The 56427-nt window shown below is 72.6% G+C and carries 58 protein-coding genes and 1 rRNA gene (1 of these 59 only partly in view); 22 read left to right on the top strand and 37 right to left on the bottom strand.

Annotation, left to right across the window (positions count from 1 at the left end; all coding sequences use genetic code 11):
• Positions 1–223: the start of a hypothetical protein gene (locus AC1DXT_RS18875; protein WP_477062832.1), read on the bottom strand. 572 nt of this gene lie to the left of the window's left edge; 223 of the gene's 795 nt are visible here — the first part of the coding sequence; it begins with the start codon at positions 221–223; its stop codon lies off the left edge, out of view.
• 191 nt (positions 224–414) lie between these two features.
• Here AC1DXT_RS18875 and AC1DXT_RS18870 point away from each other — a divergent pair, with 191 nt between their 5' ends.
• Genes AC1DXT_RS18870 through AC1DXT_RS18850 form a run of 5 tightly spaced genes read left to right on the top strand, consistent with a single transcriptional unit; the run spans position 415 to position 4502 of the window.
• Positions 415–1083, top strand: a complete 669-nt coding sequence (locus AC1DXT_RS18870) for a Pr6Pr family membrane protein (RefSeq protein ID WP_477062831.1) — start codon at positions 415–417, stop codon at positions 1081–1083.
• 7 nt (positions 1084–1090) lie between these two features.
• Entirely contained in the window at positions 1091–1615 is a 525-nt protein-coding gene (locus tag AC1DXT_RS18865) for a YbhB/YbcL family Raf kinase inhibitor-like protein (RefSeq protein WP_477062830.1), read from the top strand.
• Positions 1616–1635: 20 nt separating this feature from the next.
• Positions 1636–2178 carry a YbaK/EbsC family protein gene (locus AC1DXT_RS18860; protein ID WP_477062829.1) on the top strand — a complete coding sequence of 181 codons (543 nt, stop codon included), beginning with the start codon at positions 1636–1638 and terminating at the stop codon, positions 2176–2178.
• A gap of 54 nt (positions 2179–2232) precedes the next feature.
• Complete coding sequence (locus AC1DXT_RS18855) at positions 2233–3540, top strand: Fic family protein (protein ID WP_477062828.1); 1308 nt, start codon at positions 2233–2235, stop codon at positions 3538–3540.
• A gap of 29 nt (positions 3541–3569) precedes the next feature.
• Entirely contained in the window at positions 3570–4502 is a 933-nt protein-coding gene (locus AC1DXT_RS18850) for an alpha/beta hydrolase (RefSeq protein ID WP_477062827.1), read from the top strand.
• A 1-nt stretch (position 4503) separates the two neighbouring features.
• Here AC1DXT_RS18850 and AC1DXT_RS18845 read toward each other — a convergent pair whose 3' ends face one another.
• The 9 genes from AC1DXT_RS18845 to AC1DXT_RS18805 form a co-directional block, all read right to left on the bottom strand.
• Positions 4504–5328: a TrmH family RNA methyltransferase gene (locus tag AC1DXT_RS18845; RefSeq protein WP_477062826.1), complete on the bottom strand. Its 825-nt coding sequence runs from the start codon at positions 5326–5328 to the stop codon at positions 4504–4506.
• Between the two features lie 4 nt (positions 5329–5332).
• Entirely contained in the window at positions 5333–6568 is a 1236-nt protein-coding gene (locus AC1DXT_RS18840) for an endo-1,4-beta-xylanase (RefSeq protein ID WP_477062825.1), read from the bottom strand.
• Positions 6569–6595: 27 nt separating this feature from the next.
• Positions 6596–7822: an MFS transporter gene (locus AC1DXT_RS18835; RefSeq protein WP_477062824.1), complete on the bottom strand. Its 1227-nt coding sequence runs from the start codon at positions 7820–7822 to the stop codon at positions 6596–6598.
• A 42-nt stretch (positions 7823–7864) separates the two neighbouring features.
• Entirely contained in the window at positions 7865–9859 is a 1995-nt protein-coding gene (locus AC1DXT_RS18830) for an ABC transporter ATP-binding protein (RefSeq protein WP_477062823.1), read from the bottom strand.
• Positions 9856–11601, bottom strand: a complete 1746-nt coding sequence (locus tag AC1DXT_RS18825; RefSeq protein WP_477062822.1) for an ABC transporter ATP-binding protein — start codon at positions 11599–11601, stop codon at positions 9856–9858. Before AC1DXT_RS18825 ends, AC1DXT_RS18830 begins: the two co-directional genes overlap by 4 nt.
• On the bottom strand, positions 11595–12263 hold the full coding sequence (locus tag AC1DXT_RS18820; protein WP_477062821.1) for a TetR/AcrR family transcriptional regulator: 669 nt from the start codon (positions 12261–12263) through the stop codon (positions 11595–11597). Before AC1DXT_RS18820 ends, AC1DXT_RS18825 begins: the two co-directional genes overlap by 7 nt.
• Before the next feature lie 98 nt (positions 12264–12361).
• A complete protein-coding gene (locus tag AC1DXT_RS18815; protein WP_477062820.1) occupies positions 12362–13525 on the bottom strand; it encodes an SPFH domain-containing protein in 1164 nt (387 codons plus the stop codon).
• A gap of 54 nt (positions 13526–13579) precedes the next feature.
• Entirely contained in the window at positions 13580–14014 is a 435-nt protein-coding gene (locus tag AC1DXT_RS18810) for an NfeD family protein (protein WP_477062819.1), read from the bottom strand.
• Positions 14015–14108: 94 nt separating this feature from the next.
• Positions 14109–14903: an ABC transporter ATP-binding protein gene (locus tag AC1DXT_RS18805; RefSeq protein ID WP_477062818.1), complete on the bottom strand. Its 795-nt coding sequence runs from the start codon at positions 14901–14903 to the stop codon at positions 14109–14111.
• An 86-nt stretch (positions 14904–14989) separates the two neighbouring features.
• Here AC1DXT_RS18805 and AC1DXT_RS18800 point away from each other — a divergent pair, with 86 nt between their 5' ends.
• Positions 14990–15778, top strand: a complete 789-nt coding sequence (locus tag AC1DXT_RS18800; protein ID WP_477062817.1) for a hypothetical protein — start codon at positions 14990–14992, stop codon at positions 15776–15778.
• Between the two features lie 4 nt (positions 15779–15782).
• Here AC1DXT_RS18800 and glgA read toward each other — a convergent pair whose 3' ends face one another.
• The gene (glgA, locus tag AC1DXT_RS18795) at positions 15783–17009 is read right to left on the bottom strand and encodes a glycogen synthase (RefSeq protein WP_477062816.1); all 1227 of its coding nucleotides are present in this window, start codon (positions 17007–17009) and stop codon (positions 15783–15785) included.
• Between the two features lie 111 nt (positions 17010–17120).
• On the opposite strand from glgA, the gene glgC reads away from it, so the two are divergent.
• The 3 genes from glgC to AC1DXT_RS18780 are packed head-to-tail and all read left to right on the top strand — an operon-like array spanning position 17121 to position 20124.
• On the top strand, positions 17121–18362 hold the full coding sequence (glgC, locus tag AC1DXT_RS18790; protein ID WP_477062815.1) for a glucose-1-phosphate adenylyltransferase: 1242 nt from the start codon (positions 17121–17123) through the stop codon (positions 18360–18362).
• A gap of 44 nt (positions 18363–18406) precedes the next feature.
• On the top strand, positions 18407–19051 hold the full coding sequence (gene serB, locus AC1DXT_RS18785) for a phosphoserine phosphatase SerB (protein ID WP_477062814.1): 645 nt from the start codon (positions 18407–18409) through the stop codon (positions 19049–19051).
• Entirely contained in the window at positions 19048–20124 is a 1077-nt protein-coding gene (locus tag AC1DXT_RS18780) for a DUF4037 domain-containing protein (protein ID WP_477062813.1), read from the top strand. Before serB ends, AC1DXT_RS18780 begins: the two co-directional genes overlap by 4 nt.
• A gap of 54 nt (positions 20125–20178) precedes the next feature.
• Here AC1DXT_RS18780 and AC1DXT_RS18775 read toward each other — a convergent pair whose 3' ends face one another.
• The 4 genes from AC1DXT_RS18775 to fabG all read right to left on the bottom strand — a co-directional run bounded on the left by AC1DXT_RS18775 (position 20179) and on the right by fabG (position 22820).
• Entirely contained in the window at positions 20179–20559 is a 381-nt protein-coding gene (locus tag AC1DXT_RS18775; RefSeq protein ID WP_477062812.1) for a hypothetical protein, read from the bottom strand.
• A 157-nt stretch (positions 20560–20716) separates the two neighbouring features.
• A complete protein-coding gene (locus tag AC1DXT_RS18770; RefSeq protein WP_477062811.1) occupies positions 20717–21235 on the bottom strand; it encodes a SixA phosphatase family protein in 519 nt (172 codons plus the stop codon).
• Positions 21236–21276: 41 nt separating this feature from the next.
• Entirely contained in the window at positions 21277–22047 is a 771-nt protein-coding gene (gene fabI / locus AC1DXT_RS18765; RefSeq protein ID WP_477062810.1) for an enoyl-ACP reductase FabI, read from the bottom strand.
• Between the two features lie 41 nt (positions 22048–22088).
• Complete coding sequence (gene fabG, locus AC1DXT_RS18760; RefSeq protein WP_477062809.1) at positions 22089–22820, bottom strand: 3-oxoacyl-ACP reductase FabG; 732 nt, start codon at positions 22818–22820, stop codon at positions 22089–22091.
• A 133-nt stretch (positions 22821–22953) separates the two neighbouring features.
• Between fabG and AC1DXT_RS18755 the strand changes: the two genes are divergently transcribed.
• From AC1DXT_RS18755 to AC1DXT_RS18745, 3 genes are read left to right on the top strand one after another with little or no spacing between them, the layout of a single operon-like run.
• Positions 22954–23313 carry a DUF3099 domain-containing protein gene (locus AC1DXT_RS18755; protein WP_477062808.1) on the top strand — a complete coding sequence of 120 codons (360 nt, stop codon included), beginning with the start codon at positions 22954–22956 and terminating at the stop codon, positions 23311–23313.
• The gene (locus tag AC1DXT_RS18750) at positions 23310–23552 is read left to right on the top strand and encodes a hypothetical protein (RefSeq protein WP_477062807.1); all 243 of its coding nucleotides are present in this window, start codon (positions 23310–23312) and stop codon (positions 23550–23552) included. The genes AC1DXT_RS18755 and AC1DXT_RS18750 overlap by 4 nt, the downstream gene beginning before the upstream one ends.
• On the top strand, positions 23549–24505 hold the full coding sequence (locus AC1DXT_RS18745) for an SURF1 family cytochrome oxidase biogenesis protein (protein WP_477062806.1): 957 nt from the start codon (positions 23549–23551) through the stop codon (positions 24503–24505). The genes AC1DXT_RS18750 and AC1DXT_RS18745 overlap by 4 nt, the downstream gene beginning before the upstream one ends.
• On the opposite strand, the gene AC1DXT_RS18740 is transcribed toward AC1DXT_RS18745, so the two are convergent.
• Complete coding sequence (locus tag AC1DXT_RS18740) at positions 24502–26100, bottom strand: ABC-F family ATP-binding cassette domain-containing protein (protein ID WP_477062805.1); 1599 nt, start codon at positions 26098–26100, stop codon at positions 24502–24504. The two genes, AC1DXT_RS18745 and AC1DXT_RS18740, sit on opposite strands and share 4 nt — an antisense overlap.
• Positions 26101–26261: 161 nt before the next feature.
• Between AC1DXT_RS18740 and AC1DXT_RS18735 the strand changes: the two genes are divergently transcribed.
• Genes AC1DXT_RS18735 through ypfJ form a run of 4 tightly spaced genes read left to right on the top strand, consistent with a single transcriptional unit; the run spans position 26262 to position 29207 of the window.
• The gene (locus tag AC1DXT_RS18735; RefSeq protein ID WP_477062804.1) at positions 26262–26939 is read left to right on the top strand and encodes a biotin transporter BioY; all 678 of its coding nucleotides are present in this window, start codon (positions 26262–26264) and stop codon (positions 26937–26939) included.
• Between the two features lie 8 nt (positions 26940–26947).
• On the top strand, positions 26948–27661 hold the full coding sequence (locus AC1DXT_RS18730) for an energy-coupling factor ABC transporter ATP-binding protein (RefSeq protein ID WP_477062803.1): 714 nt from the start codon (positions 26948–26950) through the stop codon (positions 27659–27661).
• Entirely contained in the window at positions 27658–28290 is a 633-nt protein-coding gene (locus AC1DXT_RS18725; RefSeq protein WP_477062802.1) for a CbiQ family ECF transporter T component, read from the top strand. Before AC1DXT_RS18730 ends, AC1DXT_RS18725 begins: the two co-directional genes overlap by 4 nt.
• Before the next feature lie 50 nt (positions 28291–28340).
• Positions 28341–29207, top strand: coding sequence for a KPN_02809 family neutral zinc metallopeptidase (gene ypfJ / locus AC1DXT_RS18720; RefSeq protein WP_477062801.1), 867 nt, complete (start codon positions 28341–28343; stop codon positions 29205–29207).
• A 4-nt stretch (positions 29208–29211) separates the two neighbouring features.
• Here ypfJ and AC1DXT_RS18715 read toward each other — a convergent pair whose 3' ends face one another.
• The 9 genes from AC1DXT_RS18715 to AC1DXT_RS18675 form a co-directional block, all read right to left on the bottom strand.
• Positions 29212–29709, bottom strand: a complete 498-nt coding sequence (locus AC1DXT_RS18715) for a hypothetical protein (protein ID WP_477062800.1) — start codon at positions 29707–29709, stop codon at positions 29212–29214.
• 100 nt (positions 29710–29809) lie between these two features.
• Positions 29810–30145, bottom strand: coding sequence for a metal-sulfur cluster assembly factor (locus AC1DXT_RS18710; RefSeq protein ID WP_056093855.1), 336 nt, complete (start codon positions 30143–30145; stop codon positions 29810–29812).
• Positions 30142–30621, bottom strand: a complete 480-nt coding sequence (gene sufU, locus AC1DXT_RS18705; protein WP_477062799.1) for a Fe-S cluster assembly sulfur transfer protein SufU — start codon at positions 30619–30621, stop codon at positions 30142–30144. Before sufU ends, AC1DXT_RS18710 begins: the two co-directional genes overlap by 4 nt.
• A complete protein-coding gene (locus AC1DXT_RS18700) occupies positions 30618–31928 on the bottom strand; it encodes a cysteine desulfurase (RefSeq protein ID WP_477062798.1) in 1311 nt (436 codons plus the stop codon). The genes sufU and AC1DXT_RS18700 overlap by 4 nt, the downstream gene beginning before the upstream one ends.
• A gap of 8 nt (positions 31929–31936) precedes the next feature.
• Positions 31937–32701 carry a Fe-S cluster assembly ATPase SufC gene (gene sufC / locus AC1DXT_RS18695; protein WP_477062797.1) on the bottom strand — a complete coding sequence of 255 codons (765 nt, stop codon included), beginning with the start codon at positions 32699–32701 and terminating at the stop codon, positions 31937–31939.
• A 20-nt stretch (positions 32702–32721) separates the two neighbouring features.
• Positions 32722–33054, bottom strand: a complete 333-nt coding sequence (locus AC1DXT_RS18690; RefSeq protein ID WP_477062796.1) for a non-heme iron oxygenase ferredoxin subunit — start codon at positions 33052–33054, stop codon at positions 32722–32724.
• The gene (gene sufD, locus AC1DXT_RS18685; protein ID WP_477062795.1) at positions 33051–34352 is read right to left on the bottom strand and encodes a Fe-S cluster assembly protein SufD; all 1302 of its coding nucleotides are present in this window, start codon (positions 34350–34352) and stop codon (positions 33051–33053) included. Before sufD ends, AC1DXT_RS18690 begins: the two co-directional genes overlap by 4 nt.
• Positions 34352–35800, bottom strand: a complete 1449-nt coding sequence (gene sufB / locus AC1DXT_RS18680; RefSeq protein WP_057211635.1) for a Fe-S cluster assembly protein SufB — start codon at positions 35798–35800, stop codon at positions 34352–34354. The genes sufD and sufB overlap by 1 nt, the downstream gene beginning before the upstream one ends.
• Complete coding sequence (locus AC1DXT_RS18675) at positions 35797–36549, bottom strand: helix-turn-helix transcriptional regulator (RefSeq protein WP_477062794.1); 753 nt, start codon at positions 36547–36549, stop codon at positions 35797–35799. Before AC1DXT_RS18675 ends, sufB begins: the two co-directional genes overlap by 4 nt.
• Positions 36550–36727: 178 nt before the next feature.
• Here AC1DXT_RS18675 and AC1DXT_RS18670 point away from each other — a divergent pair, with 178 nt between their 5' ends.
• The 5 genes from AC1DXT_RS18670 (at position 36728) to AC1DXT_RS18650 (ending at position 41298) form a co-directional block, all read left to right on the top strand.
• Entirely contained in the window at positions 36728–37642 is a 915-nt protein-coding gene (locus AC1DXT_RS18670) for an ABC transporter ATP-binding protein (RefSeq protein ID WP_477062793.1), read from the top strand.
• Positions 37639–38388, top strand: a complete 750-nt coding sequence (locus tag AC1DXT_RS18665; RefSeq protein WP_477062792.1) for an ABC transporter permease — start codon at positions 37639–37641, stop codon at positions 38386–38388. Before AC1DXT_RS18670 ends, AC1DXT_RS18665 begins: the two co-directional genes overlap by 4 nt.
• Positions 38389–38454: 66 nt before the next feature.
• The gene (locus tag AC1DXT_RS18660; protein WP_477062791.1) at positions 38455–39381 is read left to right on the top strand and encodes a COX15/CtaA family protein; all 927 of its coding nucleotides are present in this window, start codon (positions 38455–38457) and stop codon (positions 39379–39381) included.
• A gap of 58 nt (positions 39382–39439) precedes the next feature.
• Positions 39440–40486 carry an ATP-binding cassette domain-containing protein gene (locus AC1DXT_RS18655; RefSeq protein WP_477062790.1) on the top strand — a complete coding sequence of 349 codons (1047 nt, stop codon included), beginning with the start codon at positions 39440–39442 and terminating at the stop codon, positions 40484–40486.
• On the top strand, positions 40486–41298 hold the full coding sequence (locus AC1DXT_RS18650) for an ABC transporter permease (RefSeq protein WP_477062789.1): 813 nt from the start codon (positions 40486–40488) through the stop codon (positions 41296–41298). Before AC1DXT_RS18655 ends, AC1DXT_RS18650 begins: the two co-directional genes overlap by 1 nt.
• A 34-nt stretch (positions 41299–41332) precedes the next feature.
• Here AC1DXT_RS18650 and AC1DXT_RS18645 read toward each other — a convergent pair whose 3' ends face one another.
• The 11 genes from AC1DXT_RS18645 to AC1DXT_RS18595 all read right to left on the bottom strand — a co-directional run bounded on the left by AC1DXT_RS18645 (position 41333) and on the right by AC1DXT_RS18595 (position 53352).
• The gene (locus AC1DXT_RS18645) at positions 41333–41926 is read right to left on the bottom strand and encodes an NUDIX domain-containing protein (protein ID WP_477062788.1); all 594 of its coding nucleotides are present in this window, start codon (positions 41924–41926) and stop codon (positions 41333–41335) included.
• The gene (locus AC1DXT_RS18640) at positions 41926–43596 is read right to left on the bottom strand and encodes a CTP synthase (RefSeq protein WP_477062787.1); all 1671 of its coding nucleotides are present in this window, start codon (positions 43594–43596) and stop codon (positions 41926–41928) included. The genes AC1DXT_RS18645 and AC1DXT_RS18640 overlap by 1 nt, the downstream gene beginning before the upstream one ends.
• A gap of 71 nt (positions 43597–43667) precedes the next feature.
• Positions 43668–45347, bottom strand: a complete 1680-nt coding sequence (murJ, locus tag AC1DXT_RS18635; protein ID WP_477062786.1) for a murein biosynthesis integral membrane protein MurJ — start codon at positions 45345–45347, stop codon at positions 43668–43670.
• Positions 45344–46234 (bottom strand): hypothetical protein, encoded by an 891-nt coding sequence (locus AC1DXT_RS18630; RefSeq protein WP_477062785.1) that lies wholly within the window; start codon positions 46232–46234, stop codon positions 45344–45346. The genes murJ and AC1DXT_RS18630 overlap by 4 nt, the downstream gene beginning before the upstream one ends.
• On the bottom strand, positions 46231–47265 hold the full coding sequence (locus AC1DXT_RS18625; protein ID WP_477062784.1) for a copper transporter: 1035 nt from the start codon (positions 47263–47265) through the stop codon (positions 46231–46233). The genes AC1DXT_RS18630 and AC1DXT_RS18625 overlap by 4 nt, the downstream gene beginning before the upstream one ends.
• 73 nt (positions 47266–47338) lie before the next feature.
• Positions 47339–48517: a putative cytokinetic ring protein SteA gene (gene steA / locus AC1DXT_RS18620; protein WP_477062783.1), complete on the bottom strand. Its 1179-nt coding sequence runs from the start codon at positions 48515–48517 to the stop codon at positions 47339–47341.
• Positions 48518–48523: 6 nt separating this feature from the next.
• Positions 48524–50254: a DNA repair protein RecN gene (gene recN, locus AC1DXT_RS18615; protein WP_477062782.1), complete on the bottom strand. Its 1731-nt coding sequence runs from the start codon at positions 50252–50254 to the stop codon at positions 48524–48526.
• Positions 50251–51144, bottom strand: a complete 894-nt coding sequence (locus tag AC1DXT_RS18610) for an NAD kinase (protein WP_477062781.1) — start codon at positions 51142–51144, stop codon at positions 50251–50253. The genes recN and AC1DXT_RS18610 overlap by 4 nt, the downstream gene beginning before the upstream one ends.
• Positions 51141–51962, bottom strand: coding sequence for a TlyA family RNA methyltransferase (locus AC1DXT_RS18605; RefSeq protein ID WP_477062780.1), 822 nt, complete (start codon positions 51960–51962; stop codon positions 51141–51143). Before AC1DXT_RS18605 ends, AC1DXT_RS18610 begins: the two co-directional genes overlap by 4 nt.
• Before the next feature lie 6 nt (positions 51963–51968).
• Entirely contained in the window at positions 51969–52160 is a 192-nt protein-coding gene (locus tag AC1DXT_RS18600; RefSeq protein ID WP_477062779.1) for a hypothetical protein, read from the bottom strand.
• Between the two features lie 151 nt (positions 52161–52311).
• On the bottom strand, positions 52312–53352 hold the full coding sequence (locus AC1DXT_RS18595; protein ID WP_477062778.1) for an HAD-IIA family hydrolase: 1041 nt from the start codon (positions 53350–53352) through the stop codon (positions 52312–52314).
• On the opposite strand from AC1DXT_RS18595, the gene AC1DXT_RS18590 reads away from it, so the two are divergent.
• Positions 53336–53794, top strand: a complete 459-nt coding sequence (locus tag AC1DXT_RS18590; RefSeq protein ID WP_477062897.1) for a pentapeptide repeat-containing protein — start codon at positions 53336–53338, stop codon at positions 53792–53794. The genes AC1DXT_RS18595 and AC1DXT_RS18590 overlap by 17 nt on opposite strands.
• 2528 nt (positions 53795–56322) lie before the next feature.
• Here the strand turns inward: AC1DXT_RS18590 and rrf are convergent.
• A 5S ribosomal RNA gene (rrf, locus tag AC1DXT_RS18585) occupies positions 56323–56427 on the bottom strand; the annotation flags it as partial.

Raw genomic sequence — 56427 nt, 5'->3', positions numbered from 1 at the left:
GCGGGACCGCCATCGGGGGGCGCTCGCTGGTGATGATGCCGGCGGTGGGCTGCTCGACAGGCACGTCGGGCCGGTCGGGCACCAGGGCGACCACGGGGGCGGAGGGCTCCACGACTCCCCCGAGCGGCAGCACGCTGCGCGCCCCCGTGCGCTGCTCGGCGCGCGCGAGGGCGGCCCGTGCGAGCATGACCCGGTCCTCGCGCGACATGGTGTCGACGGACATTGCGGACCTCCCCTCGACCGGCCGATGAGAGGGTGCTCTCGAGACCTTCATCGAACATCTGTTCGAAGTATCTCAGTACACGCTGACACTCCCTGCACTGTCAATCCGCGGCGTGCCGAAGGGGTGATGGCGCAGGTCTCGGCTACGTTCTCGTCGCCCGGCAGCGTCGCCGGCGACCAGGAGGGCACGTCATGGGAGTCGTCGTCGGGATCTACCGCCTCGCACTGGCGGCGATCACGTTCCTCGCACTGTTCTGGGCGCCGAGCACCGGCGTGACGTTCGACCTCGAGGACTACGTCTACTTCACCAACCAGTCGAACCTGATGCTGGCCGTGGTGATGCTCTGGGGCGGCATCGCCGTGCTCGCCCGGCGTGCCGAGCCGCCGCCGTGGCTGTTCGGTGCGGTGACGCTCTTCCTGCTCATCACCGGGCTGGTCTCGTACCTGATCCTCGACCCCGCCCCTCCGGGCGAGGAGGTCATCGCCCTCGGGCTCACCCACGACCAGCTCGTGCACCGCCTGACGCCCATCGCGACGTTCGTGCACTTCCTGCTCCTGGTCCCGCACCGCCGCCTGCGCATCCGCACCGCCGCGTACTGGCTGCTCTACCCGGTGGCGTACTGCACGTTCAGCACGGTCCGCGGCCTGCTGAGCCCCACCAGCGACTACCCCTACGGCTTCGTCGACGTCGCGGAGCTGGGCTACGACGGGCTGGTGCTCAACGTGCTCATCTACGGCGTCGGGTTCTTCGTGCTGGGCCTCGTCCTGGTGGGCCTCGACCGGCTCCTGCCCGCGCGGGCGGTCCTCGGCCGGCACGAGCCCGCGCCGATCCCGCGCGCGCCGCTGGTCCCCGCGGAATGATGTCGCCATGCCCGTGAACCTCACCCGTCCCGTCGCGCCCGACCCCTACTCGCTGCTCCCGGCGGTCCCCGACTTCACGCTGACCAGCGACGACTTCCGGGCGGGCGAGCGCCTGCCGGACGTGCACACGAACACCGACGCAGGCAGCAACCTCTCACCGCAGCTGTCCTGGGAGGGCTTCCCCGACGCCACGCGGTCGTTCCTGATCAGCTGCTTCGACCCGGACGCGCCCGGCCCGGCCGGGTGGTGGCACTGGACCGTCGCGGACGTGCCCGCCACCACTACCTCGCTCGCCCGAGGCGCCGACCTGCCCGCGGGTGCGTTCGCCCTGCGCGGCGACGACGGCCAGGCCCGCTACGTCGGCGCCGCGCCCCCGCCGGGGGACCAGGTGCACCGCTACTTCTTCGTCGTGCACGCCCTCGACGTGCCCTCCCTCGGACTCGGCCCGGACGCCATGCCGGGCGCCGCGAACACCGCGGTCACCTTCCACACGCTCGCGCGGGCGGTCCTCGTCGGGACCTACCAGCAGTGACGCTCGGCACGCTGACCTGGGTGCGCGCGCTCGACCGCCCCGACCTGCTCGCCGTCCCCACGCTCGCGGCGATCGAGGCGTGGGCCGCGACCGACCCGACGGTGGCCGAGGCGGTGCTCGTCACGGAGATCGACCCCGACCTCGCGGACACCGCCGCACTGACCGAGGCCTACCAGCTGCCGCCTGCCGCATCGGCCAACTGCGTGCTCGTCGCGGGTCGGCGCGAGGGCGAGGAACGGGTGGCCGCAGCGGTCGTCCGGGCGACCACCCGTGCGGACGTGAACTCCACGGTCAAGCGGCTCCTCGACGTCCGCAAGGCGTCGTTCCTGCCCATGGACCGCGCGGTCGAGGAGTCGGGCATGGAGTACGGCGGCATCACCCCGCTCGGGCTGCCCGCCCGCTACCGCGTCCTGGTGGACGGTCGCGTCGCCGTGGACGATCCCGCGGCCGGGCCGACCGTGATCATCGGCAGCGGAGTACGCCGGTCGAAGATCGCGCTCCCCGGGGCGCTCCTGGCCCGAGCGCCGGGCGTGGGCGTCATCGAGGGCCTCGCCCTAGCATAAACTTTCTTCGAGTAGCATCGGAGGCAAGTTTACGACGCCGTCGGGGAGGTGGGCATGGGCACCTACGTCACGCAGCAGTGGACACCACGCGCGACCGACGGGGTCCCTCGCCGGTTCACCCGCTCGGGCAGCTACCAGGCGTTTGTCCCCGACTCGCTGCTCGGCCTCGACGTGCACCTCGACGCCGGCACGACGGAGCTCCTCGACGAGGCGGAGAGCCGCGCCCGGGAGGCGGCCGACCTCGCCGCGCACGCCGGCCTCGGGCAGATCGGCGACCTGCTGGTCCGCTCGGAAGCGGCCGCGTCCTCCCTCATCGAGGGGTACGAGCCGACGCCTCGCGCGGTGGCCGTCGCGGACTTCGTGGCGCGCGGCCGCGAGTCCGCCGTCACCGTCGCCCGCACTCTGCACGCGGTGCGGGAGTCGGTGGAGCGCGCTCTGGACCCCGACGTGTCGCTCGTGTGGGACGCCGTAGAGCTCCAGAGGCTGATCGCACCGCGGCACGCGGGCGTCCGCACCGAACCGGTGTGGATCGGCGGCCGGACCCCCCTCGAGGCGCACTACAACGCGCCTCCGCACGAGCTCGTCCCCGGTCTGCTCGACGACCTCGACGCCTACCTGGCGTCCCGTCGGCACCGCCCTGTCCTCGCTGCCGCCCTCGCGCACGCGCAGCTGGAGACCATCCACCCCTTCGCCGACGGCAACGGCCGCGCCGGCCGGGTCCTCATCGGGACCGTCCTGGCCCGCTACGGCGTCGCGCCGCGGATCACCCTGCCCGTCAGCACCGCGCTGTTCCGCGACCGCGAGCGCTACTACGCCGCGCTCGACACCTACCGCCGCGGCGACCAGGGCGCCGCGATCGTGACGGTCGTCGCCGAGGCGGTCGTCGCGGCGGCCGCCGACGCGCTCGCCCTCTCGGGTCAGGTGACGGACTGGCAGAGCCGGCAGACCGACACCCTCGACGCCTACCTGCGGGACAGGTCGCCGACCGGCCGCGTCCGGCGCGGCGTCGCGCACCGCGTGGTCGCCGACCTCCCCACACACCCCGTGCTCGACGCGGCGTCCGTGGCGGCCCGGTACGAGATCACCGGCGTCGCGGCGCGCAACGCCCTCGACTCCCTCGCCGCGGCGGGGGTGCTGCGCACCGACAGGAAGGCCGACCGCACCCGCACCGTCTACGTCGCCACGGAGCTGCTCGACCTCGTCGCGGAACCGGGGATCGCCCCCGACGCGGAGCCGGGGAACGCCGTCGACCTCCCCGTGGCGGCCCCCGAGCACGAGGCAGAGACCGCGTGCGGCGCCTGGCTCCCCCGCGCCGGTCGAGCCTGCCGCCTGCCGCGCGGCCATCAGGGCCAGCACCGCTGACGTCAGCGCCTCTCGCTAGGGTGCGCGGCATGAGCCGGACCACCCACCGCGTCATCAGGGACAGGACCGTGTGTCGCGCGCACGGGATCGCGGGCGTGCTGGCACGGCCGGCAGCGGGCGCCGAGCGTGCCGTCGTGGTGATCGGCGGGTCCGAGGGCGGGATGCACGAACGGGACGCCGTCGCGCTCGCCGAGGAGGGCTTCGTCGCGCTCGCCCTGGCCTACTTCGGTGCGCCGGGGGTGCCGAACACGCTCGTCGACGTGCCGCTCGAGTACTTCACCCGGGCGATCGACCTGCTCGAGGCGCAGGGGTTCGGACCGGGCTCGATCGGGCTGCTCGGCGGCTCCCGCGGCGGCGAGGCAGCGCTCCTGGTGGGCAGCCGCGACGAGCGGGTCGGGTCGGTGGTCAGCGTCGTCGGCAGCGGGGTCGTCACCGCCGGCATCGACTACGACGCGGGTCGGCTGGACCGGATCCTGCGGTCGTCGGGCCCGGCCTGGACCGTGGTCGGCGAGCCGCTGCCGTTCCTGCCGTACGCGGTCACGCCCGAGCTCCAGGAGGCGATCGAGCGCCACGACCCGATCGCGCTGCGCAACGGGTTCGCCCCGCTCCCGACGGACCCCGACGAGCTGGAGCGCGTGAGCATCCCGGTCGAGCGCATCCGCGGCGGCGTCCTGCTGGTGGCCGCCGGCGACGACCAGATGTGGGACTCCCCGGCGTACCACCAGGTCGCCGCCGACCGCCTGGCCGAGCACCCCTATCCCTGGGCGAACGTCGTGCTCGACAGCGCCGGCCACATGATCGCCGGGCCGCCCGGTGGCATCGCGACGAGCCAAGGCCCCGGTCCGGGGGTCACGTTCCGCTACGGCGGCGACCCGGTGCTCACGGCGCACGCCCGGCGGGAGACGTGGGCGCGGACCATGGGCTTCCTGCGCTACACGCTGCCGCGCGACGACGTGGTGTGAGTCAGGCCCGGGTCGCCCAGAACGCGACCGCAGCGGCCGCCGCGACGTTGAGCGAGTCCACGCCGCCGGCCATCGGGATCCGCACCACCAGGTCGGACTGCGCCACCGTCACCGGCTTGAGCCCGTGCCCCTCGGCCCCGAGCACCAGGGCGAGCCGCTCGGGCGGGTCGGCGACCAGCTCGTCGAGCGTGATCGAGTCGTCGGACAGGGCCAGCGCCGCGGTGACGAACCCGGCGTCGCGCAGCGCGGAGATGCCCTCGGGCCAGGGGTCGATCCGCGTCCAGGGCACCTGGAACACCGTGCCCATCGAGACGCGGACGGACCGGCGGTAGAGCGGGTCGGCGCACCGCGGCGTCACGAGCACGGCGTCCACGCCCAGCGCTGCCGCGGAGCGGAAGGCGGCGCCGACGTTGGTGTGGTCGACGATGTCCTCCAGCACGGCCACCCGCCGCGCTCCCGCAAGAAGGGTCGACACCGGCTCGAGCGGCGGCCGGTGCATCGCGGCGAGCGCTCCGCGGTGGACGTGGAACCCGGTGATCGCCTCGAGCACGGGCTCCTCGGCGACGTAGACGGGGACCTCGGTGTCGTCGGCCGGCAGGGTCGCCAGCAGCCGCTCCAGGTCCGGCAGCCAGYGCGGCGACAGCAGGACGGACCGCGGTCGGTGCCCGGCGGCGAGCGCGCGGCCGAGGACCGTGGAGCTCTCGGCGATGTAGAGGCCCTTGGCGGGCTCCTGCCGCGAGCGCAGCGCGACGTCGGTCAGCGAGACGTAGTCGGCGAGGCGCTCGTCGGCGGGGTCGGTGACGGGCTGGACGGAGGCGACGGGCACCCGCTCATCCTTCCAGCCGGACGACGACCTCCCCGTCGTCGAGATCGAAGGGCTGACCGTCGACGGTGTACACCCCGCGGAACCCGCTCACGGGCACACGCCCGGCGGAGTTCGTCCGCAGCGTCGTCGGCGCCAGCCACCACTCGTCCTTCACCAGGCGCCGCAGCGCGTCGTACGCGGGCTTGGGCGTGCCGTCCGCGCGCACGAGCCCGCCGGGCGCGCCCAGCCACGCGCCCTCGTCGGTGATCCCCCAGTACGTCGCCGCCTGCACCGCGGGGTGCCCGATCAGCGTCCGGTAGTGCCGCTCGACCTCGTCGGCCTGGCGCGCCTCACCCTCGGGCGTCGAGGGCCACGACGCGACCTGGTGGTCGTTGAGGTCCTCGATGTGCGCCGGCATGAGCTCGCCGGACAGCAGCGTGGTCTCGGTCAGGTGCAGCGGCAGGCCGAAGCGCGCGAACCTGTCGAGGGTCGCCAGCATCTTCTCCTCACCCCAGTACCCCTGGTGCATGTGGCTCTGCAGGCCGAGGGCGTCGACCTGGATCCCTGCCTCGAGCACGCCCTCGATGAGGCACTCGTACGCGGTCGACATGTCGAAGTCGTTCAGCAGCAGGGTCGCCGACGGGTTGGTCTGGCGGGCCGCGTCGAACGCCAGGCGGATCGTCGGGATGCGGCCGCGGTCCCACGCCAGCCGCGTCAGCCCGTTGGGCTCCTTGTCGAACACCGGCATGATCACGACCTCGTTGATCACGTCCCAGGTGTCGATCACCCCGGCGAAGTCCGCGACCTCACGACGGATCCGCGCGTCCTGGACGTCGGCGATCTCGTCGGTGCTCAGGTCGAGCAGCCACGGCGCGCATACGGTGTGCCACGCCAGCGGGTGTCCCTTGACGACCACGCCGCGGTCGGCGAACCAGCGCGCGGCGGTCAGCATCCGGGTGGTGTCCGGGTGGCCGCGCACCGGCTCGAAGCCGCCCCAGTAGAACGGCAGGGTCGCGGCGTTGAACACGTCGAGCCAGAGGTCCGCGAGCGCGGCGGCCGACGCGACCGACGCACCGCCGAACGCGGGCGGCGCGGCCGCTTCGCCCTCCCCGTTCGCGAGCGCGACGAAGTCGAAGCCGATGTTGCCGAAGAGGAACGCGTGCCGCTCCTGGGCGACAACGACGTCGGTGTCGGCGAGCGGGCGGCCGTCGGGGCCGAGGACGGTGACGACGGCGTCAGCGCGCCGGTGCTGGAAGGACATGGCGTAAGCCTGTCATGACCGAAATCGTTATCGATCCGCCGCGACATCCGGGACGGGCTCCACCACGGGCACAGGTTCGCCGCGGACCGCTCGTCCGCCCACCACAGCGCCGACCGCGCCCACCACTGCGACGACGGGCACCACAAGGAACGCCTGGTGCGTCCCGACGACGTCGGACAACGCCCCCAGGGCGAACGGCCCCACCCCGATCGCCAGACCCCCGACGAGCGTCGCGCGCGCCTGGGTCGCGTCGGCTCGCCCGGGGGCCGTCGCCAGCAGGAGCGCGATCGACAACGGGTAGGTGGCGCCGTACCCGAACCCCGCCACCACCAGCCCGGCCATCGCCACCCACGGCGTGGTCGCGGTCCAGAGGATCGCCCACCCGCCGATCGCCACGACGAACGCGACAGCGAGCAGCATGGCGGGCGGCACCCGGAGCGAGAGGGGCCCGACGACGAACCGGATCGCGGACATTCCCGCCACCAGCCCTGCGGTCGTCGCCACAGCGATGCCCGCACCAGCACCGGTCTGTTCGATCACCAGGCCCGTCGCCCAGTACGTCGTGGCGAACTCCATCAGGATCGCGGCCACCAGCGTCACCAGGAAGCACCAGGCGGGAACCCTGCTCCCGGTCCTGACCCCGGGCTGCGGAGCGACCGCCGTGTCGGGGGCGTGTGGTGGTGTCATCGCCCCGCCCACCGGGATCCGCGACACGACGACGGCCGTGGCGAGCGCCAGCACGGCCGTCACGGCCACGGCCGGGCGCCACCCCCAGCCGACGGCCACACAGGCGCCGACGGCGAGCGGGCCGAGCAGCCCGACCGAGGACCCGACCCCGTTGCCCTCGGTCAGGGCCGCGGACGCCTTGCTGCCGTGCTGCAGCGCCAGCCCTGCCTGCGTCGAGCTGATGGCGACGTTGCCGCCCAGCGACACGACGACCATCGCGCTGAGGCTCCAGACCAGACCCGGGGCCGCCACGATGCCGCACGCACCGACGGCCACCAGCACGGACGCGACGACGATCGCACCCCGCCGACCCCGCGCACGCACGAGCCGTGGTGTGGCGAGCGACGCCGCGATCGCTCCGACGGCCATCGCGGTCCCGTGCAGCCCGGCCTGGGCGGCGGAGATGCCCAGCTCGTCGGCCAGCAGCGGCACGCTCGGGTTGAAGCTGTAGAGCAACCAACCCCACACCACGAAGGGGCCGTAGAACGCGATCGTCATGCGGTCGCGCGGGAACCCCTGGGATGACATGCGCCCGAGCGTACGTGCCTGCTCAGGGCGTTCTCCGGGACGTCAGTCCACCGGCGCCACCGCGGCGGCGAACTGGCTCGCGTACAACCGGGCATATGCGCCACCGGCGGCGAGGAGCTCGTCGTGCGACCCCTGCTCGACGATCGCGCCGTCCTCCATGACGAGGATGGTGTCGGCGTCGCGGATCGTGGACAGGCGGTGCGCGATGACGAATGACGTCCGCCCGTGCCGCAGCGCGTTCATCGCCTGCTGGACCAGCACCTCCGTGCGGGTGTCCACCGAGGAGGTCGCCTCGTCGAGGATGAGGATCGCCGGGTCGGCCAGGAACGCGCGCGCGATGGTGAGCAGCTGCTTCTCGCCCGCCGAGACGTTCGAGCCCTCGTCGTCCACCGTCGTGTCGTAGCCGTCGGGCAGCGTGCGCACGAACTTGTCCACGTGCGTCGCCTCCGCCGCGGCGACGATCTCCTCCTGGGTCGCACCGTCGGCGCCGTACGCGATGTTCTCCGCCAGCGTGCCGCCGAAGAGCCAGGTGTCCTGCAGGACCATGCCCATCTGCGAGCGCAGGGCGTCGCGGGTCAGCTCTCGGGTGTCGACGCCGTCGAGGGTGATCCGGCCGCCGTCCACCTCGTAGAACCGCATGAGCAGGTTGACCAGCGTCGTCTTCCCGGCGCCCGTGGGTCCGACGATCGCGATGGTCTCCCCCGGCTCCGCCACGAGCGACAGGTCATGGATCAACGGCTTGTCCGGCGAGTAGCTGAACGCGACGTGCTCGAACGCGACCCGCCCCCGGGTGGGCTGGACCGGCGGGGTCGGGTCCGTCGGGTCGGGCGACTGCTCCGGGGCGTCCAGCAGCTCGAACACCCGCTCCACCGAGGCCACGCCGGACTGCAGCAGGTTGGCCATCGACGCGATCTGCGTGATCGGCTGCGTGAACTGCCGGCTGTACTGGATGAACGCCTGCACGTCACCGAGGGTCATGGTCCCGGACGCCACCCGCAGCCCGCCGACGACGGCGACGATCACGTAGTTGAGGTTGGCGACGAAGCCGAGCGCGGGCTGGATGATCCCGGAGATGAACTGCGCCCGGAAGCTCGAGTCGTAGAGCTTCTCGTTGCGCTCGGCGAACACCTCGGCCGCCTCGGCCTGCCGACCGAACACGGTCACGAGGGCGTGCCCGGTGTACATCTCCTCGATGTGCGCGTTGAGCTTGCCGGTCCACGCCCACTGCTCCATGAACTGCGGCCTCGACCGCTTGGCGATGGCCCCGGCGATCATCACCGAGAGCGGCACGGTGACCAGCGCGATCACGGCCAGCAGCGGCGAGATGAGGAACATCATCACCAGCACGCCGACCACCGTGAGCACCGACGTGATGAGCTGCGAGAGCGTCTGCTGCAGGGTCTGCGCGACGTTGTCGATGTCGTTGGTCACCCGGCTCAGCAGCTCACCGCGCGGCTGGCCGTCGATGTACCGCAGCGGCAGTCGCGACAGCTTGGCCTCCACCCGCTGACGCAGCCCGTACACGACGCGCTGCACGACGACCGCGGTCAACCGCCCCTGCAGCCAGCCGAACAGGAACGAGCCCACGTAGATCAGCAGCACGATCATCAGCAGCTGCCAGAGCCGGTCGAAGTCGATCCCGACCCCGGGCACGGCCCCGCTGCCGGCGACGACGTCCGCGAACGTGTCCTGCCCGCTCGCGCGCAGCGCCGAGACCGCCTGGTCGGTGGTGGTGCCGGCCGGGAACGCGGAGCCCAGCTGGGTGCCGATGACCCCGTCGAAGATGATGTTGGTGGCGTTGCCGAGCAGCTTGGGCCCGATGACCGCCAGGAACACCGAGGCGATCGCGAGCGCGACGATGAGGGCCATGGGTGCGCGCTCGCCGCGCATCTCGCGCAGGAACCGCGACGCGGACTCGCGGAAGTTCATCGACTTCTCGCCGGGCATGCCGAGGTTCATCATCGGGCCGCCGCCACGAGGGCCGCGCCCGGGCGGGGGAAGCCGCTGCGGCGTGGCTTCGCGCTCCTCGGTGCTCATGCCGCCTCCTCCACGCTGACCTGCGAGTACACGATCTCCCGGTAGGTCTCCGACGACTCCAGCAGCTCGGCGTGCGTGCCGACGCCGACCACCAGGCCGTCCTCCATGACCACGATGCTGTCCGCGTTCCGGATGGTCGCCACGCGCTGCGCGATCACCAGCACCGTGGCCTCCCGGGTCTCGGGCACCAGCGCCGCCCGCAACCGCGCGTCCGTCGCATAGTCGAGCGCCGAGAACGAGTCGTCGAACAGGTAGATGTTCGGCCGCCGTACCAGCGCCCTCGCGATCGCCAGGCGTTGACGCTGACCGCCCGAGACGTTGGTGCCGCCCTGCGAGATCGGCGCGTCGAGCCCACCCTCGAGCGCCTCGACGAAGTCGCGCGCCTGCGCGACCTCGAGCGCGTGCCACAGCTCGTCGTCGGACGCACCGGGCTTGCCGTACTCGAGGTTCGAGCGGACGGTGCCGACGAAGAGGAACGGCTTCTGGGGGACCAGGCCGATCTGGGTCCACAGCTGGTCGGGGTCCAGCGCGCGCACGTCGACGCCGTCGATGAGCACCTCGCCGCCGGTCACGTCGAACAGCCGCGGGATGAGGTTGAGCAGGGTCGTCTTCCCGGCGCCGGTGGAGCCGATGATGGCCGTGGTCTTCCCCGGCTCCGCCACCAGGTCCACGCCGTGCAGCACGGCGCGCTCGGCGCCCGGGTAGCGGAACTCGACGCCGTGCAGCTCCAGGAGGCCGGGCCGCGACTCGGGGCCGGTGCGCAGCGTCGCCGGCTGCGAGGGCGGGACCACGGAGGTGCGGGTGTCCAGCACCTCGCCGATGCGCTCGGAGGACACGACGGCCCGCGGGACCATCACGAACATCATCGTCGACATCATCACGGCCATGAGGATGTACGCGATGTACGACAGGAACGCGGTCAGCTGCCCGATCATCAGGTGCCCGGCGTCGATGCGCTGCGCCCCGAACCAGAGGACGGCGACCGTCGTGGCGTTGAGCACCAGCATGACCGCCGGGAACATCAGCGCCATGAGCTTGCCCACCCGCAGCGAGGTGTCGTAGAGGTCGGTGTTCGCCCCGTCGAACCGCGCGGACTCCCGGCGCTCGCGCACGAACGCGCGCACCACGCGGACGCCCGCGATCTGCTCGCGCAGCACCCGGTTGATGGCGTCGATCCGCTTCTGCATCGACCGGAAGTACGGGATCATCCGCGTGACGATCAATGCCACGACGATGCCGAGCGCGGGCACCGAGACCAGGAGCACCGCGGACAGGCCGACGTCCTCGCGCATGGCCATGATCACGCCGCCGACCAGCATGATCGGCGCCATGATCATCAGGGTGAACGTCAGCAGCACCACCATCTGCACCTGCTGCACGTCGTTCGTCGTGCGGGTGATGAGCGTCGGGGCACCGAACTTGGCGACCTCCTGCGCCGAGAACGTCTGCACGTGCCCGAACAGCCGCTTGCGGACGTCGCGGCCGAACGCCATGGCGGTGCGGGAGCCGAAGTACACGGCGATCACCGCCGCGATCACCTGCACCAGGCTCACCGCGAGCATCACGCCACCGAGCCGCATGATCTCCGCGGTGTCGCCCTGCGCCACGCCGTCGTCGATGATCCGCGCGTTGAGGCTGGGCAGGTAGAGCGTCGCGATGGTCTGCACCAGCTGGAGCACGACCACGGCGACGACCGCGCTCCGGTAGGGCCGCAGGTGCTCCTTGAGCAGGGTGATCAGCATCGCGGGCTCCCTTCGGCCAGGACGCCGTGCAGGACCAGGTCAGCCAGCCGCTCCGGGCTCGGGGGTGGGACCTCGAGCCCGCGCCGCAGCGCGTCCACGGTCCGCATCGACGAGCCCATCAGCACCGTGGTGAGCAGCTCGATCACGTCGTCGACGGGCAGCCGGAACAGCTCGGCGTCGGGCTCCAGCAGCCACGCGAGCGTCGCGTTGACGGCCGCGGTCCCGGCCTCCTGCCGCCGACCCCACATCCGCATCGCCGCCTCGCGGTGCTCGCCCGGGGACCGTCCGGGCTCGAGCCGGCTGATCTCGTGCAGCAGGGCCATCCACCGCATGGAGTCGCCGACCCGCGCCAGTCCCTGGGCCAGGATCGCGACCAGGCGGTCACGCAGCGGAAGCGCGCGGTCGATCGCCGCGAGCTCGGGGACCGACACCGCCGGGTCGACCGCGGCGAGGACTGCCTCGCGGACCAGCGTCACCTTGTCGGTGAACACCCGGAACAGGGTGCCCTCCGCCACGCCGGCGGCCTCGGCCAGCTCGCGGGAGGTGACGGCCGCGCCGCGCTGCAGCAGCAGGGGTCGCACGGCGATCAGGATGGCGGCCCGGCGCTCGTCGGGTGGCAACGGCGTCGCGCGTCCGGTCGGCGGCTGAAGAGTGGTGTCCACCACGCGACCGTAAGTGAGTGAGCACTCACTCCGGAACTCTGTTCGCTGTGGGCGAACATGTGGCAGGGCCGGACCCTTGTCGGGTCCGGCCCTGTGCGTCAGGTGGTCGGCGCGTCCTCCGGCGGCGGCTCCGGCGACCGCGGGGGCACCGCTCCCCCACCAGGACGCTGCCCGAGCTCGACCGACGGGTCGAACGGCAGACCGCTCAGCGTTCCGGAGCTCGTCGCGTCCGCGGTGGCCGCGGCCGACTCGCGTCGCGCCTCGGCGAGGGCCTCGGCCGGGTCCGCCAGCGTGGTCGGCGGCAGGTCGTCGCCCAGGGGCGAGGTGCCGGCCGGGCGGCCCGAGTCGGAGACTCCCCCGTCGCTCCCGGTGAACGCGCCGCCGAACCCCTTCGCGAACGTGCCGAGCGCGCTGGTCAGCTCGGACGGCAGGAACCACATCTTGTTCGACGGGGTCGCCGCGATCTTCGGCAGCACCTGCAGGTACTGGTACGCCAGCAGCTTGGGGTCGGCGTCGCCGCGGTGCACGGCGTCGAACACCTGCAGGATCGCCCGGGCCTCGCCCTCGGCCGTGAGGATCGCCGCCTGGGCGCCACCCTCGGCCCGCAGGATCGCGGCCTGCTTCTCGCCCTCGGCCGTGAGGATCTGCGACTGCTTGAACCCCTCGGCGGTCAGGATCGCCGCACGACGGTCACGCTCGGCGCGCATCTGCTGCTCCATCGAACCCTTGATGGAGTCCGGCGGGTCGATCGACTTGAGCTCGACGCGGTTGACGCGCACGCCCCACCGCCCGGTCGCCTCGTCGAGCACGCCACGCAGCTGGCCGTTGATCTGGTCGCGGCTGGTCAGCGTCTGCTCGAGGTCCATGGACCCGACGACGTTACGGAGCGTCGTGACCGTGAGCTGCTCGATGCCCTGGATGTAGTTGGCGATCTCGTACACCGCCGACTTGGGCTCGGTCACCTGGAAGTAGATGACCGTGTCGATGCTCACCACGAGGTTGTCCGAGGTGATCACCGGCTGCGGAGGGAACGACACCACCTGCTCGCGCAGGTCCACGCCGGCGCGCACCCGGTCGACGAACGGGATCAGCAGGTGCAGGCCGGCGTCCAGCGTGCGGGAGTAGCGCCCGAGCCGCTCGACGATGATCGCGACGGCCTGCGGGACGATCTTGACCGCCCGCACCAGCGCGATGACGACGAACAGCAGGACCAGCCCCAGCACGATGTACAGGGCGATCTGCCCACTGCCCAAGCCGTCCATGAATCCTCCAGAAGGGGTCACTCGCGGGCGAGCTGCCCGCGGTCGTTCAGGGGGTCAGGCGCCGACGACGGGGACGACGACTGCCGTCGCTCCGTCGATGCGGGACACCCGCACCTCGGTGCCGGGCGGGAGGGCCTCGGCGGCATCCGCCCGGGCGCTCCACACCTCACCGTTGAGCTTCACGCGGCCACCCTCGACGGTGACGGTCGAGACGACCACCGCGTCGCGGCCGACCAGGGCCGCGGCGTTGGTCTCCACCAGCGGCATCCGGGCCTTCAGGTGACGCAGGAGCCACGGACGGAGCGTGGCGAGCAGGATGACCGAGGTCAGCGCGGCGACGACGAACTGCACCGGCACCGGGGCTCCGAGCCAGTAGGCGATCGCCCCGGCGATGGCCCCGCCGGCGAACATCGCGAGCACCAGGTCGAGCGAGAGCATCTCGAGGATGCCCAGCGCCAGTGCCGCTCCGATCCACCACAGCCAACCCATCGGTGCCCACTCCCTCGGTCAGGCAGGTCCCGGCGACGGAGCCTGCTGTCCAACCGATACTAGACGGGTTCTTTGCGAACCTGTGGGGAAATGCTCAGCCCTGAGAGGAAGCGGCGCGCGCCGACCAGCGACCGTCGGTCTTGTCGACGACGAGCGGGAGGTCGAACGCGCCCGACAGCGTCTCCGGCGTGAGCACCTGGTCGATCGGTCCGGCCGCGAAGGCCTTGCCCTGGCGCAGCAGCAGGAGGTGCGTGAACCCGGGCGGGATCTCCTCGACGTGGTGCGTGACCAGCACCAGGACGGGCGAGCGGTGGTCGCCGGCCAGCTCGGCGAGCGCGGCGACGAGCTCCTCGCGGCCCCCGAGGTCGAGCCCGGCGGCAGGTTCGTCCAACAGCAGCAGCTCGGGGTCGGTCATCAGCGAGCGGGCGATCTGCACACGCTTGCGCTCGCCCTCGGAGAGGGTGCCGAACGTGCGGTCGGACAGGTGCGCCACACCGAAGGCGGCCAGCAGGTCCGTGGCACGCGAGTCGTCGAGCGCCTCGTACTCCTCGCGCCAGCGGCCGGTCACCCCGTAGGCCGCGGTGAGCACCACGTCGCGCACGCTCTCCCCCGCGGGGATGCGGTCCGCGAGCGACGCGCTCGACAGGCCGATGCGCGGTCGCAGCTCGAAGACGTCGACTCGCCCCAGCCGCGAGCCGAGCAGGTCGGCGGTCCCGCTGGTCGGGTGCATCCGGCCCGAGGCGACCTGCAGGAGGGTCGTCTTGCCCGCACCGTTGCGGCCGAGCACCACCCACCGCTCACCCTCGCGGACCGTCCATGTCACCTCGTCGAGGATCGTCGTCGTTCCCCGGCGGATCGTCACGGCCTGCAGGTCGAGCACGTCGGTCATGGGCACGACCCTAACCGTCGAGCCGCACGTCGGCGGCCTGCGACGGGCCGCTCGTCGGTGCGCTGGGTCACGTCTACCGTTGTCCCGTGGACCTGACCCTGGAGCTCCCCCGCTCCGTCCTCCTCGCGCTCTGGCTGGCGGACGAGAGCACCGACCGCGCGGTGCTCGTCGACGCCGTGCAGTCCGACGACGAGCCGCACACGGTCCAGCGCCGGCCCTCGCACGACGAACCGCTCCGCGACGACCTGACCGACGAACCGCTGAGCGCGCTCCTCGACGCGTGCGCCGGCTCGCCCCGGGACGTCGCCGCGGTGCTGCCCGTCCCGGGTGACCCGGGTGCCACCCCGGCATCGGTGAGCTCGGCGGCCACCGAGGCCGGCGAGGCGGTGCTGGTCCGCACCCCTCAGGAGTGCCTCGTCGCGGTCCCCGTGGTGCAGCGCTTCGGGTCCGCGCTCGAACCCGGGCACCTGGTCACCTGGGAGCTCTCCGACGTCGCGGACTGGCGCCACGCCGTGCACGCCCAGACCGGGTCGCTGCAGGACGCCGAGCGGGAGCTGCGCCAGGGCCTGCTCCAGGCGACCGAGGCCCTGGTCCGCCTCGACGTCGCGCAGTGGCGTCCCGACGCCGCCGAGACCGTGGCGGCGCTGCGCGAGCTCGAGCTGCCCGCGTGGCGGCTGCCGGACAGCCTCGACGGCCGACGCGTCCGGGTGCTCGCCAGCGCGGCGCGGCTCCGCGCGATCGTGGCGCTGGCTACGCAGGACGACGGTGCCTCGGTGAACCTGTGGCAGGCCGATCAGCGGTCGACGGCGCTGCGCGAGGTGGACCGGATGGCCCGCCGCGCGATGGCCGCGGCGGCGTCCCAGGTGACGGCCTGACCCCTCAGCCCAGGGCCGACCGGTACACCTCGAGCGTGCGCTCGGCGATCGCCTCCCACGTGAAGTGGTCCTCGACCCGTCGGCGCGATGCGAGACCCCACTCGGCGGTCCGGGCCTCGTTGCCGACGACGTCCGTCAGGGCCTCGGCCAGGTCGTGCACGAACCGCTCGGGGTCGACCGGGGTGCCGGTGCCGTCCTGCAGCTGGTCGATGGGGACGAGCCGGCCGGTGACCCCGTCGTCGATCACCTCGGGGATGCCGCCGGTGGCCGTCCCGACCACGGGCAGCCCGACCGCCATGGCCTCGAGGTTGACGATGCCCAGCGGCTCGTACACCGACGGGCAGGCGAACACCGTGCCGTGCATGAGGACGGCGATCAGCTCGTCGCGCGGGAGCATCTGCTCGATCCAGACCACACCCGACCGCTTGGTGCGCAGCTGCTCGACCAGCCCGGTGACCTCCGCCATGATCTGCGGCGTGTCCGGCGCTCCTGCACAGAGCACCACCTGGACCTCGGGCGGCAGGAGCTCGACGGCCCGCAGGAAGTACGGCAGGCCCTTCTGCCGGGTGATCCGGCCGACGAAGACGACGCTCGGCCGTGTGGTGTCGATGCCCAGCGCCCGGACCGTCGCCGCCGCCTTCGCCAGCGCCTCGTCGCTCGTCGGCCGCTGCCACTGGTCGAGGTCGATGCCGTTGTGCACCACCTTGACCCGGGCAGGGTCCACGCTCGGATAGGCCCGCAGGATGTCCTCGCGCATGCCGCCGCTCACCGCGATGACGGCCGCGGCACCCTCGTACGCGGTCTTCTCGGCCCAGCTGGACAGGGCGTAGCCACCGCCCAGCTGCTCGGCCTTCCAGGGGCGCAGCGGCTCGAGGCTGTGCGCGGAGACCACGTGCGGCAGGCCGTGCAGCAGCCCGGCGAGGTGGCCGCCGAGGTTGGCGTACCAGGTGTGCGAGTGCACCAGGTCGGACGCGACGCCGTCGGCGCCGACCGCGCCCACGGCGTCGGCCATCTCGAGGTCGATCCCGAAGGTCTGCAGGGCGGCGTTCGCGCCCGCGAGCTCGGTGGGGACGGAGTAGCCCGTCACGCCCGGGGCGTCGCGCGGGCCGTCGAAGCAGTGGACCCGGACGTCGATGGTGCGCTCGAGGACGCGGGTCAGACCCGCGACGTGGACGCCCGCTCCGCCGTACACGTGCGGCGGGTACTCCCGGGTCAGCAGGTCGACACGCACAGCAACCATCCCCTCGCCACCGGCACCGACGACCGGTTCTCCCGCCGACACGCTAGCGCGTGAGCGAGGTCACGCCTCGCTGGGACCGCGTCCTGGGCCTAGGGTCGTGCCATGGCAGCGCCGCGCGTCCTCGCTATCGTCCTCGCAGGTGGGGAGGGCAAACGTCTGATGCCCCTCACCGCCCACCGCGCCAAGCCGGCGGTGCCCTTCGGGGGGTTGTACCGGCTCGTCGACTTCGCCCTGTCGAACGTCATCAACTCTCGGTACCTGCACGTCATCGTGCTGACCCAGTACAAGTCCCACAGCCTCGACCGGCACGTGTCCAAGACCTGGCGCATGTCCGCGCTGCTGGGCAACTACGTGGCGGCGGTCCCGGCGCAGCAGCGCGTCGGCAAGCACTGGTACCTCGGCAGCGCCGACGCCATCTACCAGTGCCTCAACATCATCGAGGACGAGCGCCCGGACATCGTGGTCGTCGTCGGAGCCGACCACGTGTACCGCATGGACTTCTCCCAGATGGTGGACGCCCACATCGCCTCGGGCGCCGAGTTCACCGTCGCCGCGATCCGTCAGCCGATCGAGGAGGCCGACCAGTTCGGCGTCATCGAGGTGGACCCGACGGACGCGACGCGCATCAAGGCGTTCCTCGAGAAGCCGACCGACCCCGTGGGCCTGGCGGACTCCCCCGGCGAGATCCTCGCGTCGATGGGCAACTACGTGGCCAACGCGGACGCCCTCGTCGCGGCCGTGACGGCCGATGCCGAGAACGTGAACTCGCGACACGACATGGGCGGCGACATCGCCCCGTACTTCGTCGAGCGAGGCACGGCCGGCGTCTACGACTTCCTGCGCAACGACGTCCCCGGTTCCACCCCGCGCGACCGGGACTACTGGCGCGACGTGGGAACGATCGACGCGTTCTACGAGGCGAACATCGACCTCATCTCGATCGAGCCGGTGTTCAACCTCTACAACGACGAGTGGCCCCTCTACAGCGGGTACATGAGCATGGCGCCCGCCAAGTTCGTCCACGCCGGAGCGGGCAGGCTCGGCCACGCCGTCGACTCGGTCGTGTCACCGGGCGTGCTGATCTCGGGCGCGACGGTGTCCGGGTCCGTGCTCTCCCCGGGGGTGCGGCTGCACTCGTGGGCGCAGGTCACGGACTCGGTACTCATGGACGACGTGCACGTGAACCGGTACGCGCAGGTGCACCGCGCAATCATCGACAAGAACGTCGTGGTGCCGGAGCGCGTCCGCATCGGGCTCGACCACGACCACGACCGCGCGCGCGGCTTCACCGTCACGGAGTCCGGGATCACGGTCGTCCCCAAGGGCTCGGTCATCACGGACTGAGCAGGGGGCGCACCCGTGGGCCCGCGCCGCTACCCTGCCGTCCCGTGAGCCCGCAGCCGCCCCGCCTCGTCGTGATGGACGTCGACTCGACGTTCATCACCGGCGAGGTCGTCGAGATGCTCGCCGCCCGAGCGGGCTCCGAGGAGCTCGTCACCGAGATCACCGAGCGGGCCATGCGCGGTGAGATCGACTTCGCCGAGTCCCTGCACGAGCGCGTGGCGACGCTCGCCGGGCTGCCGGACTCCGTGCTGGCCGACGTGCTCGCCGAGGTGGAGCCGTCCCCGGGTGCCGCGGAGCTGGTGGCAGAGATGGGTGCCCGCGGGTGGCCCGTGGGCCTGGTCTCCGGTGGGTTCATCGAGATCGTCGGTCCCCTCGCCGCGTCGTTCGGCATCAGTCTGACCAGGGCGAACGCCCTCGAGGTCGTCGACGGCCGACTCACCGGCCGGGTGAGCGGCCCGGTCGTGGACCGGGCGGCGAAGGCGCGGACCCTGCGCGAGTACGCGGACTCGGTCGGGATCCCGATGGAGCGCACGATCGCCATCGGCGACGGCGCCAACGACATCGACATGGTGGTCGCTGCCGGCTTCGGGATCGCCTACAACGCGAAGCCGCTGCTGTGCGCCGCGGCCGACGCCGTGGTGCGCGACCGGCTGGACTCCGTCCTCGCCCTGCCGGTCTTCGCGTCGTGACCGCGTTCGTGCCGGGTCTCGACCTGGCGCGGATGCTCTACACCGAGGTCTGCCCGGTGCTGGCCGAGCGGGACCTCGCGCACACGGCCGCGCTCGTCGGACCCGGGTCGGACGTGCTGGGCCTCGACGACGCGACCTCGACCGACCACGACTGGGGTCCGCGTCTGCAGGTGCTCCTGTCGGCGGCCGACCACGCCACGCACGCGCGGGACCTGCACGAGGAGCTGCGCCACCGGCTGCCGGGCCAGGTGGGCGGCTGGACGACCCGGGCCGCGGCGCCTGCTCCCGACGGCACACGCGGGCTCGGCCCCGCCACGGCGACCGGGCCCGTCGACCATCGCGTGCAGATCCTCACGCTCGACAGCATGCTGCGGCGGTTGCTCGGCCCCGTCGAGCCCACGACCGTTGCCGACTGGCTCGTCGTCCCGCAGCAGCGGCTCCTCGAGCTCACCGCCGGAGCCGTCTTCCACGACGACCTCGGCCTCGGGGCCGTCCGCTCGCGCCTGGCGTACTACCCGCACGACGTGTGGCTGTACCAGCAGGCGGCGGCGTGGTCCGCGATCGGTCAGGACGAGCACCTGGCCCCACGGGCGGGCATGGCGGGCGACGACCTGGGGTCCCGCCTGGTCACGGCCCGCCTCTGCCGCACCGCCGTGCAGCTGGCCTTCCTCCAGGAGCGTCGGTACGCCCCGTACGACAAGTGGCTCGGGACCGCGCTCGCCCGCATCCCCTCGGCCGCGACGGTGCGCGAGTCGATCGCCTCGACGCTCACCGCGGACCGCTGGGAGGTGCGGCAGGAACGTCTCGGCGACGTGCTCGTCGAGCTGCTCCGCCGGCACAACGCGCTCGGTCTGACGGAGCGCGTCCCCGAGCGGACCGTGCCGTTCCATCGTCGGCCGTTCGCGGTGGCGGACGGCGCGTCGGTCGCCCGGCTCCTCGCCGCAGCGGTGACCGACCCGGAGGTGCGTGCGCTGTGCGGCAGACCGCTCGTGGGCGGGATCGACCTCGTGAGCGCCAGCACCGACCTCACGTCGGACGTCGACAGGACCGACGTCCTGCGCGGCCTGTACTGACCTCGGCCCAGGTCTGGCACGGGCCTTGCCGGCCCGGCCGGTACCTGGTCAGTCCTAGCGAGCTTGCTGCCCGGCGCCGTGGGCATCGGCTCGTTGCGTCGGAACGTCGCACGCCATGTCGGCGTCGACGAAGAGTCGCAGCCGGTCGTCCGCTGCCAACGATGCCAGCGCCCACTCACGGCGGGCGGCGGTCGCGGCGGTCTCGACATGGTCTGCCGTCGACTCCAGTGCCTGTGCCTGCCGCATCAGCCGTTCGTCGTCGGGGGCGGCGGCTGCGGCGACGGCTGCGGCGTCGGCACCGTGGCGCGCCCTGCGTGCCGCGAGCAGCAGATGGGCGGCCCTGGCCCGGGCCACGTGCTCATGCCGACGCGCGCGGAGCTGCTCGGCGGTCGCGCTGGCGTGCGTAACGGTGCGGACCTGCTGCGTGGTGGTCATGTGGCTCGCCTCCCTGTCCACAACTACGGCAGACGGCACGCCAGCCTTGAGGGGCTTGGCCCGGACGCCATCGTCGTAGAGCGGCGGGCCGTCCAGCTCGCCGACGTCCGGCAGCTTCCCCGGGCGGCGCGGCCAAGACTGGCGCGTGGTACAGACCTCAGCCCGGCAGCACGAGCGTGCGCAGCGTCGCCGTCCCGATCTCGAGGGCGTCCCAGTCGGGAACCTCCAGCAGGGACCGGCTCGCGGTCGGCACCCCCACCCGCACGCGGGCCAGGGTGGCGGGGTCCGAGTCGGGACCGGCCAGCGCGACCGCCGACTGCGACATCGTCGGCTCGTGACCCACGACGAGCAGCGTGCGGACGTCGGCGGGCACCGCGCGCACGAGGTCGATGAGCGCGCGTGAGCCGGCGTAGTACAGGTCGTCGAGGTAGCGGACGTCGGGGTCCGCGCCGAGCGAGGCGCGGGCGAGGTCCCACGTCTGCCGCGTCCGCACGCTCGCCGAGCAGAGCACGAGGTCCGGCACCAGCTCGTCCGCCGCCAGGCCCGCGCCCACGCGTGCCGACTGGCGCCGACCGACCAGCGACAGCGGCCGCTGGATGTCCGAGATCAGGTCGGGGTGCTCGGCCTTGGCATGGCGCAGCAGGAGCAGTCGCCGGGTGCCTGTGTCGGGCCTCACCGGCTCAGAGTGCCATTCGGGGGCTCTGCGCGCAGCAGTGGTCACAGACCCATCGCGTGGTAGCCACCGTCGACGTGCACGATCTCACCCGTGGTCGCGGGGAACCAGTCCGACAGGAGCGCGGCGACCGCGCGGGCCGTCGGCTCCGGGTCGAACGCGTCCCACCCGAGCGGCGCGCGCTCCGGCCACCCGCCCTCCATGGCCTCGAAGCCGGGGATCGACTTGGCGGCCGTGGTGCGGATGGGGCCGGCCGAGACCAGGTTCACGCGGATGCCGTGCGGGCCGAGGTCGCGGGCCAGGTAGCGCGACGTCGACTCGAACGCGGCCTTGGCGACGCCCATCCAGTCGTAGACGGGCCAGGCGTAGCGGGCGTCGAACGTGAGACCGACGATCGCACCGCCCGAGCTCAGCAGCGGCTGGGACGCGACCGCGAGCGACTTGAGCGAGTACGCGCTGACCTGCAGGGCCGTCGCCACGTCCGCCCACTCGCCGGCCAGGAAGTTGCCACCCATCACGGACTGCGGCGCGAACCCGATCGAGTGCACGACGCCGTCGAGCGAGTCGAAGCCCGCCTCGCGCACCCGGTCCGCGAGCGCCGCCAGGTCGTCGGCGTCCGTGACGTCGAGCTGGAGCACCTGCGCCTCCTTCGGGAGGCGTCGCGCGATCGCCTGCGTGAGGCGGAACTGGCGGCCGAACGAGGTGAGCAGCACGTCCGCGCCCTCCTGCTGCGCCAGGCGCGCCACGTGGAAGGCGATCGACCCGTCCGTGAGGACGCCGGTGACCAGGAGCTTCTTGCCGTCGAGCAGACCCATGTGCGTTCCGTTCTCTGTGTCGCCGTGCAACAGGTGGGAGGTCAGTGGCCCATGCCCAGGCCACCGTCGACGGGGATGACCGCGCCGGAGATGTAGCCCGCCGCGTCGGACGCGACGAACTCCACGACGCCGGCGACCTCCTCGGGCAGCGCGAACCGGCCGAGCGGGATGGACTCGCGGTACGCCTTCTGCTTGTCCTCGGGCAGGGCGCGCGTCATGTCGGTGTCGATGAACCCCGGGGCGACGACGTTGGCGGTGATCGCCCGTCCGCCCAGCTCACGGGTGATCGAGCGGGCCATGCCGACGAGGGCCGACTTGGACGCCGCGTAGTTCACCTGGCCGGCCGACCCGTAGAGGCCGACCACCGAGGAGATGAAGATGATGCGCCCACGGCGGAGCCGGATCATGCCCTTGCTCGCGCGGCGCGCGCAGCGGAAGGCGCCGGTGAGGTTGACGTCGATGACGTCGTCGAACTCCTCGTCGGTCATCCGCATGAGCAGCTGGTCGCGGGTGACGCCCGCGTTGGCGACGAGGACCTCGACGGGACCGTGCGCGGCCTCGATCTCGGCGAACGCGGCGTCGACGCTCGCGGTGTCGCGCACGTCGCCGACCACGCCGAGGACGCCGTCCGGCAGGTCACCCGAACGGTAGATGGTGGCGACCTTGTCGCCGTTGGCCACGAACCGCTCGGCGATCGCCCGTCCGATGCCTCGGTTGGCCCCGGTGACGAGGACGCTGCGAGCGGTGGCTGTGTTGCTGGAAGTCTCAGGCACGGGACACGACGCTATCCGACGACTCCTGTGCGCCGCGGCAGGGTCCGCGCCCACGTTCGTCGCGCCGTGTTGTGGGACCTGGACAACACGTCTCCTCAGCGCCGCCACAGGCTCACCGGACTACGATCAGGTAGTGAGCAGCATCCGTCGGCGACCGGACCTCCCCTCGGAGGAGGTCCCCAGCATCACCAGCGCGCCCGAGCCGCTCGCGGACGACCTGGCGCGTCGCCAGAAGCGCTACCTCGTCCAGATGGGGATCCGGATCCTGTGCTTCGCCGGCGCCGTGCTCACCTGGGGCCGGATCCCGATGTGGGCGTCCCTGCTGCTGATCGTCGCCGCCGTGGTCCTGCCCTACTCCGCCGTGCTGTTCGCCAACGCGGGGCGGGAGCGCCGCGACTCGGACGGCACGTTCATGGCCGCGCGCGAGATCGGTCCCGGCTCGGGAGCACCCCGCGGTCTCGGTCCCTCCGACAACCCGGACGGTCGCGCGTGAGTCTGTTCGCCCCTGTTCCCGACGCCGTCGACGAGCTGATCTGCAGCGGCCGCGGCTGCCGCGCGGACGCCACCTGGGGGTTGCTCTGGAACAACCCGAAGCTGCATACGCCCGAGCGCCGCAAGGTCTGGCTCGCGTGCGACGACCACCGGGAGCACCTCAGCACGTTCCTCGACGCGCGCGGCTTCCTGCAGAGCGTGGTCCCCGTGGCGGAGCTCGAGTCCGCTCCCCGGTCATGAGCCCAGCGGCACGCCGCGCCACCGGCCTGGTCCTCGTCGGGCTGGTCCTGGCGGTCACCTGCACGCTGCTCGGCCGGTGGCAGTGGAACCGGCACGTGTGGCGCGACGGGGCGATCGCCGTGGTCGAGGCCAACTGGTCGGCCGACCCCGTGCCCCTGGGCACCGTGCTCGACTCCCCCGGCAGCACGCTCACCGACGCGGACGTCTGGCGTCGGGTCACCGTGGTCGGGCACTACGAGCCCGACGGCACCGTGCTGCTGCGCAACCGGCCGGTGGACGGTGCTCCCGCGTACCACGCGCTCGTCCCGTTCGTCGTGGAGGACGCCGAGGCTCCCGCGCTGTCCGGGAGCGTGCTCGTCGTCGACCGTGGCTGGGTGGAGCCCGGCGCGGACGGGAGCGTCGACGTCGTCCCGCCCGCGCCCCCCGAGGGCACGATCACGCTGACCGCGCGGCTGCGGCACGACGAGCCGGCATCGAACCGCACCGCACCGGTGGGACAGGTCCAGGCGATTGCCGTCGACCAGGTGCTCGAGGCCGGTGGCGTCCAGGGTCGGTCGGTCGACGCCTATGTCGCGATGACCGCCGAGGATCCGTCCGTCTCCCCGGTCCCCGGACAGCTCCCCGCGCCGAGCACCGACCCGGGCTCGCACCTGTCCTACGCGTTCCAGTGGTGGACGTTCGCGCTCGGCGGGCTCGTCGCGTTCTGCCTGGGCGCTCGCCGCGAGCTGCGGGACGAGCGGGCCGCGCGCGAGGGTGAGCCCGCGGACCCGACGCCGGCCCCGGTGACCACCGCCTCGGGCGTCGAGCTGTGGCCCACCCGGGACACCCCCCGACCGCGTCGCGCACCGACGGCACCGGACGTCCCCCACCGCCGCGGCGGGCGCGACGAGGACGCCGAGGACGCGCTGATCGACGCCCAGCTGGGTCGATCGGACCCACCGGACGCGTCCTAGGCGAGCGCGATGAGGTCCAGGTACGCCGGGTTCCAGAGGTCCTCGTCGCCGTCGGGCAGCAGCAGCACCCGCTCCGGGTCGAGCGCCGCGACGGCACCCTCGTCGTGCGACACCAGCACCACGGCGCCCGAGTAGCCGCGCAGCGCCGCGAGGATCTCCTCGCGGGAGGCAGGGTCGAGGTTGTTCGTCGGCTCGTCCAGGAGCAGCACGTTGGCGCTGGAGACGACCAGGGCGGCGAGCGCGAGCCGGGTCTTCTCCCCGCCGGACAGCACCCGGGCGGGCTTGTCGGCGTCGTCGCCCGAGAACAGGAACGAGCCGAGCACGGACCGCACCTGGGTCTCCGTGAGGTCGGGCGCGGCGGACTTGAGGTTCTCCACGACCGTGCGCTCGAGGTCGAGCGTCTCGTGTTCCTGGGCGTAGTAGCCGAGCTTGAGCCCGTGCCCGGGGCGGACCTCGCCGGTGTCGGACTTCTCGATCCCCCCGAGGATGCGCAGCAGGGTGGTCTTGCCGGCGCCGTTGAGGCCGAGCACGACGACCTTGCTGCCGCGGTCGATGGCGAGGTCGACGTCCGTGAAGACCTCCTGCGACCCGTAGGTCTTGGACAGGCCCGACGCGGTCAGCGGGGTCTTGCCGCAGGCTGCCGGCTCCGGGAACCGCAGGCGCGCGACCTTGTCCGACGCGCGGACCTCCTCGAGCCCCGACAGCAGGCGCTCGGCGCGGCGCGCCATGTTCTGCGCGGCGACGGTCTTGGTGGCCTTGGCGCGCATCTTGTCGGCCTGCGCCATCAGGGCGGAGGCCTTCTTCTCGGCGTTGGCGCGCTCCCGGCGGCGGCGCTTCTCGTCGGTCTCGCGCTGCTGCAGGTACGCGTCCCAGCCGAGCGCGTACTGGTCGAGCTGGGAGCGGTTGGCGTCCAGGTGGAAGACCTTGTTCACCGTGGCCCGCAGCAGGTCGGCGTCGTGGGAGATGACGACGAACCCGCCGGAGTAGGTGCGCAGGTAGTCGCGCAGCCACAGGATCGAGTCGGCGTCGAGGTGGTTGGTCGGCTCGTCGAGCAGCAGCGTGTCGACGCCCGAGAACAGGATCCGGGCCAGCTCGACGCGGCGGCGCTGGCCACCGGAGAGCGTGCCGATCGTCTGGCCGAGCACGCGCTCGTCGAGCCCGAGGTTCGACGCGATCCGGTGCGCCTCGCTCTCGGCGGCGTACCCTCCGGCCGCGTTGAACCGGGCGTCGAGGCGCGTGTACCGCTCCATGGCCTTGTCGCGCAGGTCGTCATCGGTGCTCGCCATCGCACCCTCGGTCACGCGCATCGCGCGGACGATCTCGTCGAGACCGCGCGCGGAGAGCACCCGGTCCATGGCGAGCGCGTCCAGGTCGCCCGTGCGGGGATCCTGCGGGAGGTAGCCGACCTCCCCGGACCGGACGATCTGGCCGCCGGTGGGCTGCGTCTCCCCCGCCAGCGTCTTGGTGAGTGTGGTCTTGCCGGCGCCGTTGCGACCGACCAGACCGATCCGGTCGCCGGCCGCGATGCGGAACGACGACTCCTCGAGCAGCACGCGTGCGCCGATGCGCAACTCGACAGCCTGGGCAGTGATCACTTGACGGTTTCCTCCGAGTTCGCCGCGCTGGCGTTGGCCGCGGGCACAAACGCCAGCAAGTCTACTTGCGGCTAGCGTGGCGTCCGGTCGCAAGGGGATTGATGACGCACCCCGGACCCGCGGGATCGCACCGCACTCGCCACGACTATCGAGGGGTAGCCATGACCAGCGCACCTGAGAACGAGACCGCCGCCGCACTTCCCGCCCCGGTCGCCCGCACCTCCGTCTCCACGGATGTCGCGCTGATCTCCACGTTCGCGGCGTTCATCGCGGTGTGCGCGATCCTGCCCGGCATCCCGACCCCGTCCGGCGTGCCGATCACCCTGCAGACGTTCGCCGTGATCTTGGCCGGCCTCGTGCTCGGCTGGCGTCGCGGCGGTCTCGCCGCGCTGCTCTACGTCGCCCTCGGGCTCGCGGGGCTGCCGATCTTCTCCGGCGGCGTCGGCGGGGTGGCCGTCCTCGCCGGAGCCTCGGTGGGCTACCTGCTGGCCTTCCCGTTCGCCGCCGCCCTCGCGGGCGTCCTCGGCGGCGTCGCGCTGCGGCTCGCGCCCCGGCTCCAGGCGTCACGGTTCGCCGCGCGGCTCGGCGACTGGGCGGTGCGCACGACGTCGGCGTGGCGGTACCCCCTCCTGGTGCTCGCCGGACTCGGCGCGAGCTTCCTGACGATCCACCCGGCCGGCATCGTCGGCCTGATGGCTCGCCTGGGGATCTCGTTCGGCGAGGCCCTGGCCATCGACGTCGTGTACTGGCCAGGGGACGTGATCAAGAACCTCGCCGCCGCGGCGGTGGCGGTCGCGATCTTCAAGGCGTTCCCCGACATGCTGCGCTCCCGCCGCTGACCTGGCCCATGATCGCGCTCGACGACGTCCTCGTCACCGCGTACAGCCCTGACCCGGACGGCGGTGCCGACCGCATCGTCCGGCTGCTCGGGCCGGTGACCCTGGAGCTCACCGAGCGTCGCATCGCGATCGTCGGCGCCAACGGCTCGGGCAAGTCGACCCTGGCCCGGCTGCTCAACGGCCTCGTGCTGCCCTCGTCCGGCACCGTGCGGGTGGACGGCCTCGACACCGCGCGCGACGGGCCCGCTGTCCGCCGCAAGGTCGGGTTCGTGTTCACCGACCCGGACGCCCAGCTCGTCATGCCGACGCCGGTCGAGGACGTAGCCCTGTCGCTGCGCCGCCTGCCGCTGACCGCTGCCGAACGCGACGTCGCCGCGCGGGCGGCACTGGCCCGGTTCGGGCTGGCCGAGCGCGCCGAGGTCCCCGTGCACGCGTTGTCCGGGGGCCAGCGCCAGCTGCTCGCGCTCGCCTCGGTCCTCGCGACGGAGCCCGCGGTGCTGGTGTGCGACGAGCCGACGACGCTGCTCGACCTGCGGTGGCGCGGCGTGGTCGACCGGCTGCTGGACGATCTCGACCAGCAGGTGATCACGGTGACCCACGACCTCGACGCCGCGCTCCGGGCCCAGCGCGTCCTCGTGGTCGACGGGGGCGCCGTGGTGTTCGACGGGGACCCGGCGGAAGCGGTCGCGTCCTACCGGGCGCTGATGCAGGTGCCGACGTGAGCGGGCCGATCAGGCCGCCGTGGGCAGGACCCCTCGGCCTGTACCACCCTGGCACCACCGTCATCCACCGCGCGCCGGCCGGGTTCAAGCTCGCGTGCCTGGCGCTCTTCGCGGTCGCCGTCGTCGCCGTCCGAGGACCTCTGTCCGCGCTGGCCTTCCTGGGTGTCGCCCTGCTCGCGCAGCTGGTCGCTCGTCTCCCGTGGCACCGGACCACCCGCGGACTCGTCCCCGCGCTCCTCACCGCAGCGCTGATCGGTCTCTACCAGTGGTGGGCGCGCGGCTGGGCCACCGCCGTGGAGGTCGCCGTCGACCTGGTGGCCCTCGTGCTCCTCGCCGCGGTCGTCACGGCCACCACCCGGGCGGACACGCTCCTGGACGCGCTCGCCCGTCTCGCGCGCCCGCTCCGGCACGTCGGCCTGCGCCCCGAGACGTTCGCCCTCGCGGTCGGCCTCTTCCTGCGCACCATCCCCGTGCTGGCCAGGATGTCGCTCGAGACACGTGACGCGGCTCGAGCCCGCGGCCTCGACCGGGACCCGCGCGCGATCCTCGTCCCGGCCGCGGTCCGCATGGTGGCCCACGCCCGGGCCACCGGCGACGCGCTCGCCGCCCGAGGCCTCGACGGGCACTGATCACCCGCTCTCGACGGGCGGACGGACCCGCCCCCGGCTAGGTTGCCTGCGTGACGTTCCAGGAGGGTGGCAGCTTCGGTGGCGGCCGCGTCCGCAAGGGCGGCGGCGGCAAGGTCGCAGTGGGCGGCGGTGCGATCGGCATCCTCGCGCTCGTCGTCTACCTGTTCACGGGAGTGGACCTGTCCGGAGTCACCGGTGGCGCACAGCAGCCCGCGCCGGAGACCGGGGAGACCGTCGGCGAGTGCACCGCCGAGCAGGCCAACACGGACCGCGAGTGCCTGTACAGCGCGACACTCGACTCGCTCGACACGTTCTGGGGCGCGACCATCCCGGCCGCCGGCGGCCAGTTCAGCATCCCCGAGGCGGTGTCGTTCAACGCCGCCGTCAGCACCGGCTGCGGCAACGCGTCGAGCTCCACCGGGCCGTTCTACTGCCCGCCGGACGCCACGATCTACGTGGACGTCTCGTTCTTCGACCAGCTGGCCCAGCTCGGCGCCGAGGACGGCCCGCTGGCCGAGCAGTACGTGATCGCGCACGAGTACGGCCACCACATCCAGCAGATCACCGGCGTGATGGACCAGGCCGACCGCCAGGGCGCCGGCGCGGACTCCGACTCGGTCCGGGTCGAGCTGCAGGCGGACTGCTACGCCGGCATGTGGGCCGGGAACGCGGCGACGACCGTGGACCCGGACACCGGCGTCACCTACCTCGAGCCGATCACGACGGCGCAGCTCCAGAACGCCCTGGGCGCGGCGGAGGCCGTCGGTGACGACAACATCCAGGAGCAGTCCGGCGGTGGCGTGAACCCGGACTCGTGGACCCACGGGTCGAGCGAGCAGCGGGAGCGCTGGTTCACCACCGGCTACGAGCAGGGCACGCTCGCCGCCTGCGACACGTTCGCCACCGACCAGCTCTGAGGCCTCAGGGGCGAGTGCGCCCCACACGGAGCACGACGAGCGCTGCACCGGCCATGCTCAGGGCGACGGCCAGCATCGCGACCCCGTTCGAGCCACCCGACGTGTTCAGCGCCGCGGCATCGACGAGCACCGGCCGGAGCACCGACGCGGCGGAGTGGGCGGCGAATCTGCCTGCCCCCACCAGGGCCAGGAACAGCGCGGCCACGCAGAGGAGCACGGCGACGACGCCCGCCCTGCGCTTCACCCCGTGCCGCCGAGCCACCGCCGCACCGACGGCGACGATCACGAACCCCGCGCCGAACGACCCCAACGCGGCCTCCCGCAGCACGTTGTTGGCGGCGCCCGGCACGTCGGCGAGCATCCAGCCGACGCTCCCGATCGACTGCGCGATGGCGAGCACCGCGACCCCCGTCGCAGCCGTCACCGCGCTGACGACCACGGCATCGGCGCGCATCCGGAACGCGATCGGGGCGGTCGCGACGTTGCCCTCGAGTGCTCTCACACCCCCAGGATGCTCCATCGAGCTCCCCGCCGACCGCTGTTCGGGCACGCAGAAGCCCCGGTCAGCACATTGGCTGACCGGGGCTCCGGAGACGGCGACCCTAGATGTTGAAGCCCAGGGCACGCATCTGCTCGCGGCCGTCGGGCGTGATCTTCTCGGGGCCCCACGGCGGCATCCACACCCAGTTGATGCGGAACCCGTCCACCAGGCCCTCGAGCGCCTGCGCCGACTGGTCCTCGATGACGTCGGTCAGCGGGCAGGCCGCCGACGTGAGCGTCATGTCGATGACGGCCGTGTTGGTCTGGTCGATCGTCAGCCCGTAGACCAGGCCGAGGTCGACGACGTTGATGCCCAGCTCGGGGTCGATGACGTCGCGCATGGCCTCCTCGACGTCGGCCACCGTGATGGGGGCGGGCGAGGGTGTGTCCGTGCTCATGAGTTCTCCCGTGCGCCGGTCTTGATGAGTGCGTCGGTCAGCGCCGCCCAGCCGAGCAGGGCGCACTTGATCCGCGCGGGGTACTTGGCGACGCCCGTGAAGGCGGTCGCGTCGCCGAGGGAGTCCTCGGCGTCGTCGTCGAGGCCGTTGCCGCGCGTCTGCATGAGCGCGCGGAACGTGCCGCCGAGCTGGTCCACGGTGGCGAGGTCGTTGCCGACCACCAGGTCGTGCAGCACCGAGACCGAGGCCTGCGAGATGCTGCAGCCCTGCCCGTCCCAGCGCACGTCGCGGACCACACCCGTGTCGTCGAGGTCCACCTGCAGGGTCACCTCGTCGCCGCAGGTCGGGTTCACCTGGTGCGACTCGCCCGTGTGCAGGTGCAGGTCCCCCGCCACGCCCAGCCCCTTGCCGTGCGGGAACTTCGCGTGGTCCAGGATGACCTGCTGGTACAGCTGCTCCATCGATCCCGTGCTCATGACACCTCCAGACCGAAGAACGCCCGGACCCCCGTCAGTGCTTCCCGGAAGACCTCGATCTCCTCGTCGGTCGTGTAGACCGCGGCGCTCGCCCGTGACGTCGACGCTACGCCGAACCGGCGGTGCAGGGGCTGCGCACAGTGGTGACCCACCCGCACGGCCACGCCGGCGTCGTCGAGGACCTGGCCGACGTCGTGCGCGTGCACGCCGTCGACGACGAACGAGACGGTCGCCAGGCGGTCGCGCGTGTCGGTCGGGCCGATCACCCGCACGCCCGGCACCGAGGCGACCGCGTCGAGCAGCAGTCCGGCCAGGTGCGCCTCGTGCGCGGCGACGGCGTCCATGCCCAGCTCGGCCAGGTACGACGCCGCGGCGCCCATCCCGACGGCCTGCGACACCATCTGCGTGCCGGCCTCGAACCGCTGCGGCGGCGGCGCGTAGGTGGTCGACTCCATGGTGACGACCTCGACCATCGACCCGCCCGTGGTCACCGGCGGCATCGCCTCGAGCAGCTCGCGCCGCCCGTACAACGCGCCGACGCCCGTGGGCCCGAGCATCTTGTGCCCCGAGAACGCCGCGAAGTCGACGCCCAGGGCAGACAGGTCCACCGGCAGGTGCGGGACGGACTGGCAGGCGTCCAGGACGGTCAGAGCGCCCACTGCGCGGGCGCGGGCGACGAACGCCTCGACCGGCGTGATCGCACCCGTGACGTTCGACGCGTGCGTGAACGCGAGCACCTTGGTGCGGTCGGTGACCACCGTGTCCAGCTCGTCGACCCGGATCCGCCCGTCGTCGTCCACGCCGAGCCACCGCAAGGAAGCCCCCGTGCGCAGAGCGAGCTCCTGCCACGGCACGAGGTTCGCGTGGTGCTCCGCCTCGGTGACCACGATCTCGTCGCCCGGGCCGAGGGCGAACTGGCGTGCGGCCGCTCCCCCGCGGCCGAGCGACGCGTTCGACATCGCGTAGGCGACCAGGTTGATCCCGGCGGTCGCGTTCGACGTCCACACCAGCGACCCCGGCGACACCCCGACGAACGACGCCACCCGGTCGCGGGCGTCCTCGAACGCCTCGGTGGCCTCCTCGGCGAGCTGGTGGGCCCCCCGGTGCACGGCCGCGTTGCGCTGGGTGTAGAAGTCCTGCTCGGCGTCGAGGACGACCTCGGGCTTCTGCGAGGTGGCCCCCGAGTCGAGGTACACCAGCGGCCGCCCGCCGCGCAGGGTGCGTGCGAGCAGCGGGAAGTCCGCGCGCACGGCAGCCAGCTCGGACGCGTCGAGCGTCCGCGCCGCGCTGTCGAGGGTGCTGGTCACCGTGGGCCTCAGAGAACCGTGGCGCTCGACAGGAAGCGGTCGTAGCCCTCGTTCTCGAGGCGGTCGGCCAGCTCGGGCCCACCCTCCTCGGCGACCTTGCCGTCCACGAACACGTGCACGAAGTCCGGCGTGATGTAGCGCAGGATCCGCGTGTAGTGCGTGATCAGCAGGACTCCGACGTCCGGGTTCTCCTTGACGCGGTTCACGCCCTCGGACACGACGCGCAGCGCGTCGACGTCGAGGCCCGAGTCGGTCTCGTCGAGGATCGCGAACTTCGGCTTGAGGAGCTCCATCTGCAGGATCTCGTGGCGCTTCTTCTCGCCGCCCGAGAAGCCCTCGTTGACGGACCGCTCGGCGAACGCCGGGTCCATGCGCAGGTCGTCCATGGCCTTGCGGACGTCCTTGACCCAGGTGCGCAGCGGCGGCGCCTGGCCGTCGATCGCGGTCTTGGCGGTGCGCAGGAAGTTGGACACGCTGACCCCGGGGACCTCGACCGGGTACTGCATGGCCAGGAACAGGCCGGCGCGGGCGCGGGCGTCGACGGACAGCGCGAGGACGTCCTCGCCGTCCAGCGTCACGGTGCCGCTGGTGACGTGGTACTTCGGGTGGCCGGCCAGCGAGTAGGCCAGCGTCGACTTGCCGGAGCCGTTCGGGCCCATGATGGCGTGGGTCTCGCCGCTCGCGACGGTCAGGTCGACACCGCGCAGGATCTGCTTGGCGCCCTCCTTCGTCTCGACGCTGACGTGCAGGTCGCGGATCTCCAGGGTGGACATGCTGTTCCTTCCGGGCTTCTTCAGAGCGGGGCGTCGACGTCGACCAGCACGCGCTGGCCGTCGACGGTCACGGGGTAGACGGGGACGGGCTGGACGGCGGGCGGGCCGGTGGGCTTGCCGGTGCGCAGGTCGAAGCGGGAGCCGTGGAGCCAGCACTCGATCGTGCAGCCCTCCACCTCCCCGTCCGACAGCGAGACGGCGCCGTGCGAGCAGATGTCGCTGATGGCGTGGAGCTCGCCGGCGGAGTCACGCACCAGCGCGACCTCGACCGTGCCGTGCTCAGCCTCGAGCTCCACGCGGAGGGTGCCCTCGACGGGCACGTCCTCGTCGTAGCAGGCCAGCTGGGCGCTCATGCACGCTCCGTCGTGAGGGACACCTCGGAACCCTCGACGTGGCCGCCCTCGGACAGGGCGTCGAGCACGCTCATCGACTTCTCGAGCTCGCGCTCGATCGCCTCGATGAGACGCTCCTCGATCGACGGGACCCCGATCTCGTGGATGAGCTCGGCGAAGAAGCCGCGCACCACGAGCCGACGCGCATCGGTCTCCGGGATGCCGCGGGCCCGCAGGTAGAAGAGCTGCTCGTCGTCGAACCGGCCGGTCGCGCTCGCGTGGCCGGCACCCTCGATGAGACCGGTCTCGATCTCGAGGTTGGGCACCGAGTCGGCGCGCGCACCGTCGGACAGGACCAGGTTGCGGTTGAGCTCGTACGTGTCGGTGCCCTCGGCCGCCGCGCGGATGAGCACGTCACCGACCCACACCGTGTGCGCGCCCTCGCCCTGCAGCGCGCCCTTGTACGTGACGCGCGAGATGCAGTTGGGCACCGCGTGGTCGACGAAGAGGCGCTGCTCCTGGTGCTGGCCGGCGTCGGCGAAGTAGAGGCCGACCATCTTCACGTTCGCGCCCTCGCCGACGAACTCGGCGTCGGGGGTGATCCGCACGACGTCGCCGCCGAGCGTCACCGCGATGTGCTTGACGGTGGCGTCGCGGCCGATGCGCAGGCGGTGGGAGGAGGCGTGGATCGAACCCTCGGCCCAGTCGTGAACCGTGACGACGGTCAGGTGCGCGCCCTCGTCGGCGACGATCTCGACGGTCTCCGTCAGCGCCGCGTGGCCGACGTGGTCGATGACGACGACGGCCTGCGACAGCGGCTCGGCGTGCACCAGGAGGTGCGTCGCGCTCGGCTCGAGCGACGCCTCGTGCGTGCCGGCACCCTCGACGCCCTCGATGCGGATCGAGGTCACCTCCGAGGCGACGGCCTCGCGCGGGATCGTGACGATCGTGGCGCGCGGGAACGACGCCCACGCGACGGCCGCCGTGCGGTCGCCGGGCTCACCGGCCTTGCCGAGGCGGGCGTCGTCGCGCTCCACGATCTCGACCTGCACCTCGGGCGCCTCGACGACCGTGGTGAGCACGCCGTGGCCGCTCAGCACACCGTCCGTGTCGGCGGCGAACAGCGGGGCGAGCCGACCGACGGGGGCGAAGCGCCACTCCTCCTCGCGCCCGTTGGGCACCGGGAAGTCGGCCACGTCGAACGACGTCGGGCGAGACGCACGGGAGGCTTCGGGCAGCGGCCCGACCCCGTGCGAGTGGCTCCCGTCGGCAGTGGCCTTGGAGTGGTCCGTCGACAGGGAGTCTGTTGCGGTCGTCATCAGCCGACGGCCCCTTCCATCTGCAGCTCGATGAGGCGGTTCAGCTCGAGGGCGTACTCCATGGGCAGCTCACGGGCGATGGGCTCGACGAACCCGCGCACGATCATGGCCATGGCCTCGGTCTCGGGCATGCCTCGGGACATCAGGTAGAACAGCTGGTCCTCGCTCACGCGCGACACGGTCGCCTCGTGGCCCATCGACACGTCGTCCTCACGGACGTCCACGTAGGGGTACGTGTCCGAGCGGGAGATCTGGTCGACCAGCAGGGCGTCGCAGAGCACGTTCGAGGCCGAGTGGTGGGCGCCCTCGAGCACCTGGACCAGTCCGCGGTAGGACGTGCGGCCACCGCCGCGCGCGACCGACTTGGAGACGATCGAGCTGGAGGTGTGCGGCGCGGCGTGCACCATCTTGGCGCCGGCGTCCTGGTGCTGGCCGGCACCGGCGAACGCGATGGACAGCGTCTCGCCGCGCGCGTGCTCGCCCAGCAGGTAGATGGCCGGGTACTTCATGGTCACCTTGGAGCCGATGTTGCCATCGACCCACTCCATGGTGGCGCCCTCGGCGGCGGTCGCCCGCTTGGTCACGAGGTTGTACACGTTGTTCGACCAGTTCTGGATGGTCGTGTACCGGACGCGCGCGTTCTTCTTGACGATGATCTCGACGACCGCGGAGTGCAGCGAGTCGCTCGAGTACACCGGCGCGGTGCAGCCCTCGACGTAGTGCACGTACGAGCCCTCGTCCGCGATGATCAGCGTCCGCTCGAACTGGCCCATGTTCTCGGTGTTGATCCGGAAGTAGGCCTGCAGCGGGATGTCGACGTGCACGCCCGGCGGCACGTAGACGAACGAGCCGCCCGACCAGACGGCGGTGTTGAGCGAGGCGAACTTGTTGTCCCCGGGCGGGATGACCGAGCCGAAGTACTGCTCGAAGATCTCCGGGTGCTCGCGCAGCGCGGTGTCGGTGTCGAGGAAGATGACGCCCTGCTCCTCGAGCGACTCCTGGATCTGGTGGTAGACGACCTCGGACTCGTACTGCGCGGCGACGCCGGCGACGAGGCGCTGCTTCTCGGCCTCCGGGATGCCCAGGCGGTCGTAGGTGTTCTTGATGTCGTCCGGCAGGTCCTCCCAGCTGGTGGCCTGCTTCTCCGTGGAGCGCACGAAGTACTTGATGTTGTCGAAGTCGATGCCCGACAGGTCCGAGCCCCACCAGGGCATGGGCTTCTTGTCGAACAGGCGCAGCGACTTCAGGCGCGTCTTGAGCATCCACTCGGGCTCGTTCTTGAGCGCAGAGATCTCCCGGACCTTGGCCTCGGACAGGCCGCGGGTCGCGGTCGCGCCGGCCGTGTCGGCGTCGTGCCAGCCGTAGTTGTAGTTCCCGATGGAGGCGATGGCCTCGTCCTGGGTCATCTGCGGCGCGTTGGCCGCAGTGCTGTCGGTCTGTGCACTCATGCTTGATGTCCTTCCACGGAGAGCACGGGGTGGGCAGAGGCGTTCGTGTGGGTGGCGTTCGAGATCGGGATGTTCGTGGTGCAGACGTGGCCACCGCCGGCCAGCGTCGAGAGGCGCTGCACGTGCACGCCGAGCAGGCGGGAGAACGCCCGCGCCTCGGCCTCGCAGAGCTGGGGGAACTCGTGGGCGACGTCCTGCACGGGGCAGTGGCCCTGGCACAGCTGCATGGCGGCTCCACCGGGGGCGGGCCGCGCCGTCGCCGCGTAGCCGTCGGCGGCCAGACCGTCGGCGAGCGCACGCACGCGCGCCGCGACGTCCGGTCCGGCGGCGGCGACGGCCCCGGCGTGCCGCTCCTCGAGCTCGCGCACCCGCTGCTCCGCGAAGCCCTGGACGGCCTGGGTCCCGGCGGTCTCGGCGAGGAAGCGCAGCGCCTGGCTGGCCAGCTCGGAGTACCGGTGCGACAGCGCGGCCTGGCCGCGGTTGGTCACCACGTAGCGGCGTGCGGGACGGCCGCGACCCTTCGGGCCGTTGGCGGCGTCGTGCACGGCGATCTGGTCGGTGGACTCGAGCACGCCCAGGTGGCGACGGATTCCGGCCGGAGCGAGGTCCAGCTGCGCGGCGAGCTCGGCGGCCGACACCGGGCCGGCGGCCGCGATGATCTGCAGCACGCGCTGGCGGGTGCCGGCGTCCGGGTCCGGGCCGGTCGCGTCGGGCAGGAGGTGGTCGACCGCGGGCAGCGTCGCGTTCATGCTCACCTCCGTCGGATCTCGTCGGGCACAGCAGCCGCGCACGGGACGTACGACAGGGGCTGCGATATTGGCAACATCCTTGTTGTCAATATCCATCCCCGCAAGCAAGGTGAGCCTTCGCTCGGGGTCGCGTCCCTCACATCAGGTGACGTCCGCGAGCGCCCTAGACTTCCCTCTCGTGCCCGACTCCCCCGCGCTCGAGATCTCCGGGCTCGTCAAGCGCTACGGCGGCCGTGCCGTCGTCGACGGGCTCGACCTCGTCGCCCACCGCGGTCAGGTGACCGCCGTCCTCGGGCCCAACGGTGCGGGCAAGACCACGACGATCGAGTGCTGCGAGGGCCTCCGGGAGCCCGACGGCGGCTCGGTACGCGTGCTGGGCCAGGATCCGCTCGCCCACGCTCGCGACCTGCGGCCCCGGGTGGGCGTCATGCTCCAGGACGGTGGGCTGCCGACCGGCGTGAAGGCGCACGAGATGCTCGCGCACGTCGCGCGGATGTACGCCGATCCGCGGGACCTGGGCGAGCTGTCGGAGCGGCTCGGGCTCGGAGCCTTCGCGGGCACCACGGTCCGACGACTCTCCGGGGGCCAGCGCCAGCGCCTCGCGCTCGCCGCCGCGATCGTCGGCCGGCCCGAGGTCGTCTTCCTCGACGAGCCCAGCGCCGGCATGGACCCGCAGACCCGGCACGCCGTCTGGGACCTCGTGCGCGAGCTGCGTGACGAGGGCGTCGCCGTGGTCCTCACCACGCACCTCATGGACGAGGCCGAGGACCTCGCCGACCACGTCGTCGTGGTCGACCACGGACGCGTGATCGCCGAGGGCTCGGTGTCCTCACTCGTCTCGTCCGCCGACGACCGCACCCTGCGGCTCGAGACCACGCCCGGGCTCGCCCTGCACGACGCGCTGGGCACGGGCTTCGACGTCACCGAGCCGCGCGACGGTTCCTACACGGTCACCGGTGCCGTCGACCCCGACGCGGTTGCGGCGGTGACGGCCTGGCTGGCCGCGCAGGGGGCGCTGGCCACCCGGTTGACCGTCGGACGGCGCACCCTCGAGGACGTGTTCCTCGATCTGACCGGACGGACGCTGCGATGAGCGCCGCGGCCCCCGCGTCCCAGCGCGTCCTGGCGCAGACCGCGTTCGAGGCGCGCGCCATCCTGCGCAACGGCGAGCAGCTGCTCGTCACGATCATCGTCCCGGTCCTGGTGCTCGTCGGTCTGTCGAGGGTCACCGCGATCGAGCTGGACACCGGCGGCGCCAGCCGGATCGACTTCCTCACGCCCGGCATCCTGGCCCTCGCGGTGATGACCTCGTCGTTCACCTCGCAGGCCATCGCGTCCTCGTTCGACCGCCGCAACGGGGTGCTCCGTCTGCTGTCCACCACACCCCTCGGTCGCGGCGGGCTGCTCGCGGGCAAGGTGCTGGGCGTCCTCGTGGTCGAGCTCGTGCAGGTCGTCGTGATCGGCGCGGTCGCCCTCCTGCTCGGCTGGCGCCCCGACCCCGCGGGCATCGCCCTGGCCGTCGTGGCGATCGTCCTGGGCACCGCTGCCTTCACCGCGCTCGCGCTGCTCGTCGCCGGGACGCTGCGCGCCGAGGCGGTCCTCGCCCTCGCCAACCTGCTGCTGCTCGTCCTCGCGGTCGCCGGCGGGGTCGTCATCCCCGCGAGCCAGCTGCCCGGCCCGATGGCCCACGTCGCCCTGCTGCTCCCCTCGGGCGCGCTCGGCGAGGCCATGCGCGAGACGCTGATGCACGGCGTCCTGCCCCCCTGGTCGGTCGTGGTCCTCGTCGGCTGGACCGCCGCCCTGGGCTGGGGCGCGAGCCGGCTGTTCCGCTGGCACTGAGCGCTGTGACGAGCCTCGCCCGCGGGCCGGTCCGGCGCGCGGTGGCCGGACCGTAGGCTGGTCGTCGTGAGCTCGTCCCCTGCCCTCGACACCCGCCCGTCGACCCTGGACCGGTTCCGCGACCGGTGGACCTGGACCGCCGTGGTCGCCAACCTCGTCGGGCAGATCGTCATCATCGTCACCGGCGGCGCGGTGCGGCTCACGGCCTCCGGCCTCGGGTGCTCCACGTGGCCCCAGTGCGAGCCCGGCCAGTTCACCCCTCAGCTGCACAGCGCGACGTCGTTCCACCCGTACGTCGAGTTCGGCAACCGGACCGTGAGCGTGCTGCTCGTGGCCGTCGCCGCTGTCGTGGCCGTGCTGGTGGTCCTCGACCGGCGCCGCCCGTGGTCCTTCCGACGACTCGGCCTGGTCCCCGTGGTCGGCGTGCTGATCCAGGCGGTCATCGGCGGGATCACCGTGCTGGTGGACCTGCACCCCGCGATCGTCGGCAGCCACCTGCTCATCTCGATGGCCCTCGTCGCGTTCTCGGCGTGGCTGGTCGTCCGCACCCGCGAGGGCGACGGCCCGGCGGTCCCGCTGGTGGACCGCACGACGACGATCGTCGTCCGGGTGCTCGTCGCGCTCACCGCCGCGGTGCTCGTCCTGGGCGTGGTCGTCACCGGCGCCGGGCCGCACTCGGGCGACGACGAGGTCGGCTACCGGTTCGACGTCGACCCCTGGACCATGTCGAAGCTGCACGCGGCCTCGGTCTGGGCGTTCGTCGCCGTGCTCGTCGTCGTGCTGGTGCTCCTGCGCCGCCGCGGGGTCACCGGGCGCCCCTGGACCACCGGGCTGGTGCTCCTCGCCGTGACCCTCGGCCAAGGCGCCATCGGGTACGTCCAGCTGTTCACCGGCCTGCCGATCGCGCTGGTCAACCTGCACATGCTCGGCGCGGCGCTGCTCGCGACCGCGGTGACGTTCTTCGTCGGGAGCCTGCGCACGCGCGACGCCTGACCAGGTTCGTCCTGGTATCTGCTGTTGTCGTGTCGGTGGTCTCTCCTAGCCTCGAACCATGGCAGACGCGATCACCGCTCAGGGACTCGTCAAGCGCTACAAGACCGTCACGGCCCTCGACGGGGTCGACCTGGCGGTGCCCACCGGCTCCGTGCTGGGGCTCCTCGGCCCCAACGGGGCGGGAAAGACGACCATCGTCCGCATCCTCACCACGCTCCTGCAGCCCGACGCCGGGTCCGCGACCGTGGCCGGGGTGGACGTCCTGACCAAGCCGCGGGACGTCCGACGCCGCATCGGCCTGTCCGGCCAGTACGCCGCCGTCGACGAGTACCTCACCGGCTTCGAGAACCTCGACATGATCGGCCGGCTGTACCACCTGGGGGCCAAGCGCTCCCGGGCGCGGGCACGGGAGCTGCTCGCGTCGTTCCGGCTCGAGGACGCCGCGGACCGCCCGTCCAAGACCTACTCCGGGGGCATGCGGCGGCGCCTCGACCTGGCCGGCGCGCTCGTGGCGGACCCGCCGATCATCTTCCTCGACGAGCCGACCACCGGGCTGGACCCGCGCGGACGCACAGAGATGTGGGAGGTGATCCAGAACCTCGTCGCCGGCGGCACGACGTTGCTGCTCACCACGCAGTACCTCGAGGAGGCCGATCTCCTGGCCGACGACATCGTGGTCATCGACCACGGACGGATCATCGCGCAGGGCACGGCCGACCAGCTCAAGATGCAGGTCGGCGGCGAGCGGCTCGAGCTCACGGTCCGCGACCCGGTGACGCTGTTGAGAGCCCGCGACCTGCTCGAGCCCCTCGGGGTGGGCAAGGCGGCGTTGGACGAGGGCCGCCGCACCCTGCTGATGCCGATCAGCGGTGGAGCGCAGGTGCTCACCGAGGCGCTGCGCGTCCTCGACGACGCGCAGATCGGTATCGACGACGTCGGGCTGCGCCGGCCCACGCTGGACGACGTGTTCCTGTCGCTCACCGGGCACGCGAGCGAGGACGAGGACGCCGGCCCCGAGGAGTCACCGCCGCCACCGCCTGCCGCACCCACCGGACCGGGCCGTCACGCGGCCGCCGCCCACGAGTCCTCCACCGGAGGTGCCTGATGGCCGCGCCCACCGTGTTCTCGGACAGCTACGTCGTCGCCAAGCGCAACATCATCAAGATCAAGCGCGTCCCCGACCTGCTGGTCTTCACCACGCTCTCCCCGATCATGTTCGTCCTGCTCTTCGCCTACGTGTTCGGCGGTGCGATCGACGTGCCCGGCGGCGCCGACGCCGACGCCTACCGCGAGTTCCTCATGGCCGGGATCTTCGCCCAGACGGTCATCTTCGGCGCCACCATCACGGGCGCCGGTCTGGCGGAGGACATCAAGAAGGGGATCATCGACCGGTTCCGGTCGCTGCCCATGGCGCCGTCAGCCGTGCTGACCGGCCGCACCATCTCGGACGTGGCCAACAACATCCTGGTGCTCATCGTCATGTCGCTGACCGGCCTGCTGGTGGGCTGGGGCATCCACAGCTCTTTCGGCGAGGCGGCGCTCGGCTTCCTGCTGCTGCTGATCTTCTCGTACTCGATCTCGTGGATCATGGCGTGGCTGGGGATGCTCGTCCCGAGCGTCGAGGTGTTCAACAACGCGACGTTCATCGTGATCTTCCCGCTGACGTTCGTCGCCAACACGTTCGTGCCGCTCGAGACGCTGCCCGCACCGCTGCAGACGTTCGCCGAGTGGAACCCGGTGTCGGCCGTCACCCAGGCGTCCCGCGAGCTGTTCGGCAACATCCCGGAGGGGGTGCCGACGCCGGACGCCTGGCCCCTGCAGAACCCGGTCGTCTACACGCTGATCTGGTCGGCGATCTTCATCATCGTGTTCGTCCCGCTGGCCAACCTCCAGTACCGGCGCTCCACCAGCCGCTGAGCATCGGCGGTGCCGACCCCGGCACCGCCGACCCTCAGAGCGTCACGGCCTCCAGCGTCGACCACCCGCGCGCACGCGCAGCCGCCGCGGCGAGCACGCCGGTGACGGCCGTCGGGCTGTGCAGGTGCCCGGACAGCGCCGCGTCCACGGCGTCGTCGAGCGGGACCCAGACCGGCACCATCCCGGCCTCCTCGTCCGTCCGCGTGTGCAGGTCGGCCTGCGCCACGGGCCGCAGGTCGCGGGCGAGGAACACCCGGATCCGCTCGTTCGAGCCGCCGGGCGTGGTGAAGAAGTCCACGAGCCGCCACCAGGAGCCGGCCACCAGGTCGGCCTCCTCGGCGAGCTCGCGCGCGGCGGCCACGGCGAGCTCCTCGTCCGGGACGTCACGCAGCCCGGCGGGCGGCTCCCAGAGCTCGGAGCGCACCGGGTGCCGGTATTGCGAGAGCAGCAGCACGCGGTCGTCGTCGTCGAGCGCGATGACCGCGACCGCCCCGGGATGAACCACATACTCGCGGAGCACCTGCGTCTCGCCGAGGTCCACCACGTCGCCGACCAGGTCGAAGATCTTCCCCGCGTGGATCACGTCGTGCGACACGACCGGGCGGGGGGCCTCGACGTCAGCGAGCATCAGGACTCGTCGCCGCGCTGCGCCAGAGCGGCCTCGACGAGTCCGGCGAACAGGGGGTGCGCCCGCGTCGGCCGCGACTTGAACTCGGGGTGCGCCTGGGTGGACACGTAGTACGGGTGCACGTCCTTCGGCAGCTCGACGAACTCGACCAGCGAGGTGTCGGGCGAGACACCGGAGATGACCAGGCCGGCGTCCTCGAGCTTGTCGCGGTACGCGTTGTTCACCTCGTAGCGGTGCCGGTGCCGCTCGGACACGCGGGTCGCCCCGTAGGCCTCGGCGACCACCGACCCGGGGGTCAGGACCGCCTCGTAGGCGCCCAGGCGCATGGTGCCACCGAGGTCACCGTCGCCGCCGACGATCGCGAGCTGCTCGGCCATCGTGGCGATCACCGGGTGCGCGGGGTCGGCGTCGAACTCGGAGGACGACGCGCCCTCGAGCCCGAGGACCGTGCGGGAGTACTCGATGACCATGCACTGCAGACCCAGGCAGATGCCGAGCGTCGGGACGAGGTTCTCGCGCGCCCAGCGCAGCGCGCCGAGCTTGCCCTCGATGCCGCGCACGCCGAACCCGCCGGGCACGAGCACCGCGTCCACGCCCTCGAGCGCGAGCCGGGCACCCTCGGGCGTCTGGCAGTCGTCGGAGGTGACCCACCGGATGACGACCTTGGTGTCGTGGTGGAAGCCGCCGGCGCGCAGGGCCTCGGTGACCGACAGGTAGGCGTCGGGGAGGTCGATGTACTTGCCGACGAGCGCGACCTCGACGCGGTGCGCGGGCTGGTGGACGCGGTGCAGCAGCTCGTCCCAGCCCTTCCACTCGACGTCGCGGAACGGGAGGCTGAGCCGCTGCACGACGTAGGCGTCGAGGCCCTCCGAGTGCAGGACGCGGGGGATGTCGTAGATGCTCGGCGCATCCTTGGCGGTGACGACACCCTCGATGTCGACGTCGCACATGAGCGCGATCTTGCGCTTGGTGGAGTCCGGGACGTCACGGTCGGCGCGCAGCACGATCGCGTCGGGCTGGATGCCGATGCTGCGCAGCGCGGCGACCGAGTGCTGGGTCGGCTTGGTCTTGAGCTCGCCGGACGGGCCGATGTACGGCACCAGGGAGACGTGCAGGAAGAAGCAGTTGTCGCGGCCCAGGTCGTGACGCACCTGGCGGGCAGCCTCGAGGAACGGCAGCGACTCGATGTCTCCGACCGTGCCGCCGATCTCGGTGATGATCACGTCGATGTCGGAGTTCGCCTGCTGGCGCATCCGGGTCTTGATCTCGTCGGTGATGTGCGGGATGACCTGCACCGTGTCACCGAGGTACTCGCCACGCCGCTCCTTGGCGATCACCTGCGAGTAGACCTGGCCGGTGGTCACGTTGGCCGAGCCCACGAGGTCCACGTCCAGGAACCGCTCGTAGTGGCCCACGTCGAGGTCCGTCTCCGCACCGTCCTCGGTGACGAAGACCTCGCCGTGCTGGAACGGGTTCATGGTGCCCGGGTCCACGTTGAGGTACGGGTCGAGCTTCTGCATCGTGACGCGAAGGCCACGGGAGCGGAGGAGTCGGCCGAGGCTGCTCGCCGTCAGGCCCTTGCCGAGGGAGGAAGCGACACCCCCGGTGACGAAGATGTGCCGGGTCGTGGAATCCGACCGCCCGGAGAGTCGATGCGCGCGCTCTGTCACGGGATTCCAACCTACCTGACGAATGCCAGGTCCCGGAGCACGACGCGGGGTGAGTCCGGACACGTGGCGTCCTACAGAAGGGGCGCGCCCGGGTTCGCGGGGTCAGGGACGCGGTCGACGACGACCGGCCGGGGCTCCGCCTCGATGCGCCGGAAGTCGCGCAACGTCCCGCGGTCCCCCGCGACCACCGCGCCGGCGACGACGAGGGCCGCGATGATCCCGCCGCCCGCGGCCGCGCCGACGGCGGTGAGCATGCCGTGCCCGGCCAGGTCGGTGACCGCGTCCACCACCCACCGTCCGGCGACCGCGCCGAGACCGGCGCCGAGGACGAGCACGAGCGCGGTCCGCGGCAGGCCGGTGGTCGCGGACCGGCCCGCGGCGCGGCGCAGCAGGAGCACCGCGACCGTGCCACCGACGAGCATGCCGAGCGAGCTGGCCTGCGCGAGCGCCAGGAGCGTCGCCGCGGGGTCGTCCCCGGTGGGGGCCCGCAGCGCGGCGAGCAGGGGCGTCGCCACGGCGACAGTCCCCCAGCCCGCGACGTTCGCCGTGATGGCCGCCCGGCCTCGCTCGAGCGCGTAGAGCGCACGGGACGCGTGGAACATGAGTGCGAAGCCGAGCAGACCCGGCATGAGCCAGGTGATCGTCAGGGTCATCGCGCGCATGCCAGGACCGCCGTCGGCGAAGAACACGAAGACGGCCGTGACCGCGGGGGCGGCGGCGGCGAGGGCGGCGCCCCCGAGGGCCGCGGCGGCGAGGACCGCCCGGGTGGTCCCCGACGCCATCCGTGCGAACGCGTCGTTCTCGCCGGTGGCAGCGCGGTGTGCGAGCCGGGGGAACGTCGACGTCGCCAGGGGCACGACCAGCACCGCGTACGGCAGCAGGTACACCTGCTGGGACCACAGGTACACCGACCAGGTGCCGGGGTTGCCGCGATCGGCGGCGACGAGCAGCGCCACGAGCACCGAGACCTGCTGGGCCACCAGCGAGCCGACGCCGGCGAACGCCAGGGCGGCCAGGCGTCGTCCCGTGCCCTCGGGGAAGCGCAGGGTCGGCCGGATACGCACCCCCAGGCGCCTGACAGGGACGAACATCGGGAAGCACATCGCCGCGACGCCGAGCGTGGTCCCCCAGCCGAGCACCGCCAGCGCTTCGGCCGACACCGCGGCCGGGTCGTCGAGCTCACCGCCGGCGAGCGCCGCGTAGACCAGGTAGGTCGCGATGACGACGAGGGACGACAGCACGGGCGCGAACGCCGGCCAGAAGAACCGCTTGTGCGCCTGGAGCACCGCGTACAGGAGCACGGCGATGCCGTACATGGGGACCTGGACCGCGAAGACGGCGATGAAGTACTGCAGGAGGTCTCGCTGCGAGTCGTCGATCTGTGGCCAGACGGAGGCGATCAGTCCGCTGCACGCGGCGAGCGCGGCGCCGAGCGGGACCAGCACGAGCAGCGTCCACCCGAACGTCGCCGACGTGATCGCGTCGACGTCCTTGTGCAGTGCGCGCGAGACGGGCAGGGCCAGCAAAGGGACGAGCGCGCCCGCCAGCGCACCGCCCGCCGCGACCTCGAAGAGGACGTTGGGCAGGGTGTTGGCCGCGTTGTAGACGCCGCCGATGCTGCCGTCGTGGAACGCGTGTGCCTGCACCAGGTACCTGCCGAAGCCGAGCACCCGGCTCAGGACCGTGACGGCAGCGATCATCGCGGCCGCGCCGCCCAGCCCGGCGATCGTGCGACGCGCCGCGGGGCTCACCCGGACCGGCCCGAGGGCGGGTCGACGGGCCGCCGACCCCAGGCGTCGATGTCGCGCAGCACGGGGGTGCGCTCGATGACGCGCGTGAAGCTGACCTTCTCGCTGGCGACCGTGAGACCCACCACGACCGCGAGGCACGCGAGCCGGACGGGCCGCGGAGCGCTCAGCGCCACGGCGGTCCCGAGCGTGGCGCCCAGAGCGTTCGCGCCACCGTCGCCGAGCATGTCGGTCTCGGCGAGGTCCTGGTCCATCGCGGCCCCGACCACGCCGAGCGCCGCGGCTCCGGCCCCGGCACCGCCGCCCGGCGCGAGAGCGAGCGGGGCTGCCACGAGCGTGGCCGCCTTGAGCGCGCGCCCGGGGCGCAGGTCGAGCAGGTTCACCAGGTTGGCGCTGGAGGCGATCAAGGCTCCCGATGCGGCGACGTCCGCCAGCCACCCGACCGTCGAGCGACGCGTGCCGTCCGCCCGGTGCACCGGCGTGGCCACCGCGGCCGCGACGAGCGCTCCACCGCCGATCCCGAGGACCTTGAGGCCACCAGTCGTGAGCTCGCCGCGCGCGAGGGCACCGAGGTGGCCGCGCAGACCCTTGCGTCGTGACGAGGAGTCCTCGCCGAGGTCGTCGACCAGCCCGAAGGCCGCGCCGGACGCGGTCGCGATCGTGAGCGCGACGGCCCCCCGCGGTGACGGCGCGCCGACGAGTCCGCCGGCGAGCAGTCCCGCAGCCACCGCCGGCCCCTCGAGCAGGCTGATCGGCTCGCCGCGGTGGTTGGTGCGGGTCCAGCGCGCCTGCCCGCCCGGCGCCTGGTGGTCGAACGCGCCCCGCACGACCGCGGTCACCGCACTCGCGACGGCGCCCGTCAGGACGCGACGCGCGACACCTACCGTCATCCCTCGGTCCCTGCGGTCGACTCCGCACCGTCGGTCAGGCGCGGCGTGCGGTCGACCGGTGGCAGCACCACGGCCGCCGGCAGCGGGGTCTCGCCGTCACCGAACCCGTAGTGGCCGTTGGTGCCGGCGATCCGGCCGGCCAGGGCGAGCGGCACGTTGACCTGCCCGGTCACGACGGCCGTGCCGGAGACGGTGGTGATCGTCGCAGCCAGGTCCTGGTCGGCGAGCACGGCGTCCGTGAGGCTGCCCTCGCCCCGGGGTCCGTCGGCCAGGACCGCGCCGGTCGAGAGCTCCTGCGCAGCGCTGAGGACCGCGAGCTGGGCCACGACGGTCGACTCCGACGGCGCGGGGCTCGGGGTCGCGTCTGCGGCCGTCTCCTCCCGGGGAACGCCGATGACGACGATCGCGTCCGCCGGAACGGTGACCTGGTCGGCGACGGTGACCAGCGGGCTGTCGCTCTCGCTCGACGAGAGGAGCTCCAACAGCACGGAGGCGTCGTCGGACAGCACGTCCGGGTTGCTCGGGTCCGACGTGACGAGGGCCTGCACCAGAGCCGAGGCGAGCTCGTCCTCCACGCCCGCGTCGTCTGCCGGGACAGGGTCGAGGTACGTGAGCAGCTGGCCGACCAGAGCCTGCCGGAACGTGCGGGCGTCCGGGTCCATCCACGTGTCCGTCAACGTGACGTGGGCCGTGACGCTGGCGCCCGACTGGGTCAGCCGCGTGTCGATCGCGGTGCGGATCGACTCGTCGACCTCCCCGAGCGCGATCACGGCGACGCGGCGGTCCGCCAGCGTGCCGTCGAGGAGCTGCGGACCCGCGGCATCGATGTAGGTCTCGGCGTCCTGCAGCTCGCCCGACGTGGTGTCGAGCTCCGCCCGGAGAGCGTCCTTCTCGCCGCGGAGCTGCTCGACCTGGCCGGTGAGCGTGTCACCGATCGTCTCCTTGAGCGGGCCGGCACCCAGCGCGATGCCGACGGCCAACGCCAGGAAGACCGAGATGAGCGAGACGATGTGGTAGCGGAAGTCGATCACGGTGCGAGGTCTCCGTCGGGTACGTCGCCGGCGTTCACCGGGACCAGGTGCAGGGCGAGGGCAGCGGCGGTGCTCATCCGAACAGTCCGCTCACCCACGACGTGATGTCGTCGATACGGGCGCCCGAGAGGCCGATCAGGGTCTGGCCCGCCGCGGTCGACGCGAGCGCCACGCCGAGGGCGAGCAGGCCCGCGAGGACCAGGAGGGTGAGCTGCAGGTTGGAGATGCGGTTCCGGTAGAGCCGCGAGACGCCCTTGGCGTCGACCAGCTTGCTGCCGACCCGCAGTCGCGTGAGGAACGTGCTCGCCATGCCCGACCGGCCCTTGTCCAGGAACTCGACGAGCGTGGCGTGCGTCCCGACCGCCACGATCAGCTCGGCGCCCTTGTCGTCGGCGAGCAGCATGGCGACGTCCTCGCTGGTGCCCGTGGCAGGGAACACGACGTGCTTGACGTCCAGCTGCTCCACGCGCGCGAGCCCGGGCGCCCGTCCGTCGCGGTAGGCGTGCACGACGACCTCCGCGCCGCACGTCAGGGCACGGTCGGACACGGAGTCCATGTCTCCGACGATCAGGTCGGGCTTCCAGCCGGCGTCGAGGATCGCGTCCGCTCCCCCGTCGACACCGATGAGCACCGGCCGGTACTCGCGGATGTAGGGCCGCAGCGTGACCAGGTCTTCCTTGTAGTGGTAGCCGCGCACGACGATGAGCACCTGCCGACCGTCGATCACGGTCGAGATGTCGGGGACGCCGACGCCGTCGAGGAGCAGGTCACGCTCGCGGCGCAGGTAGTCCATCGTGTTCGCCGCGAACGACTCCAGCTGCACGGAGAGTCCGGCCCGGGCCTCCTCCATCGCGGTGGCGACCGTCGTCTCGGTCTGCAGGACACCCTCGGCGACCAGGGTCTCGCCGTCGTAGACGGCGCCCTCCACGATCCGGAGCCGGTGGCCCTCGGTGAGGGACATGACGTCCGCGCCGAGGTCGTCGATCAGGGGGATGCCCGCCCCGATGAGGATCTCCGGGCCGAGGTTCGGGTAGCGGCCCGAGGTGGAGCGCGCGGCGTTGAGCACGGCGGCGGGCTGGCACGCGACCAGCGCCTCGGCGGAGACGCGGTCGAGGTCGAGGTGGTCGATGACCGCGATGTCACCGGGGCGCAGACGCTTGGTCAGCCCCTTGGTCCGGGGGTCGACACGTGCCGGACCGGCGACGACGCCGGCTTCGGGCAGGGCGGTGCGTTTGCGCAGGGAGGCTCTCATCGCCGCTCATCGTCCCACGGACGAGAGCTCGAGCAGTTCTGCTGCGTGCGTCCGCGCGGCGTGGGAGTCCTCCTGCCCGGACAGCATGCGGGCCAGCTCGCGCACGCGGTCCTCCTGGGTGACCAAGCGCACGTCCGACTCGGTGACCACGTCCACGCCGTCGGCCGTCGACTTGGTGACGACGAGGTGCCGATCGGCGAACGCAGCCACCTGCGCGAGGTGCGTCACGACGAGCACCTGGCTGCCCTGCGCGAGCGACGACAGCCGGCGGCCGACCTCGACGGCGGCCCGACCACCGACGCCCGCGTCGACCTCGTCGAACACGAACGTCCCCGGTCGCGTCGCGCCGGGCGCGGTGGCCAGCGCGACCTCGATGGCCAGCATGACGCGGGACAGCTCGCCACCGGACGCACCCTTGCCCAGGGCGCGAGCGGGCGCTCCCGCGTGCGGCACCAGGAGCATCTCGACCTTGTCGGCGCCGTGCGGGCCGGGCTCGTCGGCCGGCTCGACGACCACGCGCAGCTCGGCGCCGGCCATCGCCAGCCCCGCGAGCTCCTCGGACACCACAGTGGAGAGTCGTTCTGCGCCGTCACGTCGACCGCTCGTCAGCTGCTCCGCGAGAGCGTCGAGCTCGGTTCCCAGCCGGTCGCGTTCCTGCCGCAGCTCGTCGATCCGCTCCTCCCCGCCGTCGAGGTCGAGCAGCCGGCGACCGGCGGTGTCCGCCCAGGCCAGCACCTCCGCGACCGTCGACCCATAGCTGCGGGTCAGGCTGCCCAGCTCCGCGCGCCGGCGCTGGGCGGCCTCGAGGCGCAGCGGGTCGGCCTGCAGGTCCTCGAGGTAGGCGGCGAGGTCCGTCGACACGTCCGCGAGCAGGTATCCGGCCTCCGCGATACGGGTGGCGAGCGCGGCGAGCGCCGGGTCGTGGCTGCCCTCGTGCTCGAGCAGCCGGCGCGCGAGCTCGATCGTCCCGACTGCCGTCCCCTCGTCGGTGCCGTCGTCCCCGCCGACGAGCGCGGTGTGCGCCCCGGCCGCCGCCGTCCGGAGGTCCTCGGCGTGCGACAGCCGCTCGACCTCGTCGGCCAGCGTCACGTCCTCGTCCGGCTGGGGGTCCACCCGCTCGACCTCCGCGAGCCCGAGGCGCAGCAGCTCCGCCTCCCGCGTGCGGTCCCGCGCCCGGTCGACCAGGTCGGTGAGCTCGGCCTCGACACGTGCCCGCTGCGCCCATGCCCCGCGGTAGCTGGCGAGCACCTCGCGGTGAGCCGGGCCGACGAACTCGTCGAGCGCCTCCCGCTGCACCGCGGGCGAGCGCAACCGGGCCTGGTCGGCCTGGCCGTGCACCGTGACCAGCTCGTCCGCCAGCTCCGCGAGAAGACCCTGGGGCACGGACCGACCGCCCACGAACGCGCGGGACCGGCCCGTGGTGCCGTCCGAGCCGGCGCCGACCGTCCGCAGGAGCACGAGGCTCCCGTCGTCGTCCAGGTCCGCACCCGCCTCGGCGGCGCGCGCGAGCGCAGGTGCACCGGCGTCGAGCACCACCCGCCCCTCGACGGACGCCGACGCCGACCCGACCCGCACGGTCGCCGGGTCGGCCTTGCCGCCCAGCAGGAGGTTCAGTGCCGTCAGCACCATCGTCTTGCCCGCACCGGTCTCGCCCGTGAGCACCGTCAGGCCCGGACCGAGCTCGACGTGCGCGCGCCCGATGACCCCGAGGTTCTCGATCCGGATCTCCTCGATCACGGTGCCGCCTCCGGCTGTACTGCGCGCACGGGCCGGGGCGCGCTGGGCCGCCCGCGCCACCCGTCGACGGGGAGGCCGAACTTGTTCACCAGGCGCGTCGTGAACGGCGCCATCGTGAGCCGTGCCAGGCGCACGGGAACGGGGCTGCGGGTCACCTCCACCCGCGACCCCTTCGGCACCTCGAGCCGCCGGCGGCCGTCGAGCGTGACCAGCCCGGCGGCGGGCGAGCGGTCGAGGACCTCCACCGCGAGCGTGCTCCGGGGGCCGACCACCAGCGGCCGCGCGAACAGGGCGTGCGCCGACAGGGGCACAAGGATCATGCCGTCCACGTCCGGCCACACCACCGGCCCGCCGGCGGAGAACGCGTGCGCGGTGGACCCGGTGGCGGTCGCCGCGACGATCCCGTCGCAGCCGAACGACGACAGCGGGTGGCCGTCGACCTCGACCAGCACCTCGAGCATGCGCGACCGGTCCACTTTCTCCAGCGCCGCCTCGTTGAGCGCCCACCCGGTGCCGATGCTCCCGTCCGGTCGCAGCACCCGGACGTCCAGGGTGCCGCGCTCCTCGACGACGAACTCGCCCGCGGTGAGTCGTCGTACCGCCTCCCCCACGTCCTCGCGCTCGCTCTCGGCGAGGAACCCGACGTGCCCGAGGTTCACGCCGAGCAGCGGCACGGACGTCCCGCGCGTGAGCTCAGCGGCTCGCAGGATCGTCCCGTCGCCCCCGAGCACGATCGCCAGCTCGAACGGCGGCAGGTCGGCTGCGTCGGCGTCCTCGGCGGCCAGCACCGGCTCGACGCCCGCGAGTTCGAGCTCGCGCACCACCTCGCGGGTGGCGGCCACGGCCTCCTCTCGGCCCCCGTGGGTGACCACCAGGGCGCGCCGGGTCACCGGGCCACCTCCCCATCGGCGAGCACGGCGGCGGTGATCCGGTCGACCAGGACCTCGACGGGGCCGTCGCCCTCGGGCCGTCGGAACCACACGAAGAACTCGACGTTGCCGCTCGGACCCGGCAGGGGGCTGCGCACGACGTCCCGCACCGCCAGGCCGAGCTCGGCACCGGCGCGCGCGACACCCAGCACGGCGTCCACCCACAGGCCGGGCAGACGCACCACACCGCCCGAGCCGAGGCGCTCGCGTCCGACCTCGAACTGCGGCTTCACCATCAGCAGCAGGTCGGCGTCCGGCCGGGCGACCTCGACGAGCGCCGGCAGCACCAGGGTGAGCGAGATGAACGAGAGATCGGCGACGACCAGCTCCGGCGCGGGGCTGACGTCACCACGTGTCAGGGTGCGGACATTGACGCCCTCGCGCACGTCCACCCGCGGGTCCGACCGCAGCTCATCGACCATCTGGTCGTGACCGACGTCGACCGCCACGACGCCCGTCGCCCCACGGCGCAGCAGCACGTCGGTGAAACCCCCGGTGCTCGCCCCCGCGTCGAGGCAGTACCGACCGGCGACCGCCGGACCGTCCGCGCCGAGCGCGTCGAGGGCCCCCGCCAGCTTGTGCCCGGCGCGCGACGCGTACCCCGGGTCGTCGTCGTCGGACTGGACGGCGACCTCGCGCTCGTCCGTCACCTGCGCGGCGCTGCGCGAGACCGCGGAACCGTCGACGGTCACCCGACCGGCGGCGATCAGCTCTCCGGCGTGCCGGCGCGACCGGGCCAGTCCGCGGCGCACGAGCTCCGTGTCGAGGCGTGTGGTCACCGCGGGTCAGCCCTCCGCGTCCGCGAGCCGGTCCTGGAGCGCGCCGTGAACCGCGTCGAACACCGCGACGTGCGCCCGCAGCGGCTGGTCCTCGAGCCCCACCAGCGTCGACAGCGCCTCGTCGACCGCCGCGTCCGAGGTCGACTCGAGCCCGGGCACCTGTCCCGGTGTCACGTCCGTCCCGCCGGTCTCGCTCACTGCGCCGTCTCCTGCCGTGGTCGTGTCCTGGTCCCGGTCGCTCGCCGACATCGGCAGCCGCACCCCTCGGTGCAGAGTCCGGGACCGCGCCCACGCTACCTGTCGGAACCGACGTCGACCGGTCGCCACACACAGGCAGCGTCGGTCCTCGTCACTGGCTCGCGAGGTCCGTCGCCAGCTCGGGGACCGAGGTCGGGTCGAGCTCCACCCCGTCGTCGACCGCGGCCCACGCAGCCGCGCACGCAGCGCGGACCACGTCGACCTTGCCCTCGACGGTCGTGTCGGCAGTGCGGCCGAGCTCGAGGCGCCCGTCGACGACCCGCGCCGACGCGTCCCGCACGGTCCACCAACCCTCCGCTGCCGCCTGGGGCTCCGGGTGGGCGACGAGCAACGAGCGCAGGTCCGCGCCGATGAGGTGCGGCCGCTCCCCCGGCACCGCCAGCACGTCGTCGCGCGCCGAGCTCACGCCGGTCAGCACGTGCAGACCGATGTAGCCGCCTGCGCGAGCACCGCCCAGGTCGGTGTCGAGCCGGTCGCCGATCACGAGCGTCTCGCGCGCACCGACCCGCTCCACGGCCATCTGGTACATCGTCGGGGACGGCTTGCCCGCGCTGTCCGGGACCACACCCGTCGCGGCCTGGACGGCGCCGACGAGCGACCCGTTCCCCGGTGCGAAGCCCCGCGCGGTCGGCAGGCTCAGGTCGAGGTTGGAGGCCACGTGCCACGCACCCCGGCCGACGGCGTACGCCGCCTCCGCGAGCTGTGGCCAACCCACCTCCGGCGAGAAGCCCTGGGCGACCGCCGCGGGCTCGTCGTCGGCGGAGTGGACCACTTCGTACCCGGCCAGCCGCACGGCGGTGACCAGCCCGGCGCCACCCACGACCAGCACCTTCGACCCGCGCGGCAGGCGGGTGCGCAGCAGCTGCGCAGCCGCCTGCGCGGCGGTCATCACCTCGGAGGCGTGCGTGACGATCCCAAGGTCCGTAAGCTGGTCCGCGACGGACTCGGGCTCGCGCGACGCGTTGTTCGTGACGAACACCAGACGCATCCCGCGCTCACGCGCCGCGGTCAGCCCTTCGGCCGCACCGTCGATCGGCTCGTGACCGCGGTAGGCCACGCCGTCCAGGTCGACCAGCGCGAGGTCGAACCGGTCCGCGAGCGGTGTGGCCGAGCCGATGAGCCCGCCCGTCACCGGCCGCCCTCCGCCTCGTCCGACCCCTGCCCGCCCAGCAGCTGCTCCGGCGCCTCGGACGTCCGGTCGTCGCCTGCCTCGACGGATCCGTCCGACGTCGAGTCCTGAGATCCGGCGACGTCGTCGACGGACGGCTCGGACTCGTCGGACGTGTCGTCAACCTCGGGCGACGCGTCGTGGACCTCGTCGACGGCGCCATCGGTCTCGTCGTCGTCCTCGTCCTTGTCGTCCTCGTCGTCCTCGTCCTCGTCGTCCTCGGCTGCGGCGGAGTCGTCTGAGGCGGAGTCGTCTGCGACGGAGTCGTCTGAGGCGGAGTCGTCTGCGACGGAGTCGTCTGCGACGGAGTCGTCTGAGGCGGAGTCGTCTGAGGCGGAGTCGTCTGCGACAGCGATCGCGTCGAATGCGCCCTCGTCGTACTCGCCGTCCTCGTCGAACTCGCTGAGGTCGAACGAGACCACCTCGTCCTCGACCTCCACGTCACCCGCGGCCTCGTCGAGCTGGTCCTGCGTGTAGGGCGCCAGCTCGGCCGCCGCCTCGTCGGCGCGTCCGGCCGCCTCGAGCGCGGTCGCCCGAGCCTGAGCCACCCGTACGGCAACCAGACCGGTCCCGGCACGCACCGCGGCGGTCGACAGCGCCGCCACAGCGGCATCGGCCTGGCCCAGGTCCAGCCGCGCACCGCTGACGACGATGGCCAGCTCGATGCTGGTCTCCGCGTCGAGCGTCTCGGCCTCCGGCTCCTGCGCCAGGGCGAGCGCCCGCTCGGGCCTGCCCAGCCCACGCTCGCAGTCGACCATGATCGCCAGGTGCTCCGACGACCCGTTCAGCCGGCGCACCGTCCGCAGCTCGCGCAGCGCCTCGGCGTACCGACCCGTCCGGTAGGCAGCCAGACCGGCGGCCTCCCGCACGACGTCGACCCGCCCGGCACGGCGGACCGCGGCCTGGGCGTGCTCGTAGGCGAGCTCCGGCTCGGTGTCGAGCAGCCGACCCACCATCACCAGGTGACGGCCGACGCCGTCGGCGTTGTCCTTGCTGAGCGTGCGCAGCCGGCCGCGGACGGAACGGTCGAGATCGCTGAACACGACCTCGTCCGGGATCTCGGGCGCGACGACACGCTCCTCCTGCGGCGGACGCGTGAGCCGACGGTCGTCGGTCGTCGGACGCTCCGCACCCGCGGCGTACCCCGCGCGCGGGCCGGACCGGTCGTCGCGCACGGGCCGACCGCTGGGGGGCCGACGATCGCCCGTCGCCGGGCGGTCGCCACGACTGCCCGCGGCGGGCGGACGAGAAGACGTGCGCTCAGGACGGTCGCTCCGGTCCGAGTACGAGGGGCGCTGACCACCGGACGCCGGACGGTCGCCCGACGGACGCCGGTCTGGCGCGCCGGCGGGACGGGCCCCACGGTCGGGTCGCTCGCCGCTCGAGCGCCGGTCATCGGCCGGACGACTTCCGTACGACGGACGATCCCCGTCGGGTCGCTGCCCGTACGCGGGACGACCACCACCGGAGCGGTCACCGTAGGAGGGACGGTCACCCTGCGGACGACCACCACCGGAACGGTCACCGTACGAGGGACGGTCACCCTGCGGGCGACCACCGGAACGGTCACCGTACGAGGGACGGTCACCCTGCGGACGACTCCCAGAACGGTCACCGTACGAGGGACGGTCACCCTGCGGGCGACCACCGGAACGGTCACCGTACGAGGGACGGTCACCCTGCGGGCGACCACCGGAGCGCTCACCGTAGGAGGGACGGTCACCCTGGGGACGACCACCGGAGCGCTCACCGTAGGACGGACGATCACCCGAGGGGCGACCACCGGAACGGTCACCGTAGGAGGGACGGTCACCCGAGGGACGACTCCCAGAACGGTCGCCGTACGAAGGACGGTCGCCACCTGAAGGTCGGTTCCCATACGCAGGGCGATCCCCGCCGGAGCGGTTCCCGTACGAGGGACGGTCACCCGAGGGACGACCACCACCGGAACGGTCGCCGTACGAAGGACGGTCGCCACCGGCAGGTCGGTTCCCGTACGCAGGGCGGTCCGCGCCGGAGCGGTTCCCGTAGGAGGGACGGTCACCCGAGGGACGACCACCACCGGAACGGTCACCGTACGAAGGACGGTCGCCCGGGGGACGACCCCCGGAACGGTCACCGTACGAAGGACGGTCGCCACCGGAAGGTCGGTTCCCATACGCAGGGCGATCTCCGCCGGAGCGGTTCCCGTACGAGGGACGGTCACCGGAGGGCCGATTCCCGTAGGACGGGCGGTCGCCACCGCGGCTGGTCCCGCCGGAGCGATCTCCGAAGCCCGTTCGATCGCCAGACGGACGGCCGTAGCTCGGTCGATCCCCGCTGGGACGATCGCCGTACGAAGGACGGTCTGCACCGCGGCCACGGTCACCCGCACCAGAGCGGTCACCGTACGGGGGCCGGCCGCTGCCGGAGCGATCGCCGTACGACGGTCGGTCAGCACCCGGACGCCCGCTGCCGGACGGCCGGAACCCGCGGTCATCACCTGCAGGCCGCCCGCCGGACGACGGACGATAGCCGCGGTCCCCGCCGGAGCTCGGACGACCGCCGCCGTAGGAACCGCCGCCGCGACCGGACGACCCGCCGCGAGACGCACCGCCACCCTGCGAGCCGCGCGGGCCTCGTGCCGAGCTGCTGCGTTCGCCGTCAGGTCGACCGCGGCCCGCTCCACCCGATCGATTCCGGTCGTCGGGTGTGCCCTCGGCACGATTCTCGCTGTTCATCTGTGTGCTCTCCTCGTCGCGATCGACCGCCCCATCGTCTCATCCCCTGCTCCGGACGCCGAACGGCGGCCGAGTGGGCCGCGCCGAATAGGGCGGAGCGGGGACGACACTGCGGTGGAAATTGGTGATCAATACGCCCGACGTCGCGCGCACAGAACATTCTCTTGGGAAACAGAAGAAGCCACCCCCGTAGGGGTGGCTTCTCCTGAATGATGTCCGGCGGCGTCCTACTCTCCCACACCCTGGCGAGTGCAGTACCATCGGCGCTGAAGGGCTTAGCTTCCGGGTTCGGAATGGGACCGGGCGTTTCCCCTTCGCT

The sequence above is a fragment of the Cellulomonas sp. P1_G12_2 genome (assembly GCF_056405535.1).
The sequence above is the reverse complement of the archived record's forward strand: the minus strand, read 5'-3'. Positions and strand labels throughout refer to the sequence as shown.

Bases quoted from the DNA above. Each gene is read 5' to 3' on its own strand.
- AC1DXT_RS18710 (WP_056093855.1), bottom strand. From the start codon at position 30,145: ATGAGCACGGACACACCCTCGCCCGCCCCCATCACGGTGGCCGACGTC.
- AC1DXT_RS18675 (WP_477062794.1), bottom strand. From the start codon at position 36,549: ATGAACGCGACGCTGCCCGCGGTCGACCACCTCCTGCCCGACGCGACC.
- AC1DXT_RS18655 (WP_477062790.1), top strand. From the start codon at position 39,440: ATGGCAGACGCGATCACCGCTCAGGGACTCGTCAAGCGCTACAAGACC.
- sufD (WP_477062795.1), bottom strand. From the start codon at position 34,352: ATGACGACCGCAACAGACTCCCTGTCGACGGACCACTCCAAGGCCACT.
- glgC (WP_477062815.1), top strand. From the start codon at position 17,121: ATGGCAGCGCCGCGCGTCCTCGCTATCGTCCTCGCAGGTGGGGAGGGC.
- sufB (WP_057211635.1), bottom strand. From the start codon at position 35,800: ATGAGTGCACAGACCGACAGCACTGCGGCCAACGCGCCGCAGATGACC.
- AC1DXT_RS18590 (WP_477062897.1), top strand. From the start codon at position 53,336: ATGAGCCCGCCCGTCACCGGCCGCCCTCCGCCTCGTCCGACCCCTGCC.
- AC1DXT_RS18850 (WP_477062827.1), top strand. From the start codon at position 3,570: ATGAGCCGGACCACCCACCGCGTCATCAGGGACAGGACCGTGTGTCGC.
- sufU (WP_477062799.1), bottom strand. From the start codon at position 30,621: ATGAGCACGGGATCGATGGAGCAGCTGTACCAGCAGGTCATCCTGGAC.
- AC1DXT_RS18665 (WP_477062792.1), top strand. From the start codon at position 37,639: ATGAGCGCCGCGGCCCCCGCGTCCCAGCGCGTCCTGGCGCAGACCGCG.
- AC1DXT_RS18815 (WP_477062820.1), bottom strand. From the start codon at position 13,525: ATGGACGGCTTGGGCAGTGGGCAGATCGCCCTGTACATCGTGCTGGGG.
- AC1DXT_RS18810 (WP_477062819.1), bottom strand. From the start codon at position 14,014: ATGGGTTGGCTGTGGTGGATCGGAGCGGCACTGGCGCTGGGCATCCTC.
- AC1DXT_RS18745 (WP_477062806.1), top strand. From the start codon at position 23,549: ATGAGCCCAGCGGCACGCCGCGCCACCGGCCTGGTCCTCGTCGGGCTG.
- AC1DXT_RS18645 (WP_477062788.1), bottom strand. From the start codon at position 41,926: ATGCTCGCTGACGTCGAGGCCCCCCGCCCGGTCGTGTCGCACGACGTG.
- sufC (WP_477062797.1), bottom strand. From the start codon at position 32,701: ATGTCCACCCTGGAGATCCGCGACCTGCACGTCAGCGTCGAGACGAAG.
- AC1DXT_RS18735 (WP_477062804.1), top strand. From the start codon at position 26,262: ATGACCAGCGCACCTGAGAACGAGACCGCCGCCGCACTTCCCGCCCCG.
- AC1DXT_RS18630 (WP_477062785.1), bottom strand. From the start codon at position 46,234: ATGACGGTAGGTGTCGCGCGTCGCGTCCTGACGGGCGCCGTCGCGAGT.
- AC1DXT_RS18650 (WP_477062789.1), top strand. From the start codon at position 40,486: ATGGCCGCGCCCACCGTGTTCTCGGACAGCTACGTCGTCGCCAAGCGC.
- AC1DXT_RS18840 (WP_477062825.1), bottom strand. From the start codon at position 6,568: ATGTCCTTCCAGCACCGGCGCGCTGACGCCGTCGTCACCGTCCTCGGC.
- AC1DXT_RS18825 (WP_477062822.1), bottom strand. From the start codon at position 11,601: ATGCTGATCACCCTGCTCAAGGAGCACCTGCGGCCCTACCGGAGCGCG.
- AC1DXT_RS18835 (WP_477062824.1), bottom strand. From the start codon at position 7,822: ATGTCATCCCAGGGGTTCCCGCGCGACCGCATGACGATCGCGTTCTAC.
- steA (WP_477062783.1), bottom strand. From the start codon at position 48,517: ATGAGAGCCTCCCTGCGCAAACGCACCGCCCTGCCCGAAGCCGGCGTC.
- AC1DXT_RS18730 (WP_477062803.1), top strand. From the start codon at position 26,948: ATGATCGCGCTCGACGACGTCCTCGTCACCGCGTACAGCCCTGACCCG.
- AC1DXT_RS18805 (WP_477062818.1), bottom strand. From the start codon at position 14,903: ATGACCGACGTGCTCGACCTGCAGGCCGTGACGATCCGCCGGGGAACG.
- AC1DXT_RS18865 (WP_477062830.1), top strand. From the start codon at position 1,091: ATGCCCGTGAACCTCACCCGTCCCGTCGCGCCCGACCCCTACTCGCTG.
- AC1DXT_RS18870 (WP_477062831.1), top strand. From the start codon at position 415: ATGGGAGTCGTCGTCGGGATCTACCGCCTCGCACTGGCGGCGATCACG.
- AC1DXT_RS18830 (WP_477062823.1), bottom strand. From the start codon at position 9,859: ATGAGCACCGAGGAGCGCGAAGCCACGCCGCAGCGGCTTCCCCCGCCC.
- fabI (WP_477062810.1), bottom strand. From the start codon at position 22,047: ATGGGTCTGCTCGACGGCAAGAAGCTCCTGGTCACCGGCGTCCTCACG.
- AC1DXT_RS18855 (WP_477062828.1), top strand. From the start codon at position 2,233: ATGGGCACCTACGTCACGCAGCAGTGGACACCACGCGCGACCGACGGG.
- AC1DXT_RS18690 (WP_477062796.1), bottom strand. From the start codon at position 33,054: ATGAGCGCCCAGCTGGCCTGCTACGACGAGGACGTGCCCGTCGAGGGC.
- AC1DXT_RS18775 (WP_477062812.1), bottom strand. From the start codon at position 20,559: ATGACCACCACGCAGCAGGTCCGCACCGTTACGCACGCCAGCGCGACC.